This window comes from Streptomyces eurythermus, from assembly GCF_014649115.1.
In the GTDB taxonomy this organism is placed as follows: Bacteria; Actinomycetota; Actinomycetes; order Streptomycetales; family Streptomycetaceae; genus Streptomyces; species Streptomyces eurythermus.
This window is the reverse complement of sequence record NZ_BMSK01000007.1, coordinates 57,017-114,687: the sequence shown is the minus strand read 5'-3', so window position 1 is coordinate 114,687 and position 57,671 is coordinate 57,017. Positions and strand designations below refer to the sequence as shown.

Annotated in this window: 47 protein-coding genes (2 of these 47 running past the window's edge); 28 read left to right on the top strand and 19 right to left on the bottom strand. The window is 72.5% G+C overall.

The features are described from left to right. On the top strand, positions 1-145 hold the final stretch of the coding sequence (locus tag IE251_RS15090; RefSeq protein ID WP_189753457.1) for a carboxymuconolactone decarboxylase family protein. The gene continues 338 nt to the left of window position 1, outside the view; only the last 145 of its 483 coding nucleotides appear in the window; its start codon lies off the left edge, out of view; the stop codon is at positions 143-145. 10 nt (positions 146-155) lie between these two features. Further along, the gene (gene kilB / locus IE251_RS15085; protein WP_189753456.1) at positions 156-530 is read left to right on the top strand and encodes a plasmid transfer protein KilB; all 375 of its coding nucleotides are present in this window, start codon (positions 156-158) and stop codon (positions 528-530) included. A 295-nt stretch (positions 531-825) separates the two neighbouring features. Here kilB and IE251_RS15080 read toward each other — a convergent pair whose 3' ends face one another. Further along, complete coding sequence (locus tag IE251_RS15080) at positions 826-1,584, bottom strand: DeoR/GlpR family DNA-binding transcription regulator (RefSeq protein ID WP_189753455.1); 759 nt, start codon at positions 1,582-1,584, stop codon at positions 826-828. Between the two features lie 48 nt (positions 1,585-1,632). Between IE251_RS15080 and IE251_RS15075 the strand changes: the two genes are divergently transcribed. The 3 genes from IE251_RS15075 (at position 1,633) to IE251_RS15065 (ending at position 4,013) form a co-directional block, all read left to right on the top strand. Beyond that, on the top strand, positions 1,633-2,016 hold the full coding sequence (locus tag IE251_RS15075; RefSeq protein ID WP_189753454.1) for a DUF4406 domain-containing protein: 384 nt from the start codon (positions 1,633-1,635) through the stop codon (positions 2,014-2,016). Beyond that, positions 2,013-2,702 carry an NUDIX domain-containing protein gene (locus IE251_RS15070; RefSeq protein WP_189753453.1) on the top strand — a complete coding sequence of 230 codons (690 nt, stop codon included), beginning with the start codon at positions 2,013-2,015 and terminating at the stop codon, positions 2,700-2,702. The genes IE251_RS15075 and IE251_RS15070 overlap by 4 nt, the downstream gene beginning before the upstream one ends. Positions 2,703-2,879: 177 nt before the next feature. Next, positions 2,880-4,013, top strand: a complete 1,134-nt coding sequence (locus IE251_RS15065) for a serine hydrolase domain-containing protein (RefSeq protein ID WP_229896774.1) — start codon at positions 2,880-2,882, stop codon at positions 4,011-4,013. Here IE251_RS15065 and IE251_RS15060 read toward each other — a convergent pair. Together IE251_RS15060 and IE251_RS15055 are read right to left on the bottom strand one after the other, a co-directional pair. Further along, positions 4,010-6,472, bottom strand: a complete 2,463-nt coding sequence (locus IE251_RS15060; RefSeq protein ID WP_189753452.1) for a DUF6185 family protein — start codon at positions 6,470-6,472, stop codon at positions 4,010-4,012. The genes IE251_RS15065 and IE251_RS15060 overlap by 4 nt on opposite strands. A gap of 106 nt (positions 6,473-6,578) precedes the next feature. Further along, positions 6,579-8,144: an IucA/IucC family protein gene (locus IE251_RS15055; protein WP_189753451.1), complete on the bottom strand. Its 1,566-nt coding sequence runs from the start codon at positions 8,142-8,144 to the stop codon at positions 6,579-6,581. Between the two features lie 335 nt (positions 8,145-8,479). Here IE251_RS15055 and IE251_RS15050 point away from each other — a divergent pair, with 335 nt between their 5' ends. The 3 genes from IE251_RS15050 (at position 8,480) to IE251_RS15040 (ending at position 12,303) form a co-directional block, all read left to right on the top strand. Further along, positions 8,480-10,006, top strand: coding sequence for an IucA/IucC family protein (locus tag IE251_RS15050; protein WP_189753450.1), 1,527 nt, complete (start codon positions 8,480-8,482; stop codon positions 10,004-10,006). A 237-nt stretch (positions 10,007-10,243) separates the two neighbouring features. Then, complete coding sequence (locus IE251_RS15045) at positions 10,244-11,506, top strand: VWA domain-containing protein (protein ID WP_189753449.1); 1,263 nt, start codon at positions 10,244-10,246, stop codon at positions 11,504-11,506. Then, entirely contained in the window at positions 11,506-12,303 is a 798-nt protein-coding gene (locus IE251_RS15040; protein ID WP_189753448.1) for a hypothetical protein, read from the top strand. Before IE251_RS15045 ends, IE251_RS15040 begins: the two co-directional genes overlap by 1 nt. Positions 12,304-12,485: 182 nt before the next feature. Here IE251_RS15040 and IE251_RS15035 read toward each other — a convergent pair whose 3' ends face one another. Continuing rightward, positions 12,486-13,112 carry a winged helix-turn-helix transcriptional regulator gene (locus IE251_RS15035; protein WP_189753447.1) on the bottom strand — a complete coding sequence of 209 codons (627 nt, stop codon included), beginning with the start codon at positions 13,110-13,112 and terminating at the stop codon, positions 12,486-12,488. A gap of 81 nt (positions 13,113-13,193) precedes the next feature. On the opposite strand from IE251_RS15035, the gene IE251_RS15030 reads away from it, so the two are divergent. From IE251_RS15030 to IE251_RS15005, 6 genes are all read left to right on the top strand, one after another. Continuing rightward, positions 13,194-14,402, top strand: coding sequence for a pyridoxal phosphate-dependent aminotransferase (locus IE251_RS15030; protein ID WP_189753446.1), 1,209 nt, complete (start codon positions 13,194-13,196; stop codon positions 14,400-14,402). Positions 14,403-14,597: 195 nt separating this feature from the next. After that, complete coding sequence (locus IE251_RS15025) at positions 14,598-16,448, top strand: trypsin-like serine peptidase (RefSeq protein ID WP_229896773.1); 1,851 nt, start codon at positions 14,598-14,600, stop codon at positions 16,446-16,448. 28 nt (positions 16,449-16,476) lie between these two features. After that, positions 16,477-17,067 carry a DUF4232 domain-containing protein gene (locus tag IE251_RS15020; protein WP_189753445.1) on the top strand — a complete coding sequence of 197 codons (591 nt, stop codon included), beginning with the start codon at positions 16,477-16,479 and terminating at the stop codon, positions 17,065-17,067. Positions 17,068-17,145: 78 nt separating this feature from the next. Beyond that, entirely contained in the window at positions 17,146-17,745 is a 600-nt protein-coding gene (locus IE251_RS15015) for a histidine phosphatase family protein (RefSeq protein WP_189753444.1), read from the top strand. A gap of 864 nt (positions 17,746-18,609) precedes the next feature. Continuing rightward, a complete protein-coding gene (locus tag IE251_RS15010) occupies positions 18,610-19,230 on the top strand; it encodes a hypothetical protein (protein WP_189753443.1) in 621 nt (206 codons plus the stop codon). Positions 19,231-19,297: 67 nt separating this feature from the next. Further along, positions 19,298-19,720, top strand: coding sequence for an acyl-CoA thioesterase (locus IE251_RS15005; RefSeq protein WP_189753442.1), 423 nt, complete (start codon positions 19,298-19,300; stop codon positions 19,718-19,720). A 91-nt stretch (positions 19,721-19,811) separates the two neighbouring features. On the opposite strand, the gene IE251_RS15000 is transcribed toward IE251_RS15005, so the two are convergent. The 8 genes from IE251_RS15000 to IE251_RS14965 all read right to left on the bottom strand — a co-directional run bounded on the left by IE251_RS15000 (position 19,812) and on the right by IE251_RS14965 (position 27,030). Further along, positions 19,812-21,227: a nucleobase:cation symporter-2 family protein gene (locus IE251_RS15000; protein WP_373302000.1), complete on the bottom strand. Its 1,416-nt coding sequence runs from the start codon at positions 21,225-21,227 to the stop codon at positions 19,812-19,814. A 250-nt stretch (positions 21,228-21,477) separates the two neighbouring features. Beyond that, positions 21,478-22,863 (bottom strand): 8-oxoguanine deaminase, encoded by a 1,386-nt coding sequence (locus IE251_RS14995; RefSeq protein WP_189753440.1) that lies wholly within the window; start codon positions 22,861-22,863, stop codon positions 21,478-21,480. 68 nt (positions 22,864-22,931) lie between these two features. Then, on the bottom strand, positions 22,932-24,344 hold the full coding sequence (locus IE251_RS14990) for a nucleobase:cation symporter-2 family protein (protein WP_189753439.1): 1,413 nt from the start codon (positions 24,342-24,344) through the stop codon (positions 22,932-22,934). A 64-nt stretch (positions 24,345-24,408) separates the two neighbouring features. Continuing rightward, a complete protein-coding gene (pucL, locus tag IE251_RS14985; protein ID WP_189753438.1) occupies positions 24,409-25,332 on the bottom strand; it encodes a factor-independent urate hydroxylase in 924 nt (307 codons plus the stop codon). A 4-nt stretch (positions 25,333-25,336) separates the two neighbouring features. Then, a complete protein-coding gene (gene uraH, locus IE251_RS14980; RefSeq protein ID WP_189753437.1) occupies positions 25,337-25,738 on the bottom strand; it encodes a hydroxyisourate hydrolase in 402 nt (133 codons plus the stop codon). 4 nt (positions 25,739-25,742) lie between these two features. Continuing rightward, positions 25,743-26,255: a 2-oxo-4-hydroxy-4-carboxy-5-ureidoimidazoline decarboxylase gene (uraD, locus tag IE251_RS14975; protein ID WP_189753436.1), complete on the bottom strand. Its 513-nt coding sequence runs from the start codon at positions 26,253-26,255 to the stop codon at positions 25,743-25,745. Between the two features lie 152 nt (positions 26,256-26,407). Continuing rightward, positions 26,408-26,719 (bottom strand): helix-turn-helix domain-containing protein, encoded by a 312-nt coding sequence (locus tag IE251_RS14970; protein ID WP_234469983.1) that lies wholly within the window; start codon positions 26,717-26,719, stop codon positions 26,408-26,410. 47 nt (positions 26,720-26,766) lie between these two features. Beyond that, positions 26,767-27,030 carry a YkoF family thiamine-binding protein gene (locus IE251_RS14965; RefSeq protein ID WP_037700656.1) on the bottom strand — a complete coding sequence of 88 codons (264 nt, stop codon included), beginning with the start codon at positions 27,028-27,030 and terminating at the stop codon, positions 26,767-26,769. 149 nt (positions 27,031-27,179) lie between these two features. Between IE251_RS14965 and IE251_RS14960 the strand changes: the two genes are divergently transcribed. The 4 genes from IE251_RS14960 to IE251_RS14945 all read left to right on the top strand — a co-directional run bounded on the left by IE251_RS14960 (position 27,180) and on the right by IE251_RS14945 (position 31,284). Further along, positions 27,180-28,037: a TIM barrel protein gene (locus IE251_RS14960; RefSeq protein WP_189753435.1), complete on the top strand. Its 858-nt coding sequence runs from the start codon at positions 27,180-27,182 to the stop codon at positions 28,035-28,037. 68 nt (positions 28,038-28,105) lie between these two features. Continuing rightward, positions 28,106-28,996 (top strand): 2-hydroxy-3-oxopropionate reductase, encoded by an 891-nt coding sequence (locus tag IE251_RS14955; protein ID WP_189753434.1) that lies wholly within the window; start codon positions 28,106-28,108, stop codon positions 28,994-28,996. Positions 28,997-29,167: 171 nt separating this feature from the next. After that, the gene (locus tag IE251_RS14950; protein WP_189753433.1) at positions 29,168-30,631 is read left to right on the top strand and encodes a catalase; all 1,464 of its coding nucleotides are present in this window, start codon (positions 29,168-29,170) and stop codon (positions 30,629-30,631) included. A gap of 419 nt (positions 30,632-31,050) precedes the next feature. After that, positions 31,051-31,284, top strand: coding sequence for a hypothetical protein (locus tag IE251_RS14945; RefSeq protein WP_189753432.1), 234 nt, complete (start codon positions 31,051-31,053; stop codon positions 31,282-31,284). 816 nt (positions 31,285-32,100) lie between these two features. Here the strand turns inward: IE251_RS14945 and gcl are convergent. Continuing rightward, positions 32,101-33,888, bottom strand: coding sequence for a glyoxylate carboligase (gcl, locus tag IE251_RS14940; RefSeq protein WP_189753431.1), 1,788 nt, complete (start codon positions 33,886-33,888; stop codon positions 32,101-32,103). 250 nt (positions 33,889-34,138) lie between these two features. Next, complete coding sequence (locus IE251_RS14935; protein WP_189753430.1) at positions 34,139-35,320, bottom strand: PucR family transcriptional regulator; 1,182 nt, start codon at positions 35,318-35,320, stop codon at positions 34,139-34,141. A gap of 333 nt (positions 35,321-35,653) precedes the next feature. On the opposite strand from IE251_RS14935, the gene IE251_RS14930 reads away from it, so the two are divergent. The 7 genes from IE251_RS14930 to IE251_RS14900 all read left to right on the top strand — a co-directional run bounded on the left by IE251_RS14930 (position 35,654) and on the right by IE251_RS14900 (position 44,192). After that, positions 35,654-36,640 (top strand): Glu/Leu/Phe/Val dehydrogenase family protein, encoded by a 987-nt coding sequence (locus IE251_RS14930; RefSeq protein ID WP_229896771.1) that lies wholly within the window; start codon positions 35,654-35,656, stop codon positions 36,638-36,640. Next, positions 36,637-37,827 carry an MFS transporter gene (locus IE251_RS14925; RefSeq protein WP_189753429.1) on the top strand — a complete coding sequence of 397 codons (1,191 nt, stop codon included), beginning with the start codon at positions 36,637-36,639 and terminating at the stop codon, positions 37,825-37,827. The genes IE251_RS14930 and IE251_RS14925 overlap by 4 nt, the downstream gene beginning before the upstream one ends. Positions 37,828-38,291: 464 nt before the next feature. Next, positions 38,292-39,368, top strand: a complete 1,077-nt coding sequence (gene hppD / locus IE251_RS14920) for a 4-hydroxyphenylpyruvate dioxygenase (RefSeq protein WP_189753428.1) — start codon at positions 38,292-38,294, stop codon at positions 39,366-39,368. Next, complete coding sequence (locus tag IE251_RS14915) at positions 39,365-40,504, top strand: alpha-hydroxy acid oxidase (protein ID WP_189753427.1); 1,140 nt, start codon at positions 39,365-39,367, stop codon at positions 40,502-40,504. Before hppD ends, IE251_RS14915 begins: the two co-directional genes overlap by 4 nt. Next, positions 40,498-41,043 (top strand): hypothetical protein, encoded by a 546-nt coding sequence (locus IE251_RS14910; RefSeq protein ID WP_189753426.1) that lies wholly within the window; start codon positions 40,498-40,500, stop codon positions 41,041-41,043. Before IE251_RS14915 ends, IE251_RS14910 begins: the two co-directional genes overlap by 7 nt. Then, positions 41,030-43,171 (top strand): malate synthase G, encoded by a 2,142-nt coding sequence (locus tag IE251_RS14905; RefSeq protein WP_189753425.1) that lies wholly within the window; start codon positions 41,030-41,032, stop codon positions 43,169-43,171. The genes IE251_RS14910 and IE251_RS14905 overlap by 14 nt, the downstream gene beginning before the upstream one ends. A gap of 58 nt (positions 43,172-43,229) precedes the next feature. Then, complete coding sequence (locus tag IE251_RS14900; RefSeq protein WP_189753424.1) at positions 43,230-44,192, top strand: quinone oxidoreductase family protein; 963 nt, start codon at positions 43,230-43,232, stop codon at positions 44,190-44,192. Positions 44,193-44,303: 111 nt separating this feature from the next. Here the strand turns inward: IE251_RS14900 and IE251_RS14895 are convergent, their stop codons facing one another. Next, positions 44,304-45,974 (bottom strand): AMP-binding protein, encoded by a 1,671-nt coding sequence (locus tag IE251_RS14895; RefSeq protein ID WP_189753423.1) that lies wholly within the window; start codon positions 45,972-45,974, stop codon positions 44,304-44,306. 113 nt (positions 45,975-46,087) lie between these two features. On the opposite strand from IE251_RS14895, the gene IE251_RS42095 reads away from it, so the two are divergent. The 3 genes from IE251_RS42095 (at position 46,088) to IE251_RS14880 (ending at position 51,312) form a co-directional block, all read left to right on the top strand. Further along, on the top strand, positions 46,088-47,398 hold the full coding sequence (locus IE251_RS42095) for a hypothetical protein (RefSeq protein ID WP_189753422.1): 1,311 nt from the start codon (positions 46,088-46,090) through the stop codon (positions 47,396-47,398). A 90-nt stretch (positions 47,399-47,488) separates the two neighbouring features. After that, positions 47,489-50,308 (top strand): ATP-binding protein, encoded by a 2,820-nt coding sequence (locus tag IE251_RS14885; RefSeq protein ID WP_189753421.1) that lies wholly within the window; start codon positions 47,489-47,491, stop codon positions 50,306-50,308. A 212-nt stretch (positions 50,309-50,520) separates the two neighbouring features. Further along, a complete protein-coding gene (locus tag IE251_RS14880; RefSeq protein ID WP_030777972.1) occupies positions 50,521-51,312 on the top strand; it encodes a S1 family peptidase in 792 nt (263 codons plus the stop codon). A 115-nt stretch (positions 51,313-51,427) separates the two neighbouring features. Here the strand turns inward: IE251_RS14880 and IE251_RS14875 are convergent, their stop codons facing one another. The 4 genes in view from IE251_RS14875 to IE251_RS14860 are tightly spaced (at most 29 nt apart) and all read right to left on the bottom strand, a layout consistent with a single transcriptional unit that may run on beyond the window. Then, complete coding sequence (locus IE251_RS14875) at positions 51,428-52,741, bottom strand: ABC transporter substrate-binding protein (RefSeq protein WP_189753420.1); 1,314 nt, start codon at positions 52,739-52,741, stop codon at positions 51,428-51,430. Next, positions 52,738-53,862 (bottom strand): GlnX family signal transduction membrane protein, encoded by a 1,125-nt coding sequence (locus IE251_RS14870; protein WP_229896770.1) that lies wholly within the window; start codon positions 53,860-53,862, stop codon positions 52,738-52,740. Before IE251_RS14870 ends, IE251_RS14875 begins: the two co-directional genes overlap by 4 nt. Further along, a complete protein-coding gene (locus tag IE251_RS41000; protein ID WP_229896769.1) occupies positions 53,859-55,949 on the bottom strand; it encodes a vWA domain-containing protein in 2,091 nt (696 codons plus the stop codon). The genes IE251_RS14870 and IE251_RS41000 overlap by 4 nt, the downstream gene beginning before the upstream one ends. A 29-nt stretch (positions 55,950-55,978) precedes the next feature. Continuing rightward, positions 55,979-57,671 carry the 3' portion of a serine/threonine-protein kinase gene (locus IE251_RS14860; protein ID WP_189753419.1) on the bottom strand. The gene runs 608 nt beyond the window's last position, so the window shows 1,693 of its 2,301 coding nt (coding positions 609-2,301); its start codon lies off the right edge, out of view; its stop codon occupies positions 55,979-55,981.

The window sequence follows — 57,671 nt, the reverse complement described above, 5'->3', positions numbered from 1 at the left end:
AGCCGCACAGGAGACGGCGTACGCGGCCGCCCGCGCGGTGCTCACCGACGACCAGATCTCCGCGGTGATCTGGGTGGCGGTCACCATCAACGCGTTCAACCGGGTCTCGATCATGAGCAGGCATCCGGTGCGGCCCGAGCGGTGAGGCGGACGCCGTGGGCCGGGCGGTCACCGGACGACGCCACCGCGCGACGGCGCCGCGCCGAGCCCTCCGCGCACGGCCACCGCACCGGCAGCGCCCGGCCCCCCACCGCGCCGGGCCGAGCACAGCCCGGGCGACCACCCGCAGCGCGGCGACGGTCGCCCGGGACCGGGTCGGACTGCTCGTCGTCTCGGATCCCGCGCTTCCGGGCGCCGCCGAGACCGCGTGGCGGACGGCCGTGGACCTGCACGACATAGTCCTGGGCCCGGCGGACGGCGGCCGGTTCGCGCCCGAGGTGGAGGCGGCGCTGGAGACGGCCCGGGAGCGGTGCCGCGACGCCCACACCGCGCTCCGCATCGCGGGCTCCGCGTACGTACACGCTCGTTGAGAGGGTGCCGGCGGCAGGGCCCGCCTTCGTCTCACCGCGCGCCGCGTCCGCCGGCGTGGTCTTCGGGCGCGCGCTCGCTCCGTCGCGGTGGCGGCGAGCAGGCTCCGGCCCGTCCTGTCGGTGGAGGCCGATCCGGGCGAGGGACGGCTTCCCGAGACACCCCATGAGTTCGCCGGGACCGCCCAGCGGATACGCGCGGCGAACCGGGTCGGCGGGACGGTGCCCCACCGGGACCGCGCCCGCGGCGAGCGGGGTGGGCGGACGGGCGGCCGCCTCGTAGTCGGGCCCGTGACGGTCAGCCCGCCGTCAGCACTTCGACACCGTCCGCCGTGAGCTGTTCGACCACCGGGTCGTGCGGGGCCGCGTCCGTGATGAGTCCGCTGACCTCTTCCCAGGGCAGGACGCGGTACCGGGAGGCGGTGCCGATCTTCTCGGAGGAGGCGAGGACGTAGGTGTCCGCGGCCCGTGCCGCGAGGGCGCGTTTCATCGCGGCGTCCTCGGCGTCGCCGGTGGTGAGTCCCGCTTCGGGGTGCACGCCGGTGACGCCGAGGAGGAAGAGGTCGGCGGAGACGTTCTGCGCGGCCTCGACGGCGGCCGCGCCGCAGGTGACCGCCGAGTGCTTGAACAGGCGGCCGCCGAGTACGAAGACCTCGGCTCGCGGATGGTCGAGCAGCGCGGCGGCGATCGTCGGGCTGTGGGTGATCACCGTGCAGGCCAGCTCCTTCGGAAGCGCATGGACGACGGCCAGGGCGGTGGTACCTCCGTCGAGGATCACCACGCCGCCGGGCCGCACCAGACCGGCGGCCACCGAGGCGACCTTCCGTTTGCCGTCCGGAGCCACCGCCTGCCGGGCACCGTAGTCCGCCACCGCCGGTGAAACGGGAAGCGCGCCGCCGTAGACCCGCTGGCACAACCCCTCGCCGGCCAGGTCGCGCAGGTCGCGCCGCACGGTGTCCTCGGAAATCCGCAGCTCGGCGGCCACGTCCTTGGCGACGATCTTGCCTTCGCGGGCGAGCAGGCCCAGCAGGTGGTCACGCCGTTCAGCAGCCAGCATCCGCATTCTCTCCTGTTCTTGCACGTTTCTGCATGTACTGTAGCGCCCATGTCCGACAAGCCCATGCTCATCCTCATCGCCGGGCCCTATCGCTCCGGCACCGACGGCGATCCGCGGGCCATGGCCGCCAACCTCGCACGGCTCGAAGCGGCCGCATGGCCCGTCTTCGCCGCCGGCCACCTTCCCGTCATCGGGGAATGGATCGCCCTGCCCGTTCTGCGCTCGGCCGGCGCGGGCCCCACCGATCCCCTCGCCGACGAGGTGCTGTACCCGGCCGCCGAACGCCTGCTGGCCCGCTGCGACGCCGTGCTGCGCCTGCCCGGCGACTCCCGGGGAGCCGACCAGGACGTCGCCACGGCACGCCGCCGCGGCCTGCCCGTCTACTACGACATCGCGCGGATCCCGCCCCTGAACCGGCAGGGGGACGCATGACACCCCGGCCCGGCGTGGACATCCCCGACCACCGCGGCCGCATCGGCCTCGACCAGGCGGGACGCGATCTGCGCCGCAACCCGGACGTCGTCGTCCGCGACGTCGAACTCACCTCTCAGGGCTGGCACGTCCTGCGACGCACCACGTTCGACTACCGCCGCCGCGACGGACGCTGGGAAAGGCAGGCACGCGAGACATACGACCGCGGCAACGGCGCGGTCGTCCTGCCCTACGACACCGCACGCGAACGCGTCCTGCTCACCCGCCAGTTCCGCTACCCGGCCTACGTGAACGACCACCCCGACGGCATGCTCGTCGAAGCCGCCGCGGGGCTGCTCGACGCGGACGATCCGCCCGCCGCCATCCGCCGCGAGGCGGCCGAGGAACTCGGCGTCACCCTCGGCCGGCTCACCCACGTCCTCGACGCCTATATGAGCCCCGGCTCCGTCACCGAGCGTCTCCACTTCTTCGCCGCCCCCTACTCCCCCGGCGACCGGACCGGAACCGGCGGCGGAATCGAGGAGGAGGGCGAGGACATCGAGGTCCTCGAACTGCCCTTCTCCGAGGCTCTCGCCATGACCCGCGACGGACGCATCACCGACGGCAAGACCATCATGCTCCTGCAATGGGCGGCCCTGGACGGCCCTTTCGCCGGGGGACAGCCCTACCCGCAAGCAGGTGGCTGACGGTATCCCCGACCCGTACCCTGAGCGAAAATACTGGGCCCGGTTCAGTCGTCACCCGACAACCGGGAGTCTTCCGTGTACGAGCAGGCGTGTGGAGCAGACGGGGCACGTTCGTCCGGGCGGGGTGGCCGTGGGCGCGGCGGGCGCAGGTCGCGGGTCACTGCCGTAGGGGCGCTGGTGACGGCGGCGATCGCCGCCGGCCTCACCCTGCCGGCGTCGGCCGCGGGCACCGGGGACGCGTCGGCCGCGCGCGGCGGACACACAGCCACGCAGGCGGCCTTGGACTCGGTGGTGCGGGAAGGGCCGCCCGGGGGTATCGCCCTCGCCGAGCTGGGGCGTACCACCTGGGCCGGGCGTGCAGGAACGGCGGATCCGGCGACCGACCGGAAGCCGCGCACCGACGACCGCTTCCGGATCGGTTCGATCACCAAGACGTTCGTGGCCACGGTGATGCTCCAGCTGGAGGCCGAAGGAAAACTCAGCCTGGACGACACCGTGGACGACTGGCTGCCGGGTCTGGTGGCGGGGAACGGCAACGACGGCAGCAAGATCCGACTGGTGCGGCTCCTCAACCACACCAGCGGTATCTACAGCTACACCGACGACGATACCTTCAAGAGGAAGGAGTTCGGCACCGACTTCCTCCGGCACCGCTACGACACCTGGACGCCCCGCCGGATCGTGCGGCTCGCCCTGTCCCACCGGCCCGTCTTCGCCCCCGGCGACGGCTGGAGCTACTCCGACACCAACTACGTCATCGCCTCCATGGTGATCCAGAAGGCCACCGGCCACACCTACGCCCACGAGATCGAGCACCGTGTCCTGCGCCCCCTGCGCCTGGACTCCACCAGTGTGCCGGGTACCAGCGCCCTCCTCCCGGGGCCGAGCGGGCGCGCCCACTCGAAGCTCACCGGGGAACTCGCCGGACCCGGGGAGCCGAACGGCACGATCTACGACGTCACCGAGCTGAACCCCTCCTTCGCGGGCGCCGCCGGAGAGATGATCTCCGACAACCGCGACCTCAACCGGTTCTACCGGGCCCTGTTCTCCGGCCGGCTGCTTCGGAAGCCTCAGCTGGAGAAGATGATGACGACCGTATCGATCGAGAACGTGCCGAACTTCTCCTACGGCCTGGGACTGATGAAGATGACGTTGTCCTGCGGCACCGAGGTGTGGGGTCACAACGGCGGTATCCAGGGCTCCATCTCGGAGACCATGGCGACGGCCGACGGCGATCACGTGCTGTCGCTGAACTTCAACGGCGACTGGAACGTCCACGAACAGCGGGTCGTCGATGCCGAGTTCTGCTAGGGGGTCGGGGACGGTCCACCAGGGCCGCCGTGCGGCAAGCTCTGCCAGATGGTGGCAAGCGATGCGAGTTGGGTCAGCACGAATACCACAGCGGTAAGGGGCATCTGATAGATGTACACGATCAAACTCGCTCTGGAGGGCCAGTAGCGCCGCTCGCTCGTGAATGTCTGTACATCCATGACCAGGCCGGTGCATGTCATCACCGACGTGAAGGTGGCAATAACCACAAACGTACCCCGCGCCTCTTGACCGATGAGCTCACCGAGCATCCAGTGGACACAGACGGGGATCGAGAAAACGATGGCCACGCAAAACGCCTTCGCCGGCCCGTACCGGACTGGGAGACTCCGCCACAGCGCTCCCATGAAGAAAGCCGCACCCATCCAGGTCACATGCCAACCGAGAATAATGTAAACCATGGCGATGAACCCGCCGGGGTACACCAGGGTCCCCGCCCAAGAGCCGCTGCTGACCATGGCAAGCCAGTACATCACCCCCGTTCCGGGAAGGCCGACGACGCAGGCGATCATCGCGCTCCTGCGAGCGTTCTCCCACCATGTGGCCATGGGACCGCAAGCGAAGGCGACATCGACGAGCCTCACCCCTTCGGGAAGAAACCGGTCCATATGATCGATTTCCCGCTCGATCGCCTCTCGAGCCCCGGTTGACTCGGCAGGGTTTCCAATGCCTGGATGGTGGAGGCAGTCCTGAAGTTCCCGATAACGCCGGACCACGCGCAGCAAGGCCGGTCGGTCGGCCATGGAAATCACTTGACCCAACGGACGGTTCCCGATCACAGGCTGCGCCAGCACGGCCTTTCTCTCCCCCAAGGAAATCAGCATCCTGGCCAAGAGGAAACCTAGAAAGATAGTGACGAAGGAACCATTGACCCCGAAGTAGACTCCTCCCCCTGGTAGCACGACCAAGGTGAAGAAGACCGCGAGGAAGAGCTGCTCCGAGGCGGTAGGCGTGAACGAACCGGCATCTTTCCGCTCGGCACGGCACACGTAAAGGGTTGCCGCAGGGACCAGTGCGATCAGGGCAAGAGAGGCCGTGCTCCACAGGTCCGGCAACACAAGGCCCGGAAAGTCACGCCACCAGTCATCGAGTTGCTCCCACAACTGGTTCTTGTAGGTCGGCCGTCCAATTTCGGCAAGCCAACTGATCCGATCCCAAAAGCGCCGGAATACCAGGTACGCCCACAGGACAGTCAAGCCCGAAAGGACGGAGGAAAAAGACACGACCAGCCACGACGGCAGCGACCCACCGATCATCCACAGAACTCGTCGAACCGACGAAATCCCGCCCATATAAAAAACGAAAAATACAGCCACCCACGCGAGCGGTTTTACCCACAATACGTCATTCTCACTCACGTGCAGCGGCGCACAGTCTGCCACTTCGCAGCCGAGCGATATCCCGGCGACAACAACGACCACAGAACACGCGATCACCATCAGGGGCTTCTGAAGCTTCCCGAAAACACACAAAGCGATCCCGAGAAACAACAGCGAAAACAAGGAAAGAGTCTTCGCGTATTCGTCGTACTGCAGGAATCCGAGGACGTTGTCTCCCATGTAGACGAGCAACCCCAGCCCCATCGACAAGAGTGCCCAGGAGCGCAGTACACCGAGTGCCTTTCGCTCGTCGTCGTCGGGACGCCGTGCGAGGCCCTGCCGGAGTTTCCTTCCTGCGAAGAGCAGGAGACCTCCGGCCAGGACATAGACTGCCGCAGAGGATCCGCTGAACAGTCCGACAGATTCCCAAGGCTGCCCCGGTGACAGCGTCTTCGCATCCCATTGCTGCGCCGTCGGCGGGCGGAAACGCACCGCGAATTCATCCGGTTTCCTGTTCTGCCACTTCAGTAGGGTGCCGTCCTTACCGGAGGCGGATTCCGGCTCGACAGACAAAGCCCGGGGACCGCCCGTCCGGACTTCAACGTTCTTCCACGTTGCCTTCGAGAGACTCTTCGGGGGATCCAAGCAAACGGTCCAGACGTCTGCATTCGATAGCAGCACCCAGGGGCCGATCTGGAGCTTGCCAAGCCACTGCACCGAGACCACGGCCTCGTAGTGAACCTTCACCTTCTTCCCGTCGGAGTCGACTGTGAGCGGGTTGGGTCGCGTCTCAGTGAAGTCAAGCGGTGCGTGCTTCTCTCCCAACAGGCAGCGAAGCGCCTTACGGTACTCGGGTTCGCGAGTGTCCCGCAGCAGATTCGGAGCGTGTTTCCAGCTCGCCGGAATCCAGATCTCCATAACGCTTTTGACATTGCTGTAGTCCACGCCCCGGTGATCGAATTCCACCTTTGCGGTGACTTTGACGCCGCGAACCTGTTCCAGACCGCAGGTGTCCGCCTCACCCGCTTCCGCCGACGACATACCCGTGCCCGCCGGCATGGCGAAGACGGCCAGCGTCAGGAACAGCAGGAGCAGCGGCTTGGAAAGTGTGCGACGGGTCACCGCCCCAGGATCTCCCTGCGGAGTCATCGACCTCGCGGTGGCGCAGCGGACGTAGGCAGGTCCACTCCGACAGCCGATGCGCCGGGCGACACGGTGGCGGCCGGCTTCAGTCGCCCAGCAGCGGGTTGGGCAGGGGCAGGTAGCGGGCGTCCGCGCCGTCCGCCGCCGTCCAGCGCAGCAGCAGGTTGGTCTTGCCCGGCAGGGTCGGCGCGGTGAGCAGGGCGGGGATCTCGGGCAGGTCGTGCCGGGCGAGTTCGCGGCGGACGGCGGGCCACGGGTCGTAGCCGGGATGGTGGTCGGCGAGGGCGCCGGCGATCTCGGTGAGGTGGTTGACGACCAGGCAGTACACCAGTCGTTCCCAGCCCGACGCGCGGCTCACGTCCGGCAGCAGCTTGGCGCCCTCGGCGTCCCGGAACAGGGCCTGCACGGGTGTGCCGGCCGCGTCCACGGCGACCAGGGTGTTCTGCAGATGGGCCTCCAGGACCACCCCGTGGGTGCCGAACGCGGTCAGGGCGGGCGGCACGACCTGCCGCAGATACGCCTCCCACCACCCGGCCGGGTCGCCCGTGGCGGCCAGCGGGCTGTCCTCGAAGCCCTCGGCGAGGCCCGCCGCGAGCAATGGGGTGGCGCCCGGCAGGAGGTGGCCGCGCAGCCCGTCGCGGACCAGTACGGCCAGTTCCTCGAAGGCGAAGGCGGCGGTGCGGTAGCCGCGGTCGCTCAGCCAGGCCGCAGGCGGGCCCAGCGCCGCGAAGGCACGCCCGGCGGCGGTGTCGGTACGGCGCAGCCGGCGCAGGTCGTGGCGCCACAGCCGGCGGATGTCGTTGGTGATGCGTACGTCCAGGCTGAACTTCAGGAACAGGTCGCGGCGGGGCTCGTACACCGTGCGGACGGCGGCCGTCGGCCAGACCGGGAACGCGGTGGTGCCGAGCCGCAGCAGCCGGCCGTCGGCGAAGGCGGGGGCGAGTTCGCGGGCGGCCAGGTCGAGCTGCCAGGGGTGGGCGGGCAGCAGCCGGTAGCCGGGCGGGGCGGTGCCGAGGGCGTCCAGGGCCGCGGTGTCCCCCTCCTCCGCCACCTGGTCCTCGCGGACGCCGAGCAGCGCCAGCGGAAAACGGGCGTGCGCCTCGGGGGCGTACGGCAGCCAGGACGCGACCGGGCCGCCGCCGCGCGCCTTGGGGGCCGGGTGGTAGGGGTGGCCGGTGAGCAGGGACTGCTCGGAGCGCAGATACGGGTCCGCGGGGGGCGTGGCCCGGGCGCGGGCGGTGAGCAGGGCGGCGACGGCGTCCCGGCTGTCGATCATCTCGGCGGGCAGGTCGCCGCCGGGCAGCCCGGTGTGCCGGCGCAGCACCTCCGCGACCAGTTTCACCAGTTCCGGGTGGCCGATCCGGTGCCAGGCGCCGGCCGCGTACAGCTCGGGGTCGGCGGGCCGGCGCCCGGCGCGCACCCGCAGCAGCCGGCCGTCCGGCAGCCGGTACGCCCGGCGGTCACCAGCATCCGCCGGCCGGTGCGCCATGCGATCTGTGGCGTCCGGCAGCCGGTGCGCAGTGCGGTCACCGGCCTCCGGGAGCGGCACGGCCACCTCCCGCAGCAGGCAGTTGAGCAGGGGCGCTGCCGCGTACGCGTCGGCCAGGCGGCCGGCCTCGCCGGTGGGGGGTGTGAGGTCCACGCGTTCCATTCGTCCGTCGTCCAGGGGCCCACGGTCGTCCCGGCGCACGCGGAGCGCGTCGGCGGGAAGCCGGGGACGATCAGTATGGCTGCCGTGCCCGGCGCTCCCCACCCCTGCCGCGCGCGGGGTACCCCGGCACTGCCGTACCCGGCCGGTCCCGCGACAACCGTCCGGCCACACCCGGCACCGCCGTACCCGGCCACGCCCGACACCGCCGTACCCGACCGCTCCCACCACCACCGTCTCCGACGCGCCCGGCCCGCCGTACCCGACGGGTTCCGGCACTGCCGTACCCGGTGGTCCCCGACAATCGTGCCGTGCCCCGCCTACCCCAGGAGCCGATCGTGCACCCTGCTCCCGCCACCGACTCCGTGTTCGCCGAGGAACTGGCCGCCGTCCGGCCGGAACTGCTGCCCGGTTACGCGGCGGAGCTGCCCGGTGCGCGGGCCGCCGTGCTGACCCGGCTGTGGCGGGCGCTGGCGTACGAGCCGCTGCCGTTCGTCGCCGGCCGGGAGTCCGGGGCGCACGGGCTCACGGTGCGCCTGACCGACGGGCGGCGGCTGCGCGGGCCGCACGCGGACCCGTACGCCACCGCCGGGTACGTCACCGCCGTACACCTGGACCGGGAGCGGTACGACGATCCGGCGCGGCTGATGGACGCCCTCGGGGGGCCGGGCGCGGCCGGGTTCGTGGCGGAGCTGGCGCACAGCGTGGCGTCGCTGGCGCTGTCCCGGGCCGGCGCGGAGCGGCGGGAGGAACGGGGGAACGAGTGGCCCCCGGCCGAGGGCGGGGGAAGGGACTGGGAGTGGGAGCGGCGGGTGACCGACGGGCACCCGTTCCACCCGGGCTGCCGGTCCCGGCCCGGTTTCTCGGTGGCGGAGCAGCTGGCGTACGGCCCGGAGCACGGTCCGGTGGTGGAGCTGGGCACGGTGCCGGTACCGGCGGCCGACTGCCTGGTGTCCGGGCGATGGCCCGCCGAACTCCTGGACGGTGGGCGGCTGTTGCTGCCGGTGCACCCCTGGCAGGCGGCGCATGTGCTCAAGCGGTCGTACGACGTGTGGGGTCCGGCCCGGCCGCTGATGTCCCTGCGTACGCTGGCGCTGCCGGGCGGCCCGCATGTGAAGACGGCGCTGAGCGCCCGGCTGACGTCGTCGGTGCGGGACATCTCCGCGTACTCGGTGCGGGCGGCGGCGCCGCTGTCCGCCTTCGGCGAGGAGCTGGTGGCGCACACCGGCGGGCTGCTGCACCTGACCCGCACGCTCGGGGCGGTCACCGCGCACTCCCCCGATCTGGCCGCGCTGCTGCGTGAGTCGCCGGAGACGTACGCGGGGCCGGGTGAACGGGTGGTGCCGGTGGCCGCGCTCGCCACCACGCCGCTGCCCGGCCGTCCCGGCTGGCTGGCGGAGTTCGCCCGGCTGGCGCTCACGGTGGGCCTGCGGCTGCTGGATCTCGGCGTGGCGCTGGAGGCCCACGGCCAGAACCTCCTGGTGGTGCTGGCGGCGGACGGCACTCCGCTGCGGCTGGTCTACCGGGATCTGGCCGACATCCGCGTCAGCCCCGCCCGGCTGTCCCGGCACGGCATCACCCCGCCCGCCCTCACCGGCCGGCTGATCACCGACGACCCGACCGTCCTGCGCCGCAAGCTCTTCGGCTCCCTGCTGTGCGGTGCCCTGGCCGGCACGGCGGGCTCCGCCCGGACCCTGGCCACCGCCCTGGAGGCAGCCCTCCCCGGCCTCCCGCCCACCCCGGACCTGCCCGCCCTGCGCGAGGCTCCGCTCCCCGCGAAGGCGCTGACACTGATGCGCCTGTCCCCCACCGGTACGGGGGACCTCTGGACGGAACTGCCGCAACCGCGATCGGTGCCGCGCTGAGTACGTGCCGGGCCGGGCGGTTGGTGCGGCCGGGCGAGTCCGCCGCCCGGGGCGCCGCCCCACCGGGCGCCACCCACGCGAGCACCTCCTACGCGAGCATCGCCTACGCGAGCGCCTCGGGCACGGCCTGGTACCGGCCGGCCCGGGCCTGCCCGCTCCGCTCGCCCCCCCCGCGCCCACCGTCCGCCCCCACCCGGCGTTTTGGAGTCCGGCGTGTCTGATCAATAGGATCCGGCGATGATCAGAAGACAACGGCTGGCGGTGGGAGTCTGTGCTCTGTTCGCCGCCCTGACCGCCGGGATCGCGTTCCCCTCCGGCGCGGTCGCCGACGAGACGGAGCAGGACGCTCCGAAGGTCGAACTCGTGCTGGACGTCAGTGGTTCCATGCGGACCCGGGACATCGACGGCGGCACCCGGATGGCCGCGGCGAAGCAGGCGTTCAACGAGGTGCTGGACGCGACGCCCGAGGAGGTCCGGCTCGGTATCCGCACGCTCGGCGCCAACTACCGCGGCAACGACCGCAAGGAGGGCTGCAAGGACACCGCGCAGCTGTACCCGGTGGGCCCGCTGGACCGGACCGACGCGAAGACGGCCGTGGCCACGCTGTCGCCCACCGGCTGGACCCCGATCGGGCCCGCGCTGCTGAAGGCGGCGGACGATCTGAACGGCGGCAACGGCACCCGCCGTATCGTGCTGATCAGTGACGGCGAGGACACCTGCCAGCCGCTCGACCCGTGCGAGGTGGCCCGGGAGATAGCGGCCAAGGGCATCGGCCTGACCATCGACACCCTCGGCCTGGTGCCCGACGCCAAGACCCGCGCCCAGCTCAGCTGCATCGCGGACGCCACCGGCGGTACCTACACCGACGTGCGGCACAAGGAGGAACTGAGCGACCGGGTCGGCCAGTTGGTGGACCGGGCGGCGGATCCGGTGGTGACCCCGGTCGCCACCGAGGGCGCCGACCGGTGCGAGAAGGCCCCCGTCCTGAAGTCCGGTCTCTACACCGACCGCGAGGAGTTCGGGCAGCAGCGCTGGTACAAGGTGGACGTCGAGCCCGGCCAGGAGCTGCGCGCCTCGGTGAGCGTGGCGGACGACCGGACCGTCAACCCCCACTACGGGGTGCTGCTGCGGGCGGTGACCGTGCACGGCCGGGAGATCGTGCGCGGCGAGGCCGCGGGCACCGGCCGTACGGATGTCATCTCCACCGGTCTGCGCTACCCGAAGCAGGACAGCGACGACGACTCGGCGCCCGCGGAGACGGTGTGTCTCCAGGTCACCCAGTCCTTCTCGGCGGCCTCGGGCGTGAAGACCACGCCGGGTCTGCCGCTGGAGCTGACCGTCGACGTGGTGGACGGCCCCTCGGGCCACCGCGATGTGGCCGCCTTCGGTCTCGGCCGTGGCTGGTGGCTGCTCGGTGCCCTGGTGCTGGCCGGCTTCCTCGCGGGTCTGCTGTGGGGCTGGCTGTCGCGCTGGCGGGTCTCGGTCTGGAGGACGAACTGATGCGGATCACACGAGTGCTGGGCGCCGCGCTGCTGGCGCTGGGGCTGGCCGCGGGGCCGGCCGCCGCGGACTCCTCGCCCTCGCCGAGCGCCTCGGCCGACGACGACGCGCCCACCCAGGCGGGCACCTCGTTCCGTACGGCGGCGGAGATCGAGCAGGGCGAGCGGGCCACCGCCTCCGGCTCCACCGGCGACTACCTGTACTGGTCCTTCCCGGCGGACACCGGGCAGCGCCCCACCGTCAAGGCGACGGTGAAGCTCCCGGCCAGGCACGGCGCCGAGACCTGGCAGCTCGATGTGTACGACGGGCTGCGGCGCCGCCAGGCATGCCAGTACGGCGCCCAGTCGCGCACCGCCGCGTCCGACGCCGGCTCCGTCGAACTTGCCTGTGTGCTGCGAACGGTGCGCGGCTGGTCGGAGCCGTGGGCCAACGACCCGCTGCCGGGCACGTACTACATCCGGCTGACGGTGGTGGACCTCGCCGACTCCGACCTCGGCCAGCCGGTCGGCGCCGAAGTGCGCGTCGACTCCAAGGACATCGGCGGCGCGGCGGCGGTCGACGGCTCGCTGGGCAAGCCGCTCGTCCCGGGTATCGCCGTCAAGTCCGGTGAGGAGAAGGACGGTTCGAAGGAGGCCGTGCTGTCCAGCTTCGGCCGTGACGGCTGGTCGTCCGGCTGGTGGTCGGACCGCTGGGTGTGGACCGGCATCGGCGGTGTGCTGGCCGCGCTGGCCGGCATCGGCGGCTACGCGCTGACGCGCGGGTCGGGCCGGCCGTCCCGGGTGCCACCGGGCGCCTGATCCGTACGATCCCCGAGATACCGTGAAGGCCCGCCGCTCCGGCGGGCCTTCGTCTTTGCCGCGCCGGGCGGCAGCACCCTTGATCACTCCGGCCGCCACACCGGGCCGCGGCGCCCTTGATCACTCCGGCCGCCACCACCGGGCCGCGGCGCCCTTTGCCACTCCGGCCGCCGCTCCCCGCGTCACGCCTCGCGCAGTGCCTTGGCGAGTGTGCCCTCGCCGGTCACCGTCACCCGCCCGTCCCGGACCGCGTCCGGCAGGGCCAGTTCGCCGCGGGCGACGGCCTCGCAGGTCACCGCGTCCATCACCAGGCGGGCGTCGGCCGGACCGGGGGCGGGCCCGTCGCCGTAGACCGGTCCCTCCTCGGCGCCGACGTGGAGGTGGAACTCCCCTTCCTCCAGGCACACTTCGAGGACACCCTCGCCCTCCAACGCGCGCAGCAGCGGCAACGCGAACCAGTGCGCCCGCACGGCGTCGGTGGGCCTGCGCTCGCCCAGTTCCCGCGCGCCCCAGCTACCGAGCGCCTGGAGGACCGGCAACAACTCGCGGCCACGGGGAGTGAGTTCGTACACGTACGCGGCGCCCGGCGGGGGCAGCCGGCGCCGGGTGGTCAGACCGTCGCGTTCCATCTCCTTCAACCGTGAGGCGAGTACGTCCGTGCTCACGCCGGGCAGGTCCGCGTGCAGGTCCGTGTAGCGGCGGGGACCGGCGAGCAGCTCCCGGACGATCAGCAGGGTCCAGCGGTCGCCGACCAGATCGAGGGCGCGGGCCGCGGAACAGTACTGGTCGTAGCTTCGGCGAGGTGACATGCGACGCAGTGTAGACGCGTTGTTGGACTTTCCAAGCTCTCACTTGGTAAAACCAAGCAACACGAGTTTCCGGAGGGGCCCATGGAGTTCCGGCAGTCCAACAAGCTCAGCGAGGTGTGCTACGAGATCCGCGGCCCGGTGATCGAGCACGCCAACGCGCTGGAGGAGGCGGGGCACAGCGTGCTGCGCCTGAACACCGGCAACCCCGCGGCCTTCGGCTTCGAGGCGCCGGAGGAGATCCTCCAGGACATGATCCGGATGCTGCCGCGGGCGCACGGCTACACCGACTCCCGGGGCGTCCTCTCCGCCCGCCGCGCGGTCGCCCAGCGCTACCAGACCCTGGGCCTGGACGTCGACGTGGACGACGTCTTCCTGGGCAACGGCGTCTCGGAACTGGTCTCCATGGCCGTCCAGGCGCTGGTGGAGGACGGCGACGAGATCCTCGTCCCGGCGCCGGACTTCCCGCTGTGGACGGCCGCCACCACGCTGGCCGGCGGCAAGGCCGTGCACTACCTGTGCGACGAACAAGCCGACTGGAACCCCGACCTGGCCGACATGGCCGCGAAGATCACCGACCGCACCAAGGCCGTGGTCATCATCAACCCCAACAACCCGACGGGCGCGGTCTATCCGAAGGAGATCGTCGAGGGCATCCTCGATCTCGCCCGCCGGCACGGCCTGATGGTGTTCGCCGACGAGATCTACGACCAGATCCTGTACGACGACGCCGTGCACCACTCGGCCGCCGCGCTCGCCCCCGACCTGGTCGTCCTCACCTTCTGCGGGCTGTCCAAGACCTACCGGGTGGCGGGCTTCCGCTCCGGCTGGCTGGTCGTCACCGGTCCCAAGCAGCACGCCAAGGACTACCTGGAGGGCCTGACCATGCTGGCCTCCATGCGGCTGTGCGCCAACGCGCCCGCGCAGTACGCCATCCAGGCCGCGCTCGGCGGACGCCAGTCCATCCGCGAACTGACCCGGCCCGGCGGCCGGTTGCACGAGCAGCGGACCGTGGCCTGGGAGAAGCTCAACGAGATCCCCGGCGTGTCCTGCGTCAAGCCCAAGGGCGCGCTGTACGCCTTCCCGCGCATCGATCCCAAGGTGCACCCGATCCACGACGACGAGAAGTTCGTCCTGGACCTGCTGCTGCGGGAGAAGATCCAGGTGGTCCAGGGCACCGGCTTCAACTGGCCCGCGCCCGACCACTTCCGCATCCTGACCCTGCCGTACGCGGAGGACCTGGAGGCGGCCATCGGCCGGATCGGCAGGTTCCTCGCCGGGTACCGGCAGTAGAAAGCCGGTCGGAAAGCCGGACAGAACGCCGGTCGGGGCGGGAAGTTGGCCCGTTTCGCTCGCTTGTGCGAAGATCACCGCGCATGATCGGGGGACTTCCGCGACGAGCCCTCGGTGCGCGCCCGACCAGCGCGGCACCGCGGCACACCGCACCGCCGCGCCCCGGTCCGCTCCATCGACCAGGGGGAAGCAGCAGTGTTCTCGTACCGAAACCCGGACTCCTGCGGGCATCCGGACCCGCCCGGAAGACCCTCCGCGCGTGGCTGGCGCCGGGTGGTCGTCGCCCTGCTCTGCGCGGTGCCGGCCGTGGTCGCGGTACCGGCCGCGCACGCCGGGGCGCCCGCGCCGGCCGCCGGGCAGGAGGCGCGGCAGGCGGCGCGTTTCTGGACCGCCGAGCGCATGGCCGCCGCCCGGCCGCTCGACGCGCTGCGGCACGCCCCGACGACACCGTCGGCCGCGACGGCCGCGGCGGCCCGGCCGAAGGGCACCCTGTTCCAGGGCACCCGGCTGGTCGGCACGTTCTTCGGCTCCGACGGGCCGCGCGGCACCACCTGGCACTGCACCGGCAGCGTCATCGACACCAAGGCCCGGAACATCGTGCTCACCGCGGCCCACTGCGCGCGGAGCATGACGGGCGACTACATCTTCGTCCCGAAGTTCGTGAAGGGCGCGGCCCCGGACCGGCAGCCGTACGGCATCTTCCACATCAAGCGCATCTTCACGGACCCGCGGTACGTGCCCGACCGGGGCTCGTCCACCACCAAGAAGGCCGCCTCCGACCTGGACACCGCGTTCGCCCGGGTCTCGGCCAACCAGTGGGGCAAGTCCCTCCAGGACGCGGTGGGCGGCGGACTGACCTTCACCCGGCCCGCCGGCTACACCCACCGGGGCGTCACCGTCGTCGGCTACCCCTCCCACCGGCACAACAGCGCCGGACGCGCGGTCAAGTGCACGGTTCCCACCAGCCAGTTGCGCGGGTACCGGCAGCTGTCGATGACCTGCGGCGGCTACTACGGCGGGGTGTCCGGCAGCCCGTGGATCACCGACTACAAGGACGACGCCCGCACCGGCCACGTCATCGGCAACCTCGGCGGCTACAACGGCGGCGGCAACGACGCCAACGTGGACTACATCAGCTACGCCACCGCGTTCGGCGCCGACGCCGCGAACCTCCTCGCCCGCGCCGTCGCCGATCAGGCCCCGCCCGCCGACCTGCCTCCGTACCGGGGCCTGAGCGGCAGCCTGCCGGGCGGCGCCGGGCGCTGGCGCAAGGCCGCGTTCACGGCGTCGGGCGAGTACACCGGTGACCGGCACGGCGATCTGCTGGTGGTGTGGTCCGACGGCGGAGTCACCCTGTACCCGGGCGACGGCAAGGGCGGGTTCGGGGCCGAGAAGCGACTGCGGCCGGCCAACTCCACCTGGACCCACGCCCGTACGGTGGCCGGCGGCGCCTTCGCCGGTGCCCGGCGGGCGGGGCTGCTGGTGCGCTGGTCCGACGGCGAGGTCACCCTCTACCCGCAGCCCGGCCCCTCGGGCCTCGGCCGGGAGGTCCGGATGGCGGCGCCCGGCTCCACGTGGAAGAACGCCGCCCAGTTCACCGCCGGGGCGTTCCGGGACGACGGGGGCACCGGCCTGCTGGTCCGCTGGGCCGACGGCGGGCTCTCCCTGTATCCGCAGGTGGGCACCGGCGGCCTCGGCACCGGCACCCGGCTCCTGCCCGCGGACGGCACCTGGACCAAGGCGGCCCTGCTGACCGGCGGCGACTTCGGCGGTACGGCCGTCGGGGACCTGCTGGTGCGCTGGGCGGACGGCGCGCTCGACACCTACGCCGGCACCTCGGCCGCGGGACCCGGCACCAAGACCCGTCTGCGCGGCCCGAACAGCCTGTGGCAGCGGGCCCGGGTGCTGACCGCCGGCGCCTTCCGCCACGACGGCCCGGCCGACGACCTCGTCGTGTGCTGGTCCGACGGGGAGGTCACGCTGTACGCCGACACCGGTACCAAGGCCCTCGGCACCGAGTACACGCTGGTCCACCCCGGCACCTGACCGCACCACGGCACTTCCAGGGGGAACGATGCCCGCCACCACCCGACCGGCCGACGGCCTCGCCGCGCTCACGGCCGGCCTCACGCTCATGGCCGGCCTGACGCTGACGGCCTGCGACACGACCACGACCGCCACACCGGACGCCACCACGACCACAACACCGGACGCCACCGCGCAGCCCTGCCGGACCGCCGCGCTGACCTGGACGCTTTCGCTGCTCGACGGCGACAGCGCCGGCAACGGCGACGGGCGGGGAGACGACCGGTCCGGGGCGCGTCTCACCGCCGTCAACAAGGGCTCCGGGGCCTGCCTGTTCGCGGGGTACCCGGGCCTCGAGATCCACAACGGCAAGGCGGACGGCATCGAAGGCGCCGGTGCCGGACGGCCCTCGCCCGTCGCCCTGCCCGGCCACGCCGCCGTCACCGTGGACCTGCGCTACACCCGCCGCGGCACGCCGGGCGCCGGCACCTGGTGCGTGCGGCAGCACGAGGCCGCCGTCACGGCGCCGCACGACACGGTCGTCCCGGTCACGGACGCGCACGGGAAGGCGGCCGTGCTCGACGCGTGCGGGGAGACCATCGCCATGGCCCCGCCGCGCCGGGCGGGGGCCGGAACCTGACGGCGACGGGGCACCGGGGAACGCCGTCTGGCGCAGTCCGTCCTGCGGGCGGCGGCGGCCCTGTGACACCGTGCCGTCATGGGTGACCTCTTTCTCGTGCGGCACGGGGAGACCGAGTGGTCGCGGTCCGGGCGGCACACCGGCCGGACCGACGTACCGCTCACCGAGCGCGGGCGGGACGAGGCGCGCCGGCTGGTCCCGCTGATCCGCTCGCACCGGATCGGGGCGGCCTTCGTCAGCCCCCTCCAGCGGGCGCGGGAGACCGCCGAGCTGATCGGGGTCCCGGACGCGCGGGTCGACGCCGACCTGTGCGAGTGGGACTACGGCGGGTACGAGGGCGTGACCACGCCGGAGATCCAGCGGAGCCGGCCGGGCTGGTTCCTGTTCACCGACGGGGTCGCACCCGGCCCCCCGGACCGTCCGGGCGAGAGTCCCGAGCAGGTCGGGGAGCGCGCCGACCGGATGCTGGCCAAGGCCGACGCCGCGCTCGCCAACACCGAGGGGGTCGTCGTGCTGATCGCGCACGGCCACTTCCTCCGCGTCCTCACCGCCCGCCGCCTGGGCCTGTCGCCCCGGCACGGCGCCCTCTTCCAGCTCGCGACGGGAGCGCTGTGCCGCCTCGGCACGGAACACGGCCGGCCCGTGGTGGCGGGCTGGAACATCCGGCCCCCGGAGTAGCGGCGGGCGTAAGGGGACGGGGGCACGGTCCCGGCGCGTCTCGGGTCGTGAAGGGGTGCGTCGGACGGCGCGCGGATACCGGCCCGGTGACGGGCGGGGGCGGCCGGCCCGGTGCCCCCGGCGACGAAGGGCCGCGTGCCGGGCGACGATCCCGCGACCCCAGCCACGAAGGAGCAGGTCCCGGGCGACGATCCCACGACCCCCAGTCACGAAGGAGCAGGTCCCGGGCGACGATCCCGCGACCCCGGGCGACGAAGCGGCACGTCCCGGGCGACGGTCCGACGCCCCCGGCGACGAAGCGACAAGCCCCGGGCGCCGAAGAGGCATCCCGAATGACGCCCCCGCGCGCCACCGGCCACGCCAGCCGGGCCGGCGTACCGCGCACCGGCCGTTGAAAGAGCACGTCCCGGACGACGAGCCGACGACCCCCGGGCGACGAACGGACACGTCCCCGGAAACGATCCCGCGCCCCCAGCGACCAAGCGGCAAGCCCCGGGCCCCGAAGAAGCGTCCCGAATGACATCCCCGCGCGCCACCGGCCACGCCAGCCGGGACGGCGTACCGCGCACCGGCCGTTGAAAGAGCACGTCCCGGACGACGAGCCGACGACCCCCGGGCGACAAAGCGGCACGACCCCGGCGACGACCCCGCACCCCCAGCCACCAAGCGGCAAGCCCCGAGCGCCGAAGAAGCGTCCCGAATGACGCCCCCCGCGCACCACCGGCCACGCCAGCCGGGACCGCGTACGGCGCAGCGGTCGTTGTCAGACCCCGCCCGTACTCTTCGACTGGGGCCGTACGACGGGCCCGGGCGGCCGTCCGTGCGGCGGGCCGCCCAGTCAGCGGTGTCGGAAAGGAGCAGCCCGTGACCCGACCGCCGACCGCCGCGCAGCGGCGGGTGATCGAGGCCGCCGATCCGGTCACCGGCCGGCTGCGCGGTACGCCGGCCCAGCTCGCGGCGCTGGTGAAGCGGGGCCTGGCCTTCCGGCACCCCCGGCCGCCGCACGACCACTTCCTCACCCCGGCCGGCCATCGCGTCCGGGAGGCGATACCCGAGCCGCGGGCGGAGTCCGCGCCGGACGCGGGGGTGTTCACGGCCCGGGTCGGCGGCGAGGAGGAGCCGCCGGTGTCCGGACCGGCCCGGCTCCGGGAGGTGCACAGCGCCTGGCAGGGGCTGCTGGAGCTGCGCAGGATGACGAATCCGGACGGCGCCGTGGACCGGCCGTGCGGCTGGGAGCGGACGCATCTGGTGCGGGCCGCCGCGCTGGCGCTGGAGGCGGCCGGGCACTGCCCGGCGGGCGGGGACACGGACGGGTACCGGGTCCGGGCGACCCCGCAGCCGGAGGCGGTCGCGGTGTACGCGCCGGACGCCGCGGCGCTGGCGGCCTGCGCGGCGACGCTCCAGGAGGCCGGCTGGCAGGCGGGCGAGTACACCGAGCCCAGGACGAGAGCCCGCTTTCTGCTGGCCTCGCCGCGCCGGGTGTGACCGGCGTGTCAAGATCGGTCGATCACAGAACCGAACGACCGCAGCACGTACACGAGAAGGGCACGCAGTGGCCGAACCGTTTTCCGTCCGGGTGACCGTCCGCGGCTACGAGACCGACACCCAGGGACATCTCAACCAGTCCGTGTACCTCAACTACGCCGAGCACGCCCGCTGGTCGTTGCTCCAGGCCGCCGGGATCAGCCAGGCCCGACTGGTGGGCCAGGGCGTGGGCCCGGTGGCCCTGGAGACGACCATCGGTTTCCGGCGGGAGCTGCTCGCCGGCGACGAGGTCGACGTGACGTGCGCCTTCGAGTGGGGCGACGGCAAGACGTTCCGGATCCGGCAGGAGATACGCAAGACCGACGGCACGCTCGCGGCCGAGATCACCGCCGTGGGCGGCATCATGAACCTCACCGAGCGCAAGCTGGTCGCCGACCCGCGCGCGGTGCTCAAGGAACTGGCGACGGATCCCGGCGCGTTCGGCCTGTAGGCCCCGGCACGGAAGGGGGCCGGGGATGACGGTGTCCCCGTCTCCCCCGGCCGGGTCGGCGCCGGTGCCGGTGGCGGCCCGGCGCCCGGTGTCAGCGGACGGCGGCGATCTCCTCCCCCGCCTCCATGGGATGGGTGACGTCCTGGGCCTCACGGCCCTTGCCGAGGTGGTTGAAGAGGAGGTTGAGCACCACGGCCGTGACACAGCCGGTGGAGATGCCCGAGTCCAGGACGATCTTCGCGGTCTCCGGGAAGGAGTGGTAGAACTCCGGCGCGGTGATCGGGATGATGCCGACCGCCAGGGACACGGCCACGATCAGCACATTGTTGTCCTTGTCCAGGCCGGCCCGGACCAGGGTCTGGATGCCGCTCGCGGCGACCGAGCCGAACAGCACGATGCCGGCGCCGCCGAGGACCGGCCGGGGCACGACCGCGATGAGCGAGGCGGCCATGGGACACAGACCCATCAGGACCAGGAAGCCGCCGCCGGTCGCGACGACGTACCTGCTGCGGATCCGGGTCATCGCGACCAGCCCGATGTTCTGGGCGAAGGCGCTGCACATGAAGCCGTTGAACAGCGGGCTGAGCGCGGAGCCGAGGGTGTCGGCGCGCAGGCCGGCCGCGATGGTCTTCTCGTCGGCGGGCCGTTCCACGATCTCGCCGAGGGCCAGCATGTCGGCGGTCGACTCGGTCATCGAGACCACCATGACCACGCACAGGGAGAGGATCGCGGCGAGCTGGAACTGGGGGGCGCCGAAGTGGAACGGGGTGGGGAAGCCGACCACGTCGGCGTCGGCGACCGGCCCGAAGTCCGTGACGCCGAACGGGATCGCGACGAGCGTGCCGACGACCAGGCCGATCAGCACGGCGATCTGCTTGACGAAGCCCCGGGTGAAGCGGCGCAGCAGCAGGACGATCAGCAGGGTGAGGCCGGCCAGGGTGAGGTAGGTGGTCGAACCGTAGTCCTCGGCCTGGGGATTGGGGCCCTGGGCCCAGCCGAAGGCGACGGGGAGCAGGGAGACGCCGATCAGGGTGATGACGGAGCCGGTGACGACCGGCGGGAAAAAGCGGATCGCCTTGCTGAAGAAGGGGGCGGCGACGAAGCCGAGGAGGCCGGCGACGATGACCGCGCCGAAGATGATCGGCAGGGCGTCGGACTTGTCCTCGGTGGCGGCGACGACCGCGGTCATGGGGGCGACACCGGCGAAGGTGACGCCGTTGACGAAGGGCAGCCGGGCGCCGATCTTCCAGAAGCCGAGCGTCTGGAGGAAGGTGGCGAGGCCGGCGGTGAACAGACAGGCGCCGGTGAGAAAGGTCAGCTCGGTCGCGCTGAGGCCGATGGCCGCGCCGACGATGAGCGGTGGTGCGACGACACCGGCGTACATGGCGGCCACGTGCTGCAGTCCGCTGGTCGCCATTTTCAGGGCGGGGAGTTTCTCGTCTACGGGATGGGCGGCCACGGCGGCTCCTCCGGGCGGGTGACACGTCATCGTCGACGTGGGTTTCATGGAGGTGGTGCGGGGTCGTGCGGGACCCTCGCAGGGGGTGGCGAAATGAGCGGTGACGAGTCTGTGGGGGTGTGAAGCGGCGTGGGGGTGTGGGGGTGTGTCGAGCGTGACGGGAGTGGTGGGGTGGACCGTCCCCGGGGGCGTGCGTCCACACGCGCCCCGGAGACGGCATCACCGTGGATCCCGCTCGGATCCACGGGTCCCGGCCGGGAGCCGTCCCTCCCGGCCGGAGTCTTGGGGTGGGCGCCGCTCAGTCCTGAGCGGCGATCCGGGCCAGGCGCCGGGCCTCCTCGCGGGTGCTGACGGCGATGTCGTCCTCGTCGGCGGTCAGCAGGCGGCCGTCCGCCACGATCTGCCGGCCGTTGACGAACGACGCGGTGACCGGGGCGGGCGCGCCGAAGACCAGCGCGGTCACCGGGTCGGTGATGGAGGCGTGGGCGAGGGTGTCCATCTTCCACAGCACCACGTCGGCCAGCTTGCCGGGCTCCAGCGAGCCGGTCTGCGCGGCCCGGCCGAGGACCTGGGCGCCGCCGTAGGTGCCGAGGCGCAGCGCCTGACGGGCGTTCAGCGCGTGCTCGCGGTGGGCGCCGAGCCGGTTGATCAGCAGGGCGTTGCGCAGCTCGGTGTGGAGTTCGCCGGACTCGTTGGAGGCGGTGCCGTCGACGCCCAGGCCGACCGGGACGCCGGCCTTCAGCATGTCGGGGACGCGGGCGATGCCGGCGGCGAGGCGGGCGTTGGACGAGGGGCAGTGGGCGACACCGGTCCTCGTGCGGGCGAAGGCCTGGATGTCGGAGTCGTTCATGTGGACGCAGTGCGCCATCCACACGTCCTCACCGAGCCAGCCGGTGGACTCGAAGTAGTCGGTGGGGCCCATGCCGAACAGCTCGTGGCAGAACTTCTCCTCCTCCACCGTCTCCGAGCCGTGGGTGTGCAGCCGCACCCCCAGCCGGCGCGCCGACTCCGCCGCCTGGCGCAGCAGTTCGGTGGAGACCGAGAACGGGGAGCAGGGGGCGACCGCCACCTGGGTCATGGCGTCGAAGGAGGCGTCGTGGTAGCGCTCGACGGTCTCCTCGGTAGCCCGGAGCGCGTCGTCGAGCGTCTCCACGGCGAAGTCCGGGGGCAGCCCGCCGTCCCGCTCGCCGCGGTCCATCGAGCCGCGGGCCAGCGTGAAGCGCACCCCCATCTCGGCGGCGGCCCGGATGATCGAGCCGGACAGGTCGCCGGAGCCGCGCGGGTGGACGTAGTGGTGGTCCATGGCGGTGGTGACACCGCCCCGGGCCATCATGGCGAGGGATCCCCGCGCCGCCGCGTACGTCATCCGCTCGTCGATCCGCGCCCAGACCGGGTAGAGCGCGACCAGCCAGTCGAACAGGTTGTGGTCGGTGGCCAGGCCCCTGGTGATCCACTGGTAGAAGTGGTGGTGGGTGTTGACCAGGCCGGGGGTGGCCAGGTGGCCGCGCCCGTCGATCCGGCGCACCACGTTCTCCAGTGCCTTGGGAGCGTCGCCCGCGCCGACCGCCTCGATCCGGTTGCCGGCGAGGACGAGGTGTCCGCAGGCGTACTCGGTGTCACCCGCGTCCACGGTCGCGATCGCGCAGTTCTCGATGACGACGCGCTGGGCTGCCGATGGTGCCATCTGCTTCCTTGTCGTTCGGTGGCGGCCCGTGGACCAGAAGGGGTTCACGGGGTGGGCACGGCAGGACCCTAGGAGGATTCGAGTGCCGGGGCCGCCTGTCGGCGCCGGGTGCCGAGATGGTGGAAGAACAGGTTCAGCAGGACGGCGACGAGCGCGCCGGCGCTGATGCCGGAGCCGAGCACGGTCTGCGCCCACGCCGGGAAGTCGGCGTAGAAGGTCGGCGCGGCCAGCGGGATGATGCCGGCGCCGAGTGCCACCGCGACCAGGATGATGTTGGAGCTGTCGTCCAGGCCCGCCTCGGAGAGCGTCCGGATGCCGCTGACGGCGATGGAGCCGAAGAGGACGATGCCCGCGCCGCCGAGCACCGGCATGGGGACCAGGGAGACGACCGCGCCGAGGACCGGGAAGGCGCCGAGGACGATCAGGCTGCCGCCGGCGACGGCGACGACGTACCGGCTGCGCACCCGGGTGAGCGAGACGACACCGACGTTCTGGGCGAAGGCGGAGGTGGGAAAGCCGCCGAAGACGGGCCCGATCAGGGTGGCGAGGCCGTCGGTGCGCAGGCCGCGGGTGATGGTCTTCGCGTCGGCGCGGCGGTCGCAGATCTCGCCGAGGGCGAGCATGCCGGCGCTGGACTCGGTCATCAGCACCAGCATCACGATGCACAGCGAGAGGATCGCGGCGGGCTGGTACTCCGGGGCGCCGAAGGCGAACGGGGTGGGCAGCGCGGCCACGGGCGCGGACTTGATGCCGCTGAAGTCGGCCATGCCGAAGGGGATCGCGGCCAGGGTGCCGATGAGCAGTCCGAACAGCAGGGCGACCTGTTTGACGAAGCCCGTGCCGAAGCGCTGGATCAGCAGGATGACGGCGAGGGTGAATCCGGCGAGCGCCAGATGGCGCATGTCGCCGAAGTCGGCGGCGGTCTTGTCGCCGCCTTGGGCCCAGCTCACCGGGACGGGCATCAGCGTGACGCCGATCAGGGTGATGACCACGCCGGTGACCAGGGGCGGGAAGAAGCGCAGCAGCCGGCCGAAGAACGGTCCGAGTGCCAGGCAGAAGGCGCCGGCCACCATCACCGCGCCGTAGATCGCGGGGAGTTGGTGTCCGTTGCCGTTGGTCTCGGCGATCGCGAGGATGGGGGCGATGCCGGCCGAGGAGGCGGCGTTGACGAAGGGCAGCCGGTTGCCGACGAAGCCCTTGACGCCGATGGTCTGGAGGATGGTCGCGATGCCCGCGATGAGCAGGCTCGCGGCGATGAGCCGGGTACGGGCCCCGATGTCGAGCCCGCAGGCCTGACCGATGATGAGCGGAGGAGTGACAACGCCTGCGTACATCGCGGCGATGTGCTGGAGCGCGGCGGGGACGAGCCGCGTGGGGTGGAGCTTCTCGTCCACCGGGTGCACGGACGTGACGGCGTCCATCATGTGCACCGGCGGGGTGGAACACGGGGCTTTCGCCGGCCCCTTTGCAGGCTGTGCCATTTTGTTCCCTCCGGTGTAGCGCGCCCCCGGCCCGTCAGGCCGGGCCGGGGGCGGGCGTCCCGCGTCAGAGGTTGGTCATGTCGACCGGGATACGGGCCTCACAGCCGTCCCGCAGGATGGTGGCCTCGATGAGGCCGTAGGGGCGGTCGGCGGCGAAGTAGACCTCGTTGTCGTTCTTGAGTCCGAACGGCTCCAGGTCCACGAGGAAGTGGTGCTTGTTGGGCAGCGAGAAGCGGACCTCGTCGATCTCGCTGCGGTTGTTGATGATGCGCGAGCCCATCTGGTACATGGTCTGCTGGAGCGAGAGCGAGTAGGTCTCGGCGAAGGCGTGGAGCATGTGCTTCTTGACCTGCTCGTAGGACTTCTCCCAGTTGGGCATCTTCTGCGCGTCGTCGGTCCAGTTGAACCGCCAGCGGCCGGCGACCTGGGTGGCGAGGATACGGTCGTACGCCTCCTGGAGGGTGGTGTACTTGTCCTTGACGTAGCCCCAGAACTCGGAGTTGGTCGAGTTCATCACGACCAGGTCCTTCAGACCGGAGATGACCTCCCACTTCTCACCGTCGTAGGTGATCTGGGTGAGGCGGACCTCCTGGCCCTTGCGGACGAAGGAGTGCTTGACGTCGTCCGCGCCGATGAACTTGCTGTTGGCGTCCGAGGTCTCGATCCGCTCCCAGGCGTACTCCTCGATGCGGATGCGCGCCCGGTGGATCGGCTCCTGGCTGGTGACGAAGTGCCGGGCGAGGTGGATGCCGAACTGCTCGGCCGACTCGATGCCGTATTCCTTGGCGAACGCGTACACCGTGTTCTTGGTGGTGTCGGTCGGCAGGACGTTGGCGTTGGAGCCGGAGTAGTGGACCTCTTCCATGTCGCCGCTCAGCGCGATGGATACGTTGAGGTCCTTGATGTGATGGGTGGCGCCGTCCCGCGTGATCTTGACGACTCGGTTCTCGGCCTTGCCGTACTGGTTCTGTCCCAGGATGGTCGGCATGTAGCTAGCTCCCTCGGTAAACGGAGTAGCCGAACGGGTTGAGCAGCAGCGGTACGTGGTAGTGCTCCCCGGGGACCACGGCGAAGGTGATCGCCACCTCGGGGAAGAACGCGGCACCGCTGTCCCGATTCGCGGGGGCGTCCTGCTGCGCATCGGCTTGCTTCTTCGCAGAATTTTCGAAGTACGGCTCGACGGCGAAGTCCAGCCGCACGTGGGTGGTCCCTTCCGGCAGGGCCGGCAGGTCCTTGCACCGGCCGTCGGCGTCGGTCGCCGAGCCGCCGAGCGCCTGCCAGTCCGCCTCGCGCCCGGAGCGGGCGGAGAGGTGGACGGCGACGCCCTCGGCGGGGCGGCCGATCGATGTGTCCAGGATGTGCGTGGACACGGAGGCGGTGGTGCTGGTGCTCATGGTGTCAGGCGTCCTCTTCGACGAGTCGGGCCAGTCGGATGCGGTTGATCTTGCCCAGCTCGGTGCGGACGATCTCCCGCTCCTGCTCGGGCGAGTTGCCGATCCGCTCCTTGACCGCGTCGCGCATCTGCTCGCCGGTCCGGCCGGTGGCGCAGATGAGGAAGACATGCCCGAACTTCTCCTGGTAGGCCAGGTTGAGTTCGAGCATCTCCGCCTTGAGCTCCTCGGAGGCACCGGCCATGCCGCGCTGTTCGCGGGCGGAGGTCGGGTCGCCGGGCTTGGGCCGCCCGATCGGCGGGTGTCCGGCCATCGCCTCCGCCAGGTCCGCGGGGGTCAGCTCGGCCATGGCGGCGTCGCTCGCGGTGTAGAGGTCCTCCGGGGTGGCGTACGGGCGGGCGGCGAGCAGTCGCCGGGCCCACTCGGTGGAGGCGCACGCCTCGAGGAGGGCCGCGAGGGCCTCGCGCTCCTCCAGGTCGTTGAACCGGGACAGGCCCGGGGGCGTGGAAGTGGTAGTCACGGGAGCCTCCGTGGCCGCTTCGGGCCGTTGTGCTGAACGGGCTGCGGATAGCTAACGCCCTCGGAAACACCACGTCAACACTTTGTTGAAAATTCCGCGTAACAAGCCGGGTTGGGGACCGAACGGCCCTTGCGCCCGCACTCCCGCCCCGGTCAGAGCCCCTTCTCGCGGTTGAGGTAGTTGTAGACCGTGAAGCGGCTGACGCCCAGCGCGCTCGCCACGGTCTCCACCCCGTGCCGCACGGCGAACGCGCCGCGCGCCTCCAGGATCCGGACGACCTCCTGCTTGGCCTTGCGGTCCAGATCGGCCAGCGGCCGGCCCTCCTTGCGCTCCATGGCGGCCAGGATGTGGTCGAGGGAGTCGGCGAGCTGGGGCAGGCGTACGGCGACGACGTCGGCGCCCTCCCAGGCGAGGACGACATCCTCGGGGCCGGCCTCGTCGGGCGGGAGCATCGTCCCGCCCATGGCGTCGACCAGCGGCTTCACCGCCGCGATGAAGGGCTCGTCCCCGGTCACCTATCACCCTCCCGAGCCTCGTCGCCGATCACGTTGACCTGGAGCGAGACCCGGGTGGCACCGGCCTGGAGGGCCTTGCGCAGCAGGGCGTCCACCGCGCCGAGCACGCGGTCGGCGCCGCCCTCGGCGGTGTTGCCGAAGGGCCCGACGTCCACGGCGTCCAGCTCGGCGGTCTCGATGACCTCGCGCGCCACCAGGGCGTGCGCGGGCGCTTCGTCCAGGTCGAAGGGCTCGGTCGTGAACTCCACTCTCAATCGCACGCGCCCAACCTAACGCGCGAGGCGGCCGCGGAGGGCGGCTCTTGCGGAGGCCCCTTGACAAGCGGCGACACACGACGGCAATCTTCCATTACGCAGAAACGAACTTCCGTAATACGGAAACTCGACCAACGGAAGGGAGCGCGGCCCGAATGCCAGGTTTCGAGTGGAGCACCGCCGCAGACCAGCGCTTCAACGTCAACCTGTCGATCCTCTTCACGGAACTCCCGCTCCTGGAGCGCCCCGCGGCCGCCGCCGCGGCGGGCTTCACCGCGGTCGAGCTGTGGTGGCCCTGGATCGACTCCCCCACTCCGGCCCGGTCCGAGCTGGACGCCCTGAAGAAGGCGATCGAGGACGCGGGGGTCCGTCTCACGGGCCTGAACTTCTACGCCGGTCAGCTGCCGGGCCCCGACCGCGGCGCCCTGTCGCTGCCGGGCGAGGAGTCGGAGAAGTTCCGCGCCAACATCGACGTGGCCGCCGACTTCGCGGCCTCCCTCGGCTGCACGGCGCTCAACGCGCTGTACGGCAACCGCGTCGAGGGCGTGGACCCGGCCGAGCAGGACGCGCTCGCCCTGGAGAACCTCGCCCTCGCGGCCCGGGCGGCCGACCGGATCGGCGCCGTCCTGCTGATCGAGGCGCTGAACAAGCCCGAGTCGCCGCTGTACCCGCTGGTGTCGGCGCCGGCCGCGGTGGAGGTCGTCGACAAGGTGAACGCGACGACGGGTCTCGGGAACGCCAAGTTCCTGATGGACCTGTACCACCTGTCCATGAACGGCGAGGACCTGCCCGCGGTCATCGACGCCTACGCGGCGAAGACCGGGCACGTGCAGATCGCCGACAACCCCGGCCGCGGCGCCCCCGGCACCGGCTCGCTCCCCCTCGAGGAGCTGCTCGGCCGGCTGAGGAAGGCCGGTTACGACGGCTGGGTCGGCCTGGAGTACAAGCCGGGCGACCGTCCGAGCGCCGAGGCGTTCGACTGGCTCCCGCGCGAGGCCCGCGCGGCCCGCTGAGCCGTCCGGCTCCTGCACACCAGCCGCCCTTCACAGACGTACGCGCAGCAAGAGAGGCACCCTCAACCATGAGCAACCTTCCCAAGATCGCCTGGATCGGCCTCGGCATCATGGGCTCCCCCATGTCCGAGAACCTGATCAAGGCGGGCTACCAGGTCACCGGCTACACCCTGGAGAAGGAGAAGCTGGACCGCCTGGCCGCCGCCGGTGGCACCGCGGCCGGCTCCATCGCCGAGGCCGTGCGCGACGCCGACGTGGTCATCACGATGGTGCCCGCCTCCCCGCAGGTCGAGGCCATCGCCTACGGCCCCGAAGGCATCCTGGAGAACGCCAGGTCCGGCGCCCTGCTGATCGACATGTCCTCGATCACCCCGCAGACCTCCGTGGACCTGGCCAAGGCCGCCAAGGACAAGGGCATCCGGGTGCTGGACGCCCCCGTGTCCGGCGGCGAGGCCGGCGCCATCGAGGCGGTGCTGTCCATCATGGTCGGCGGCGAGCGGGCCGACTTCGACGAGGCCAAGCCGATCTTCGAGGCGCTCGGCAAGACCATCGTGCTGTGCGGTCCGCACGGCTCGGGCCAGACGGTGAAGGCCGCCAACCAGCTGATCGTCGCCGTGAACATCCAGGCGTGCGCCGAGGCCGTGGTCTTCCTGGAGAAGTCGGGCGTGGACCTCGCGGCCGCCCTGGACGTCCTCAACGGCGGCCTGGCCGGCTCCACCGTGCTGACGCGGAAGAAGGACAACTTCCTCAACCGCGACTTCAAGCCCGGCTTCCGCATCGACCTGCACCACAAGGACATGGGGATCGTCACCGACGCCGCCCGCAACGTCGGCGCGGCCCTCCCGGTCGGCGCCGTGGTCGCCCAGCTGGTCGCCAGCCTGCGCGCCCAGGGCGACGGCGGCCTGGACCACTCGGCCCTGCTGCGGGCCGTCGAGCGCCTCTCCGGCGCCCAGGTCTGACGACCCCTCGCACTTCCGGACCGCGGCGCCGCTGACACCTGTCCTGTCGCGCCCAGGCGGCGCCGCGGTCCGGAATCGGCTTCAACAAAGTGTTGACGCTCAGATCGCCCCACTTCTAGGCTCCACAAAGCGGAAACAGTTTTCCGCTGACACCCGCACGGAAGGTCCACGATGTCGAAGCGCGTGCTCACGACAGAGTCCGGCGCACCGGTCGCCGACAACCAGAATTCCGCCTCCGCCGGCGTCGGCGGCCCGCTCCTGATCCAGGACCAGCACCTCCTGGAGAAGCTCGCGCGCTTCAACCGCGAGCGGATCCCGGAGCGTGTCGTGCATGCCCGCGGCTCCGGCGCGTACGGCCACTTCGAGGTGACCGACGACGTCACCGGCTACACCCACGCCGACTTCCTCGGCGAGATCGGCAAGCGCACCGAGGTCTTCGTGCGCTTCTCCACCGTCGCCGACAACCTCGGCGGCGCCGACGCGGTCCGCGACCCGCGCGGCTTCGCGGTGAAGTTCTACACCGAAGAGGGCAACTACGACCTCGTCGGCAACAACACCCCGGTGTTCTTCATCAAGGACCCGCTGAAGTTCCCCGACTTCATCCACTCGCAGAAGCGGGACCCGTTCACCGGCAAGCAGGAGCCCGACAACGTCTGGGACTTCTGGGCGCACGCCCCCGAGGCCACGCACCAGGTGACCTGGCTCATGGGCGACCGCGGCATCCCGGCGTCGTACCGCCACATGAACGGGTACGGCTCGCACACCTACCAGTGGACGAACGCCAAGGGCGAGGGCTTCTTCGTCAAGTACCACTTCAAGACCAACCAGGGCATCCGCTGCCTGTCCACCGAGCAGGCGCAGGAGCTGGCGGGCAAGGACCCCAACTCGCACCAGACCGACCTGCTCCAGGCGATCGAGCGCGGTGTGCACCCGTCCTGGACGCTGTACGTCCAGATCATGCCGGCGGCCGAGGCGGCGGACTACCGCTTCAACCCGTTCGACCTGACCAAGGTCTGGCCGCACAAGGACTACCCGCTCCAGCGTGTGGGCCGCCTGGTCCTCGACCGCAACCCGGACAACGTGTTCGCCGAGGTCGAGCAGGCCGCGTTCTCCCCGAACAACTTCGTGCCCGGCATCGGTCCGTCCCCGGACAAGATGCTCCAGGGCCGGCTGTTCGCCTACGCCGACGCCCACCGCTACCGCCTCGGTGTCAACCACACCCTGCTCGCGGTGAACGCCCCCAAGGCGGTCCCGGGCGGTGCCCAGAACTACGGCCGCGACGGCTTCATGGCGGTCAACGGCCAGGGCCGGCACGCCAAGAACTACGAGCCGAACTCCTACGACGGCCCGGTGGAGACCGGCCGCCCGCTGTCCGCCCCGCTGGCGGTGACCGGACACACCGGCAACCACGCCGCCCCGGCGCACACCAAGGACGACGACTTCTTCCAGGCGGGCGAGCTGTACCGGCTGATGTCCGAGGAGGAGAAGTCCCGTCTGGTCGCGAACATCGCCGGCGGCCTCTCGCAGGTCTCCCGCGACGACGTGATCGAGAAGAACCTGGCCCACTTCCACGCCGCCGACCCCGAGTACGGCAAGCGCGTGGAGGAGGCGGTCCGCGCCCTGCGCGAGGACTGAGTCCCAAGACTGCGTCCGGGACGTGACGGGGAGGTCGTGCCCCGGACGCGAAGACCCCGCCGCCCCGGGTGATCCGGATGAGGGGTGATCACCCGGTGCGGCGGGCAGGGCGAGGACCGCGGTGGCGTGCGAGCCAGTGCGGTGGTGAAGGAGACCCGGGCCCCCTTCTCGACCAGAGGGAAGGGACGTCCGCCTCCGTCGTGGCCACCGCGGTCCCAGCCCCACCTCCGGCATCACCGCGGAGGTACCCGAGCTCCGTCCGGCGGCGCGAACGATCTGTCGCGCCCAGCCTCGCGCCGTCGGACGGCCACCATACGGTGCGCGAAAGCGCCCCCTCCGGTTGGGAGGGGGCGCTTTCGCGCTGTCCGCGACCGGGTCCCCGGCGTGCGCGTGCCCGGCATCCGCAGCACGCTGAAGGCATGGGCAACCCGACACAGCACCCGCACATCGTGGTCCACTCCCCCGCCCTGGACGGCTCCCGGCGAGTCACCGAGGGGGACGTGACGCTGGGGATCGCCTCGCACCTGGACGACGTCGTGGAGATCCTCCGGCTGGCCGACCTCGATCGGATCGAGGTGGAGGAGAGCGACCTGATCGAATGGCAGGGCGGCGGCCCGGACGACTGGCCCGGACTGGGCGAGTACGACTTCTGACGGCCCCGCCTGCGGCAGGGGTCGTAGCCCGGCTACGCAACCCTCAAATCAAGCTCTGAACAGGGCGGATGAGGCTTCGGCGGCCGCTTCGGGCGGGCAGGCTACGACAGACGGGGCCCGCCGGCACGGGGGTGGCGGGCCCCGTACGGGGGGTGTCTCACGGACCGTACGGCGCCGGTTCCCGCCGCGCCGGACCGGTGCGCGGTCGCGCTGCCACGGGGGGAGCGCGACCGCTGCGCCGTGCCAGTCGCCGTGCTCGCACCGCACCCGGCGGGGCGGTCGGGGCGGGCCGGTCCGGCACGCCGCGCAAGACCGCGACCGGCCATGGGGCGCGCCGATACGGCACCCGTCGGAGCAGGCGGTCCTCGCCGGCCCGTACCCGCCGGCCCCTGCGCACCGCCCGCGCGGGCCGTGGTGTACCGGTCCCTCGCCGGCCGCGGGCCCGGCCGACGGCCGAGGGCTGGCGCGCCCGCTCGCCGCCCCGGCGCGCCCGGGCGGCCCGGCCCGCGCTGACGGCGCCGTGCGAGCGGGGCCGTTGTCCCAGGTCCCGACGGCGCGGTGAGCGGGCGCCGGCCGTCCTGGTGCCGGACTTCGCCCGCCCGGCCCGTTCACCGGCCGCCTCCCGTCCGTCGCCGCGGGTACTCGGCGGGTACGGCACGCCGTGGGACGGCTGGGACGGTGGCGGCGGGGCCGGGCACGACCACGGCGGTGGGTCCGGGGGCCGCGGATCCGGCCGAGGGCATGCCGAAGGGGCGGCCCGTCCCCCCGGGCGGGCCGCCCCTGGCTTGTCTCAGGCTGTCGGGCCTGTCAGAGCTGTCAGACCTTCAGCGTCTTGATCGAGGTCGGCGCGTGGCCGGGCTCGGTGGCCAGGTCCTCGAACTCGGAGATGTCGCTGATGTCCATGGTGCGGCTCATCGAGATGTTGGTGATCCGCTCCAGGATCGCCTCCACGACGACCGGCACCTGGTACTCGGCGGCGAGCTTCTTGGCCTGCTCGAAGGCGGCGCCCAGCTGGTCCGGCTCGGTGACCCGGATGGCCTTGCAGCCGAGCCCCTCGGCGACCTTGACGTGGTCCACGCCGTAGACGCCGAGCTCCGGGGTGTTGATGTTCTCGAACTCCAGGTTGACCTGGAAGTTGATGTCCAGGCCGATCTGCGCCTGACGGATCAGGCCCAGGTAGGCGTTGTTCACCAGGACGTGCACGTAGGGGATCTTGTGCTGGGCGGCGACCGCCAGCTCCTCGATCAGGAACTGGAAGTCGTAGTCGCCGGAGAGCGCGACGACCGGGGAGTCCGGGTCGGCCTTGGCGACGCCGATCGCGGCCGGGATGGTCCAGCCGAGCGGGCCGGCCTGGCCGCAGTTGATCCAGTGGCGCGGCTTGTAGACGTGCAGCATCTGCGCGCCGGCGATCTGGGACAGGCCGATGGTGGTGACGTACCGGGTCTCCGGTCCGAAGGCCTTGTTCATCTCCTCGTACACGCGCTGCGGCTTCATCGGCACGTTGTCGAAGTGCGTACGGCGCAGCAGGGTGGCCTTGCGCTCCTGGGTGGAGGCCACCCAGGCGCCGCGGTCGGGCAGCCGGCCGGCCGCCTTCAGCTCCTTGGCCACCTCGACGAACAGTTCCAGGGCGGCCTTGGCGTCGGAGACGACGCCGTAGTCCGGCGGGAAGATCTTGCCGATCTGGGTGGGCTCGATGTCGACGTGGACGAACTTGCGGCCCTGGCGGTAGACGTCGAGCTTGTAGCCGGTGTGGCGGTTGGCCCAGCGGTTGCCGATGCCGAGGACGAAGTCGGACTCCAGGAAGTTGGCGTTGCCGTAGCGGTGCGAGGTCTGCACACCGACCATGCCGGCGTTCAGCTCGTGGTCGTCGGGCAGCGCGCCCCAGCCCATCAGGGTGGGGATGACCGGGGTCTGGGTCAGCTCGGCGAACTCCACCAGGAGGTCGGCGGCGTCGGCGCCGATGATGCCGCCGCCGGCCACGATGACCGGGCGCTCCGACTCCAGAAGAAAGGTGATGGCCTTCTCGATCTGGGCGCGGGTGGCGGTGGGCTTGTAGACCGGCAGCGGCTCGTAGGTCTCCGGGTCGAACTCGATCTCGGTGAGCTGGACGTCGATCGGCAGGTCGATCAGGACCGGGCCGGGACGGCCGGAGCGCATCAGGTGGAAGGCCTGCTGGAAGACGCCGGGGACCTGCGCGGCCTCCAGGACGGTCACCGCCATCTTGGTGACCGGCTTGGCGATCGAGGCGATGTCGACGGCCTGGAAGTCCTCCTTGTGGATGACGCTGGTCGGCGCCTGGCCCGTGATGCACAGGATCGGGATGGAGTCGCCGATGGCGGAGTACAGGCCGGTGATCATGTCGGTGCCGGCCGGTCCGGAGGTGCCGATGCACACGCCGATGTTGCCCGGCTTGGTACGGGTGTAGCCCTCGGCCATGTGCGAGGCGCCCTCGACATGGCGGGCGAGGGTGTGGTGGATGCCGCCGCCCTCCTTGAGGGCCTTGTAGAACGGGTTGATCGCCGCGCCCGGCACACCGAAGGCGTCGGTGACGCCCTCGCGCTTGAGGATCTCAACTGCCGCGCGGGCAGCGGTCATACGAGCCATCGAGTACTCCTGCTTCGGCCTCTCGGATGCGTACTCCCGTCGCGCCCCGCGGTGAGCACAGTCTCCCGATTGTCAATCTCCGCAATCTTTTCCGTATTGCGGAATATAACTTCTACTATCTGGAAGCAATGTAAGCGGGTGGGCGAAGGTCGTCAAGAGCGGTCCAGCCCCCGGAAAGCACGGAAGGGCCGCCCGTGCGACACGGGCGGCCCCGAGGAAGGGTGCGTCGAGCAGCGGCCGGACGGGCGTCTCAGAGCGTCGGCAGGCCCAGCGCGATGATGGTGGACGACAGCCCTTGCCAGGTGCGTACGTCCCAGCCGGTGAGTTGCTGCCAGCGCTGGAGGCGGTACTTCACGGTGTTCGGATGCACGTGCAGGACGCGGGCGGTCGCGGAGAGCGAGAAACCGTTCTCGGCGAACCTGAGCACCGTCTCCGCCAGGTCGGGGTGTTGCCGCGCGACCTGGCGGCACGGCTCCAGCAGCACCGCGAAGCGTTGCGCGGTGGGCGCCAGGGTGGCGAGCAGCCAGTGGTCGGCGAAGTACTTCACCTGGCCCGGATCCGCCAGGGGCAGCGCCGCCCGCGCGTCCGCCATGCTCATCGCGGCGCCGGGGAGCCCGGTCCGCGGCAGGCCGATGCCGAAGCTCGCCCCGGGGTTCTGCCGCCGGGCCGCTTCGACCACGGCCCGCGGCGGGATGTCCTGGACCAGGGTGATCATGAGGTTGCCGCGCGTCGCGCAGCGCAGCGTGCCCGGCCACCGGTGGTGCCGCAGCTCCATCATGCGCTCGTCGGGCCAGTCCTCGGCCGGTGAGCACAGCGCCTGGAACTCGCCGGCCGGGTCGAAGGTGAGGGCGGCGGCCAGCTGCTCCAGGTCGACGCCCGCGGGCGCGGCGGTGACAAGGCCGTCGAGGAACTGGTGGGTCAGCCGCAGCAGCGTGGCATCGGCGGCGCGGACGGCGGCACCGTACGCCTCGGCGGCCGCGCTGCTCGAATGCTGCACCCACGTCCAGACCATCCCGACGATCGAGACGAGCTGCGCGCCGGCCCGGGGGTCGTGCGACCGGGCGCGGGCGAGCAGCACGTTCCACATCTCGCGATAGCCGACGTGGTAGGCCTCGACCAGCGCGTGCAGCGGCAGGCCGGTGGCGGCGCGTTCGGCTCCGAGCGCGTGCGCGGCGTCGATCTCCTCCCGGGTGGGCGAGCGGCGGGCGGCCACCCCGGTCAGCAGTCCCTGGTAGTGACGGGTGACGTCACGTTCCTGCTGCTCGCGGTCCACGATCCGATAGCTCGGTATCTCGAGCCGTATGCGGTCGACGATCTTCGGGATCACCGTGGGCAGTTCCGCGGCGAGTGATTCACAGAGTTCGACGACGGGCTGCCACGCCTCGGCGGTGTCGGCCTGCGCCCCGGCCCCCTCGGTCACGGGCTCCACCATGGCCCCTTCCGATGTGGATTCCGTAGTGATCCTTCTCGCGAACGTATGGCAGCCGCGCTGCGACCATGCATCGACGATAGGCGATCTAGAACGCGCTTGCCGCTTCTTTGTGGACTTCGCAAAGACAACGGCTGGAAGTTCTCAGATTCGGTTCTGGTCCCGCGGAGCGGTCCTCGGCAGGCTGGACAGCGGGCGCCGCGGGACCTGGTCCCCAGCGACGGTACGAAAGCATCTGGGTGCACTGGAGGACGCGTGGAGACTCCGATGGAGTTCGGTCATGAATCGGTCGTGATACGACGCGGGCGGCGAAGCGGGCTGCCGATCGTCGTCGCAGTGCACTCCACCGCTCTCGGCCGTGCGGTCGGCGGCTGCCGGATGTGGGCGTACGACAGCTGGGAGGACGGTCTGCGCGACGCGCTGCGCCTGTCGGAGGGCATGACGCGCAAGTGCGCCGCCGCCGGACTGCCCAACGGCGGCGGCAAGACGGTCGTGGTCCTTCCTCCCGGGCGGCGCGTCACCGCGGACGAACGGCGCGCGGCGCTGCACGACGTCGGCGACATCGTGGCGGAGCTCGGCGGCTCCTACGTGACCGGCCCCGACGCGGGCACCGGACCGGCCGACATGGCGGTCATCGGCGAACGGACCGAGTACGTGTTCTGCCGGCCGGAGTCCGCCGGCGGGAGCGGTGACCCCTCGCCGTTCACGGCCCTCGGCGTCGTCGCCGCGCTGCGCTCGACCTGTCTGGCGCTGTTCGGCTCACCGGCCCTGGCGGGCAGGAGATTCGCGGTGATCGGCCTGGGACACGTCGGGGAGCAGATCGCCCGGCAGCTGGCGGAAGCGGGAGCCGACCTGGTCCTGAGCGATGTCGACCCGGCGAAGCGCTCGCTCGGCGCGGAACTGGGCGCGGTGTTCACCGAACCCGACGCGGCGGCCACCGCCGAGGTGGACGTACTCGTCCCCGCCGCGCTCGGCGGCCTGCTGACCCGGGATCTGGTGGCGCGGCTGCGCTGCCGCGCGGTGGCGGGCGCGGCCAACAACCAGCTGGCCGACCCCGGCGTGGCGGAGTTGCTGCGGGAGCGCGACATCCTCTGGGCCCCCGACTACATCGCCAACGCCGGCGGTGTCGTCAACGCGGTCGCGCGCGAAGTCCTCGGCGACGGACCGGAGAAGGCGGTCCAGCGCATCGAGTCCATCACCGACACCCTGACCGGCCTGTTCGAGACGGCCGCGCGCAGGGGGATCACGACGGCGCGGGCCGCCGACGACCTCGCCCGCCGGCGGCTGGCCGCGCCGGTCCCCACCGCACCGGGGCCGGCGTGAACCCCCGGGTCTACGTGCTGGCGCTGGCCACCTTCACCGTCGGCACCGAGGGCTATGTCATCGCCGGTGTGCTGCCGGCGGTCGCGCACTCCATGCACGTGTCCGTCTCGGTGTGCGGACAGCTGGTCACGGTCTTCGCGCTGGTCTACGCCCTGGCCGGGCCGCCGCTGATCGGCGCGTTCCGGAGGGTGCCGCCGAAGCCGGTGCTGATCGGGGCCATGCTGGCCTTCGCGCTCAGCAACGCCCTCGCGGCGGGCGCGCCCGACTATGCCGTGCTCGCCCTGGCGCGGGTGCTGGCCGCGGCGAGCGCGGCCCTGCTCGTCGCGCCGGCGGCCGCGGCGGCAGCCGCGCTCAGCCGTCCGCAGGACATGCCGAAAGCGATCGCGGTCACCGCCACCGGCAACGCGCTGGCGCTCACTCTGGGCGCGCCGATCGGCACCTTGATCGGCGGACTGCTCGGCTGGCGGGGCACGTTCCTGTTCGTCACGGCGCTGGCGCTGACGACCGCGCTGATGCTGGCGGTCCTGCTGCCGACGGTGCCGGTGGCTCCGGCCGGCAGCGGCCGGGCCGAACTGCTGCGCAGCCCGGCCGTCCGGTGGAGCCTGCTGACCACCTTCGGGGTCTTCCTCGCCGCGTACTGCACCTACACGTATCTCGCGCCGATCGTCGAGCGGGCGACCGGGATGGGGAGCCAGGGTGTCGCGGCGCTGATGATCGTCTTCGGTGCGGGAGCCTTCCTGGCCGGGCGCGCGATCGGCAGGATCCTCGTCAAGGTGCCGGTGGCGCGGGTGCTGCGGGTGGCTCTCACGCTGATGGCGCTGCTCCTCGCGACCGTCGCCGTCGGCGCGGCCACGCATCCCCGCGCCGTGGCGGAGATCGTCGCGTTCCCGGTGCTGTTCTGCCTGGGTGCCTTCTGGTGCTGCGGTGGAGTCGCCCAGCAGACCCGGATCGCCGCCCTGGCTCCCTCGCAGCGGTCCCAGGCGCTGGGGCTGCACTTCTCCGTGCAGTTCCTGGGTGTCGCCGTCGGCGGCGCCGTCGGCGGCCTCGCCCTGTCGACGGGGGGACCGGTGGCCGTTCCGGTCCTGTCCGCGCTGGTCGCCTGCGTATCACTGCTCTCCGTGCGGCGGACCGTCCCCGAGACGGCCGACTCGGCGGATCGCGTGGTGCCCGCGCCGCTCCCGCGATGACGCCTTTCTGACCGAACCCCTTGTCCGTTCTGCGGACAAGGGGTTCTGTTATTCGCGCAGGGTATGACGTCGCCGCCCTTCACACCCCGTCAATATGTGACTGTTCAGGACAAAAGAGACTCGATCCTCTTTCACGCATTTCGCGCCGTCAAGACGGGCCGTGGAAAAGTTCGTGGAATCCACAGGAAGCCGAGCGTCAGATTCGCAAGAATTGCAATCGGCGATTCAGTATTGCCTGCTCAGCGCACATCGGGTGTGCACTGAAACATAGATTTAATCTTCATCTTTTGCCGTGTCACAGAATGCGACCGTTGCCGAGCCGCCCGAGGGGACTGTAAGTTCGAGTCGAGCGAGCCGCACTTGCCAATGGAGTGTGTCAGCCGCAGGTCAGAGCGTTCTGGGGGATCTCTCGGCCTAATCCCCACGTCTGATTTCGGTCACTTCAAAGCGTTTGGAGAGCTGCCATGCATGTGTTGCGTGATGCTCGGCTGGATCACGTCGAGTTCTATGTCGAAGACGCTGACGCGACCGCCCAGGATCTCGTGTCCAAATACGCCTTCCAGATAGCGGGAACGTCGAGCGAGAGCATCCGGTCCCACCGCTCGATCGCGTTGAGGCAAGGGGACAGCGTCCTCCTGCTCACCCAGGGGCTGACCGAGAGTTCCCCGGTGTCCGCATGGGTCCGCGCCCATGGTGACGGCGTGGCCAGCATCTGGCTGCGCACGCCGTCGGTCCGTGCGGCCTTCGAGGAGGCCGTCGCCAACGGTGCCCAAGCCGTGCTCGAGCCGGTCGAGCGCGCCGGTGTGCTGGTCGCCGGCTTCGGCGCGTTCGGCGACGTCCGGCACGGTCTGGTCGAGCGCCCGGACGACGCCGAGCCCGGGCAGCTGCCGCCGGGCATCGTGCCGGCACCGGAGTCCGCGCCGCAGGCGCCCGTGGAGTTCGGCGTCCTCGACCACTTCGCCTACCTCGTCGGCGCCGGCGACCTGAGCAACGCGGTGAAGTTCTACGAATCCGTCCTGGGTTTCTCGGTGATCTTCGAGGACCGGACCATGGTCGGCGGTCAGGGCATGGACTCCAAGGTCGTGCGCAACGCCGCGGGCGACATCACGTTCACCATCGTGGAGTCCGCCGCGAAGCCCGGACAGGCCATGGACTTCATCGCGGAGTTCGTGCAGAAGAACGCCGGGCCCGGGATCGAGCACATCGCGTTCGGCTGCGCGGACATCGTGACGGCCGTCCAGAACCTGCGCGGGCGCGGGGTGCGATTCCTCGACACTCCGGGCGCCTACTACGACATGCTGCCCGACCGCCTCGGCGGTGTGAAGCGCCACGAGGTCGAGCAGCTGCGCGAACTGGGCATCCTCGCCGACCGGGACCACGGCGGCGAGCTGTTCCAGATCTTCACCTACTCGACGCATCCGCGGAAGACCTTCTTCTTCGAGGTGATCGAGCGGTTCGGTGCCGAGACCTTCGGCAAGGGCAACGTCAAGGCGTTGTTCGAGGCCAGGAAGGCGGAACGGGACCAGCGGGAGGAGCGGTGACGGACGTGGTGGAGGCCGGGCAACCGAGCCCGCCGCACTCCGTGGCCGATTTCGCCGACGCGGCCCGCGCCGTGACACCGCCCGGCGCCTGGGACTTCGTCTCCGGCGGCAGCGGTGCCGAACTGAGCGTGGCGGCGAACCGGCGCGCCTTCGACAACCTGTACGTGGCCCCGCGGATGCTGCGGGACGTGTCGCACGTGTCGACCGCGTCCCGCCTGGTCGGCACCGAGGCGAGCCTGCCGGTGGCCATCGCGCCGATGGCCTACCACGGGCTGGTCCACCCGCACAGCGAGTCGGCCACCGCACGCGCGGCGAAGACGGCGGGCGTGCCCTTCACCGTGGCGATGCTCAGCGGGACACCGGTGGAACGCATCGCCGAGTCGGGTGCCGACCTGTGGTTCCAGCTGTACTGGCTGCGGGACCGGGGCGCCACCGCCGAACTGGTCGGCCGGGCCGAGGCCGCGGGCTGCCAGGCGCTCATGCTCACCGTCGACGTGCCCCGGCTGGGCCGTCGCCTCAAAGACCACCGCAACGGCTTCGCGCTGCCGCCCGACGTCTACGCCGCCCACTTGCGCGGCGAGGCCGCGACCGGAGCGCAACGGGCCTCGGGCGCGGGCTCGGCCGTCGCCACACACACCACCGAGATGTTCGACCCCTCACTGGCGTGGGGCGACATCGAGTGGCTGCGGGCGCGCACCCGGCTGCCGCTCGTCGTGAAGGGCATCCTGACGCGCGAGGACGCCGTCAGGGCGGTGCGCTCCGGCGTGGACGCGCTGGTGGTCTCCAACCACGGCGGGCGTCAGCTCGACGGAGCCGTGCCCGCGCTCACGGTGCTGCCGGAGATCCGGGACGCCGTCGGCGACACGGTGGAACTGCTCGTCGACGGCGGTATCCGCTCGGGCACGGACGTACTCAAGGCCCTGGCGCGCGGCGCCGACGGCGTCCTGCTGGGGCGGCCGGTCCTCTACGGGCTCGCCGTCGGCGGCGAGTCGGGCGTCGAGGCGGTGCTGTCGCTGCTGCGCGAGGAACTGGAGACGGATCTCGCCCTGTCCGGCTGCCGTACCGTCGGCGAGGCCGCCCACCTGAAAACCTACGAATCGAACGCTTCCAGCAGTACGGGGACTGCATCATGGTGAAGCAGGACGTCATCAAGACGCTCGGTCCGTCGGGGACGGACGCGCACGCGGAGGCCCTCCGCATCGGGGGCGAGAACATCGAACTCTTCCCCTCCTTCCGTGCCGCCATCGACAACTGTGAGACACACGGCGGCAAGGCGCTGGTCGCCGCCGGCTATCTGGACATGCGCGACGGAGCGGTGGTCGACTCCTGGGTCGACCTTCATTTCAGCAAGCTGCGGTCGATGACGATGGTCGGGGTCTGGGAGTCACCGACCAAGCCCATGTGCGTCGCGGTCCACTCGGACTTCTCCGGCGGACTGGCGGACATCCGCACGGCGGCGGCACACCCGGCCACCCTGCAGTTCGTGCGCGAGCACATGCCGGCCGGCGTGGAGGTCTCGACGGTGCGGGCGAAGCCGGAGGCCGCGCGGCTGGTGAGCGAGCAGGTCGTCGATGCCTGCATCGGATCGGTGGACGTCGTCGAGTCCATCGAGAACCTGAAGATCTTGAAGAAATTGGAGGCGTCGATGGTGTGGTGCCTGTATGAGCATCGCTGACGTCGCCGCGGACGCACGGGTCCGGATCGGGTCCCTGCGGGTCGCGCGCGCGTTCCGGGATTTCGTGGAGCTGGAGGCCCTCCCCGGCACCGGCGTGGCCGCCGGGGAGTTCTGGGCGGGGTTCGAGCGGCTGATCGCCGACCTCGCGCCGCGCGATCGCGCGTTGCTGGCCCGCCGCCGCGAACTGCAGGACAGCCTGGACGCCTGGCACACCGAGCACCGCGGCGAGGACTTCGACGCGGACGCGTACCGCCGGTATCTGACCGAGATCGGCTACCTGGCCGCGACGCCCGAGCCGTTCACCGTGGACACCGCCGGAACGGACGCGGAGATCACTCGGATCGCCGGCCCGCAGCTGCTGGTGCCGGTGGTGGACGAGGACTTCGCGATCGAGGGGGTCAATGCCCGGTGGGGGTCGCTGTACCGCGCCCTGTACGACACCGACGTGATCCCCCCGGGAGACGCCGCCGAACGCCGCAAGGCCGTCATCGACTTCGCGCGCGGCCTCCTCGACGTGATGGCGCCGCTCGACAAGGGCTCGCACGCGGATGCGACGGGTTATCAGGTCGTGGACGGCGTACTGCGCGTGGAGTTGTCCGACGGCACGTCCGGCACACTGGCCCCCACGGCGCGGCTGGCCGGATTCCGCGGTGATCCCGCGCGGCCGTCGGCCGTGCTGATCGAACATCACCACCTGCACGTGGAGATCGAGTTCGACCCGGACGGCGAGTTCGGCCGGCTCGACGCGGCCGGCATCCAGGACGTGGTCCCCGAATCCGGGATCACCACGATCATGGACTTCGAGGACTGTGTCGCCGCCGTGGACGTCACGGACAAGATCGAGGTCCACCGCGCCTGGTTGCGTCTGATGCGCGGCAGCTACACGGCGCCGGACGGCGGCGGCATGAACCCCGACCGCCGGTACACCGCCCCGGACGGCGGCCACCTGTCGCTCCCCGGGCGGGCCCTGCTGTTCGCCCGGATCGTGGGGCCGCTGATGACCACGGACGCGATCCTCGACCCCGAGGGCGCCGAGGTGCCCGAGGTCATCGTGGACGCCGTGATCACCACCCTCGCGGCGCTGCACGACCTGCGGGGCGACACCTCCCGGGTGAACTCCCGGGCCGGCGCGGTGTATCTGGCGGTGCCGAAACTGCACGGGCCGGACGAGTTCGCCTTCGTCGACGAGCTGTTCGGCCGCGTGGAGTGCCTGCTCGGGCTCCCGGAGCACACGGTGAAACTGGGGCTGCTGGACGAGGAGCGGCGCACCACCGTCAACCTGGCGGCGTGCCTGAAGGCGGTCCGGCATCGGGTCGTCTCCACCAACAACGGCCTGCTCGACCGGACCGGCGACGAGATCCGCACCTCGATGGCGGCCGGGCCCGTGGTGCGCAAGGCCGCCATGAGGACCCAGACCTGGCAGCAGGCGTACGAGCGGTGGCACGTCGACACCTGCCTCGCCGCCGGCCTTCAGGACCGCGGTCTGATCGGGCTGGGCATGTGGCCCACGCCCGGCCGGATGCGCGACCTGTTCGAGTCCAAGAGCGGCCAGCTCTCCCTGGGCGCGGGGATGACCTGGGTGCCGACCGCCGTCGCCGCGACGCTGCACGCCGTGCACTACCACCAGGTGGACATCGCGGGCGTGCAGCGCGAGATCGCGGCGGCCGGACCGCGCCACTCTTTGGAGGAGCTCCTGCGTCCGCCGGTCGCCGGAACCGTCACTGATCTGCGGACGGAGCTGGACGCCCACTGCTACACCGTCCTCGGCTACGCGGTGCGCTGGATCGAGCGCGCCGTCGCCAGTTCCCCGATGCCCGCCCTCGACGGTGTCGTCGTCCTCGAGGACCGCGCCACCCTGCGGATGTCGACCCAGATGCTGGCGAACTGGCTGCTCCACGACGTGATCACCGCACAGGACGTGGACGACGGCCTGCGCCGGACGGCGGCGGTCCTGGACGACCGCCTCCGCGACGAGCCGGGCTACCGGCCGCTGCTGTCCGCGGGGGAATCCTCCCTCGCGTGGCAGGCGGCCCGCGAACTGATCACGCGGGGTGCGACGGCGCCGAACGGCTACACCGAACCGGTGCTGTACCGGTTCCGCCGCGCGCACAAGGCCCGGACGGCGTGATGCGGTCGAACCGGGAACGAGAACGGTCGAACCGACGGGAACGAGAAAGGGAGACCTCGTGCACGCGATAGTGGTGACCGAGCCCGGCGGCCCGGACGCGCTGCGGTACCGCCGGATGCCGGACCCGGTCGCCGGGCCGGGTGAGGTGCTGGTGCGGACCAGGGCGATCGGTGTGAACTACCGCGACGTCTACGTGCGCAGGGGGGAGTATCCCGCCGAACTGCCCATTCCGGGCCTCGAAGGAGCGGGCGAGGTCGTGGCGGTGGGCGAGGGGGCCGAGGTCGCCGTCGGGGACCGGGTGGCCTGGGCGTACGGCAGGTCCAGCTACGCCGAGCTCGTGGCCGTCCCCGCCGACCAGTGCGTGCCGGTGCCCGACGGGATCGACTGGCAGGTCGCCGGTGGCGCGCTGTTGCAGGGCATGACCGCGCACTACCTCCTGGAGTCGGTGTACCGGCCGGCGCCGGAGGAGCCGGTCCTGATCCACGCGGGGGCCGGCGGTATGGGCCAGCTCCTGGTGCAATGGGCCGCGGCGCGCGGCGCCAAGGTGATCACCACCGTGTCCACCGACGAGAAGGAGAAGCTCGCCCGGGAGGCCGGGGCCTGGCACGTGCTGCGTTACGGCGACGATCTCGCCGGTCAGGTCCGGGAACTGACGGACGGGGAGGGTGTCCACGCCGTCTACGACGGTGTCGGCGCGGCCACCTTCGAGGCGAGCCTCGCCTCGCTCCGGCCGCGCGGCACCCTCGCGCTGTTCGGATCCGCGAGCGGCCGGGTGCCCCCGTTCGATCTGCAACGTCTGGCCGAACTGGGTTCGCTGCTGGTGACCCGGCCGGTGCTGCCGCACTTCGTCCGGACCCGCGCCGAGGTGCTGTGGCGCGCGAACGAGGTCTTCGGCGCGCTGTCCGGCAACGTACTGCGCGTACGGTTCGGCGGTACCTACGCCCTGTCCGAGGCGGAGCAGGCCCACCGGGCGATCGAGTCCCGCGCCACGACCGGTTCCCTCGTGCTGCTGCCGGACTGACGCCCCGCACGGGCCCGCCGTGTTCGTACCGCACGGCCCCGCGCACACGCTCACCGCCCCCGCACACGGCGGCCTTGGTCACCTCGGCCGCCGTGTGCGGGGGCCGCGCGGTCAGCGGAAGTCCTCCTCGCGGTACTCGTCGGACGAGCCCTCGGCCGTGGCCTCGCGCAGCTCGATCCGGCGGATCTTGCCGGAGACGGTCTTGGGCAGGGTGCCGAACTCCAGCCGGCGGATGCGCTTGTAGGGGGCGAGCACCTCACGGGAGTGCTCGAAGAGGACCTTCGCGGTGCCGGGCCCGGGCTCCCAGCCCTCGGCGAGCACGACGTACGCCTTGGGCACGGCGAGCCGCAGCTCGTCCGGGGCGGGCACCACCGCGGCCTCGGCCACCGCCTCGTGCTCCAGCAGCGCGCTCTCCAGTTCGAACGGACTCACCTTGTAGTCGGAGGACTTGAACACGTCGTCGCTGCGCCCGATGTAGGTGAGGTAGCCCTCCTCGTCCCGGGTCGCGATGTCCCCGGTGCGGTAGTAGCCGCCCGCCATGGCCTCGGCCGTGCGGTCCGGGTCGCCGTGGTAGCCGGTCATCAGGCCGGCCGGGCGCTCGGCCAGGTCGAGGGCGATCTCCCCCTCGGTGACACCCGGCTCGCCGGAGACCGGGTCCAGCAGGACCACCCGGTAGCCGGGGCTCGGCCGGCCCATGGAACCGGTCTTCAGCGGCTGGCCGGGGGTGTTGGCGACCTGCACGGCGGTCTCGGTCTGGCCGAACCCGTCCCGGATGGTCACCCCCCAGGCGCGCCGGACCTGTTCGATGACCTCGGGGTTGAGCGGTTCGCCGGCGGCCACGGCCTCGCGGGGCGGGTTCGCCAGCCGGGTGAGGTCGGCCTGGATGAGCATCCGCCACACCGTCGGCGGGGCGCAGAAGGTGGTGACGCCGGCGCGGTCCATCTCGGCCATCAGCCGGCCGGCGTCGAAGCGGGTGTAGTTGACGACGAAGACGGTCGCCTCCGCGTTCCACGGGGCGAACAGGTTGGACCAGGCGTGCTTGGCCCAGCCGGGCGAGGAGATGTTCAGGTGGACGTCGCCGGGCTCGAGCCCGATCCAGTACATGGTGGACAGATGGCCGATCGGGTACGAGGTGTGGGTGTGCTCGACCAGTTTGGGGCGGGCGGTCGTGCCCGAGGTGAAGTAGAGCATCAGCGGGTCGTCGGCCAGGGTCGGGCCGTCCGGGACGAAGTCGGCGGGGGCCGCGTAGGCGTCCTCGTACGGCTCCCAGCCCTCCTCGGGCAGGCCGCCGACGCTGATCCGGGTGTAGCCGCCGGGCACGTCGGCGAACTTGGCGGTGTCCTCCGCCCGGACGATGGCGTGCCGCACCCGGCCCCGCTCCACCCGGTCACTCAGATCGGCGGGGCCGAGCAGCGGGGTGGCCGGGATGACGACCGCGCGCAGCTTCATCGCGGCCAGCGCGGTCTCCCACAGCTCGGCCTGGTTGCCGAGCATGACGAGGATCCGGTCCTCGGGGGCGACCCCGCGTTCGCGCAGCCACCGGGCGACCCGGTTGGAGCGCGCGGACAGCTCGGCGAAGGACAGCCGGGTCTCGGTGCCGTCCTCCTCGACGATGTGCAGCGCCGTGCGGTCGTTGCCCTCGGCGATGACGTCGAACCAGTCCAGCGCCCAGTTGAAGTGCCGGGGCCGGGGCCAGCGGAAGCCCTCGTAGGCGGTGGTGTAGTCCTCGCGGTGTGCCAGCAGGAAGTCCCTGGCTTCGCGGAACGTCTCGGTCGCCGTCATCCACGTCCTCCTCGGTACCGGACCATTGCCGGGCGGCTCCCCGGCATCGTCTAATCCGTGATGCGGGTCTCACTACCCCCGAACGGGGTCGCCCGCACCGAAGGAGCGTCAAGGTGGCAGCAGAGGCCGTGGCGGCGGGGACACGCGGCGCGCCGGCCCCGCCGCGGCGCGCCACAGGGCAGCCGCCCGTCGCCTTCGACGGCCTCGTGGAGCCCGGCCGGCCGCGCCTCGGCGTCAGCGAGCCGAGCGCCCCGGCCACGGCGGCGCCGCGCTCGCTCACGGTGACCTCCGGCCCCGGGCCGGGCGGCACGGCGGGGGCGCCGGCCCGGTCGTACGCGGTGCCGGACTGCGCGCGGTCGCGGCGGGTCAGCCATGCGTACGACGCCCCGGTGGCCGCCGAGGCCATCCACGCGGTGCTCGCGGTGCCGGTGGTGATGCGGCGCCGGGTGCGCGGGGTGCGCGGGGTGCTCCACGGCGCGCCGCGCCCGGCCCGGCCGCTCGGCGACCGTACGCCGGACGCGGCGATGGCGGTGGCGCGTGACGTGAAGCAGGCGCCGGTGGTGGGGAACGAGGCGCGGAAGCCGCCCGCCCTGGCCCGGCCGGAGCCCGGGGCGGTCGCTCGGGGAACCGACCGGGAACAGAGGCGCGGGGCGCTCCACGGCGCACCGCGCTCGCCCCGGCCGCTCGGCGACCAGCCGCCGGACACGGCGACGACGGCGGCGGTGGCGCGCGACGTGGAACAGGCGCCGGTGGTGGGGAACGAGGTACGGGAGCCGCCCGCCAGGGCCCGGCCGGAGCCCGGCGCGGTCACTCGGGGCGCCGACCGGGAACGAAGGCGCGGAGCGCTCCACGGCGCACCGCGCTCGCCCCGGCCGCTCGGCGACCAGCCGCCGGACACGGCGACGGCGGCGGTGGCGGTGGCGATGGCGGCGGCGCACGACGTGGAACAGGCGCCGGTGGTGGGGAACGACGCGCGGAAGCCGCCCGCCAGGGCCCGGCCGCAGCCCGGGGCGGTCGGTCAGGGTGCCGGCCGGGAACAGGGGTGCGGGGCGCACGCGGTGGTGCGGGCGCCGGTGCCCCGGATCGCCGGCCGGGGACCGCGGGCCGAACCGCTCGCCGGGTACGGACGGCCGACCGCGCCGCCACGAGCCGGGGGCGGGCCGCCGACCGCACCGCCACGAGCCGGGGGCGTGACCCTGGCGTGGCGCGAACCGGACGTGCTGTCCTGGGTGACGGCGGGAGCCGGGCGGCCGGGCACCGGCCCCGAGGCGGTCAGGAGTTGTCCGCGTCCGGCGCCGCGGAAGCCGGGCGTCCGCACACGAGGGGAGGCGGTGAGCGCGACCCGGCGGGTGGGACCGTGGCCCGAAGACGGTTGGGAAACCTGCCCATTCATCCGGCGTCGCTTTGAATTTCCCTCTGCTTGACCGTTTGTTATTTCCCTCACCACGGCTTCCGTCCGAATTTCAGGGATCGTTGCCTAGAATTTGGCCCGGACACGACACAGGAGGGGAGCGGTGACCGTGCGACGGGACTTCCAGGAGTCTGCCAGGTGCCGCCCCGACCTGGTCATCGGCCGCGAAGAGCTGTTCGCCGGCGCCCGTGAGCAACTCGCCTCGGGCGGCAGTGTGCTGCTCCACGGCCCCGCCGGAATAGGGAAATCCACCGTCCTGCGGGCATTGGCCGAGGAATACGGTGCCACCGCGCGCACGGTCTTGCGGTGCTCGGCGACGGAGTCCGAATCCCATCTGCCGTTCCTCGCCCTCGCCGATCTGCTCGGCCTGGTCCTGGACGAGGTCTCCCCCCGGATGCCCGCCGCCCAGCGCACCGCCCTGGAGTCGGCGCTCACCGGCCGCGGCGAGTCCAGCCTCCAGCGCGACGGCCTCGCGCTGCGCCTGGCGGTGCTCTCCGCGCTGCGCGCGCTCGCCGCCGACGGCCCGGTGCTGGTCGTCGCCGACGATCTGCAGTGGCTGGACCCGGCCAGCGCCGAACTCCTCGGCTTCGCCGCCCGGCGCCTGGAGGGCACCCCGGTGCAACTGCTGTGCGCGGTACGCACGGAGGGCCAGGAGAGCCAGGAGTACGACCGTCAGCTGCGCGCCTGTCCGCCGGGCACCCTCGCCGTCCGGCTCGGCCCGCTCACCCGCGCCCAGGTCGCCCAGCTGCTCGACCACCGCGGCCACGGCGGCCTGCCCCGCTCGACGGTGCGCGAGATCCACCGCACCAGCGGCGGCAACCCGCTGTTCGCCCTGGAACTGGGCCGTGCCCTCGCCGACAGCCCCACCCCGCCCCGGCCCGGCGAGCCGCTGCCCGTGCCGACCTCGCTGCGCGCCCTGGTGCTCAGCCGCCTGGACATGCTCTCGGTGGAGGCCCGCCGCACCCTGCTGGTGGCCAGCGCCGGCGCCCGCCCCACCCCGGCGCTGCTGCGCGCGGCCGGCCGGGAGAACGCCGAGGCCGAGTGCGCCCAGGCCGCCGAACTCGGGCTGCTGGCCACCGAGCCCGACGCCCCCGCCGTACGGTTCGCGCACCCGCTGATCTCCGCGGCGCTGTACGCGGAGGCGCCCGCGCACGAGCGGCGGGCGGCGCACGCGGCGCTGTCCACCGCCGCCTCCGACCCGATAGAGCGGGCCCGGCACCTGGCCCTGGCCACCACCGGCACGGACCCGGAGGTGGCCGCCCGGCTCGCCGAGGCCGCCGCCCTCGCCCGGGACCGCGGGGCGCCCTCGGTCGCCGCCCAGCTCGGGCTGCTCGCCGCGCGGCGCACCCCCGCCGACGGCAGCCCGGGCCCGGAGGAGCGCCGGCTCGCCGCCGCAGAGGACGCGATCACCGCCGGGGAGGTCGACCTGGCCCGGGACATCGCCCGGGAGGTGCTCACCCGGGCGAGTGTGCCCGCCGAGCGGGTACGGGCCTGGATCATCGTCATCGACACCGCCGGCCACACCATGACCGAGGTCGACGCCGTCTTCCCGCAGGCCCTCGCCGACGCCGGGGACGACCCCCGGCTGCTGGCCCTGGTGCACTACCAGCTGGCCTGGCGGGCGCTGATCGTGGAGGGCGACTTCACCGAGGCCCGGCAGGCCGCCGCGCACGCCGCCGAGCTGGCCGCGCGCGGCCAGGACCGGCGCACCGAGCTGCTCGCCCTGGCCTTCCAGGCGCAGACCGAGACCCTGATGGGCCATCCGGAGGCACCGCGCACCATCAAACGGGCGCTGCGCGAGCCCCAGGATCCCCGGGTGGCCTGCCATCACAACGGCGCGGGCAGCGCCCGGTTCCGCTGGCTGGTGATGGGCGACCAGCTGGCCGAGGCCCGGACCACCGTCACCGCGCTGCTGCGCGAGGTCCGCCGGCGCGGCTCGGTGGAGAGCGAGGTGCACTTCCTGCGCGGCCTCGCCGAGACCGAGCTGCGCGCCGGGCACTGCGGGCGCGCCCTGGACCTGGCCCGCGACAGCCTGCGGCTGGCCAGGGACTCGGGCATCGGCGAGACCGCCTCGGCGATGCTCACCTCGCTCGCGGAGGCCTCCGGCGGCGATGTCGACCGGGCGCTGGCGCTCGCCCGGGAGGCGGTGCAGCACGCCGAGGAGGACGGCGACCAGATGTACCTCTCCCGGGCGCTGGGCGCCCTCGGGTACGCCCAGCTGGTGGCCGGGGACCCGGCGGGCACGGTGCGCTCGCTGCGCCGGGTGCGCAGCCTGGAGCTGGGGCTCGGCATCACCGACCCGGCCCGGGGCCGCTGGCAGGGGGATCTGGCGGAGGCGCTGGTCCGTACCGGTGAGGCGGCCGAGGCGCAGGACGTCATCGACGTGAGCCGGGAGCACGCGCTCCGGCTCGGCCGGGAGAGCGTGCTCGCCGTGCTGGACCGGTCCGAGGCGCTGGTGCGTGCCGCCCGGGGCGACCGGGAGGCCGCCGTCGCCCAGCTGACGTCCGCTCAGGACCGGCTCGGCAAGCTCGGCTACGGCCTGGAGGAGGCGCGGGCCGCGTTCGCGCTGGCCCGGCTGCGCGGCCGGGGCCCCGGCGCGGCGGCCTTCGACGAGGCCGCCCGGATGTTCCGGCGCTGCCGGGCGCTGCCCTGGCTGCGCCAGGTGGAGGACGCGCTCGCCGCCCCCGAGCCGGAACCGGTGCCGGACCGGCCGGAGGCGCCGGCCGCGCTGGAGGTGCTGGCGGCGATGGAGCGTCAGGTCGCCGCGCTGGTCATGGAGGGGGCCACCAACCGGGAGATCGCGGCCCGGCTGTTCATCAGCGTGAAGACGGTGGAGGCGACCCTGACCCGGGTCTACCGCAAACTGGGGATCCGGTCGCGGGTCGACATCGTCCGATTGGCGGCGGCTCGACGGGCGCGCTGAGCACGGCCCTAGTTAACTGAACCGGACCGAGGGTTTTCCCTCACCCAGCCCCTTAGGGGGTTCCCTCATTGGGAGCCGTGGGTTCCGGGTCCTAGCGTAAAGGGCGTGCCGCTCGCCCGGGCACACGGGGTCGGTCCTGCGACCTCCCCGTGCACACCGCCCACCGACACCCGCGCGACCCCCCACCGGTGCAACCCCCACTGAGGAGACTCATGTTCGGGCCCAGACGTGTGAGAAAGACCGCCGCGACCCTGGTGGCCACCGCCGCCGCCGCGGCGACCGCGCTGCTCGCCTCCCCCACCGCGAGCGCCGCACCCCAGCCCATCGTCGGCGGTACGACCACCACGACGACCTCGTACCCGTTCATGATGCAGATCACGGACGCGTCCCAGAACCAGTTCTGCGGCGGCACCCTGGTGTCACCCACCAAGGTCGTCACCGCCGCGCACTGTATGGTCGGCGAGACCACGAGCAGCGTCCGCGTGGTCGGGGGCCGGACCTACCTCAACGGCACCAACGGCACGGTGAGCCGGGTCAGCAGGATCTGGATCAACCCGGGTTACACGGACGCCACCAACGGCGACGACGTGGCCGTGCTGACCTTGTCGACGTCGATGCCGTACACCACGGCCAAGTACGTCTCCTCCTCGCAGACGAGCGTCTACGCGGCCGGCACCTCGGCCCGCATCCTCGGCTGGGGGACCACCTCGGAGAACGGCAGCTCCTCCAACCAGCTGCGGACCGCGACCGTGCCGATCGTGTCCGATTCCAGCTGCCGTTCCTCCTACGGGTCGGACTTCGTCCAGTCCGACATGGTGTGCGCCGGATACTCCTCCGGCGGCGTGGACACCTGCCAGGGCGACAGCGGCGGTCCCCTGCTCATCGGGGGCGTCCTGGCAGGGATCACTTCCTGGGGCGAGGGGTGCGCGGAGGCCGGTTACCCGGGTGTCTACACCCGGCTGACCACCTTCTCGGACCTGGTGACCGCGCAGGTCAACTCGTAACCCGGAAGACTTCCCGAGTACCCCTCGGGGATGTGCCGGGGGGCGTTGCGGGCCACCACGAGCGGCCCGCAACGCCCCCTTTCCAATGCCCGCCCTCCTGTCCCGTGCCGGGCCGCTACGTCCGGTCGCACACCGACGGCAGCCAGGTCAGGTCCCGGGTGCCGCTGAGGGTGTCCAGGGAGCCCAGCAGCCGGTCCAAGCGGTCGGGGTGGGCGAGGAATTCGACGGCCGCCTCGGCGAACGCGTCGCGCACCGCGGGCGGCATGGCGTCGGAGGCGTCGAAGCAGTGCGCCGCCTTCCCGTCGCGCAGGACGCGGGCGAGGGAGCGGTGCCAGGCGGATCCTGAGCCGTCGGCGGCGGGCGGCAGACCGGCGTGCACGGAGAAGCCGGACTCCCCCTCGTTCCAGGCCCGTTGGGCGTCGGCCGAGGCCAGGTAGCGGATCAGCTTCCGGGCCTGCGGGGTGTCGTGCAGCAGGGCGACGAGGTCCCCGGAGACCTCCCAGGCGCGCGGGGCGGTCCCGAGGAGCAGCTCGGCGGAGGAGACGTAGCGGCCGTCGGTCTGCCGCCAGGCGGGCCGGCCGCGGATGAACGACGCCTGGTGCTCCAGCGTGCAGCCGCGCGGGCGGGCGGCGACCGGATCCGACGCCGACTGGTACGGGGTCTTCAGGGCCCGCCGGACCAGGCCCGCGTCGCCGCCGGCGCCGATCAGGTCGCGCCAGGCCGTCCAGGCGGACCTCACCTGCGGGGACCGCCAGGACAGGTCGCCGCTCGCCCAGCGTTCGTAGACGGCGGGGCCGTGGCGCTGGAGCAGGATGTCCTCGATCCAGTCGGTGCCGGGCCAGCCGCTCGTGGCGCCGGAGCCCATGCCGAGGCACCACGCGGCCGGCCGGCGCACGGCGTCCCGCAACTCCCGTTCGCCGAGGCCGGCCGGGTACCAGACGATGCTCTTCAGGTCGGCCTTCAGCGGGAACCAGTACACGTGCCCGTCCGCCAGCGGGGTGGCCCAGGACGGGCCGAAGTCCTCGCGGCGCACCAGGTTCTCCAGTGGCACGAGGTGCTTCTGCCGGGCGTACTCGGCGAGTTCGCCGGGACCGGTGAGCACCACCACGTCGGGCGGTGTGCCGGCCTCGACATCGGCGCCGAGCACCTGGCTCTCGGCGTTGCTGCCCTGGTAGTCGACGCGGATGCGGTACTCGCGCTCGAAGGGTTCGACGACCGCCTCGCGGAAGTGGCGCTCGTCGCCGCCGGTCCAGTTGGCCAGCAGGGTGACGGACGGCTCGTTCCCGAGGGCGCGTACGCCCACCACGGCCACCGCCGCCAGGACGGCCAGGCAGCTCACCACCACGGTGACCACGCGGGCCGGACGGCGGGAGCGGCGGGGCCCGGGGCCGGGGGCGGCCGTCGCCGGGCCGCCGGGGTGCGCGCTCACCGGGGCCTGAACCGGTAGTCGTCGATGTGCCGCCTGAGGCCCGTCTCGGCCAGTGCCATCAGCAAGGCGCCTCCTATCAGGATCCACACCGCCGCCGCCGCGCGGAAGCCGGTGCCGGCCAGGTACGAGGCGGTGTGCCGCCCCGCGTCGGGGATGAGCCGCCCGGACAGCGGGCGGTCGAGCAGGGTACGGGTGTCGGTCATCCCCGCCTGCGTCCACACGGTGAACAGCGCGGTGACGGCGACACCGGCGAGCGACAGCAGCCCGGCGGCGATGAGGTGCCGGTTGTAGCGGCGCCGGAAGCGGCGGCGCAGGAAGCGCTGGGTCTCCAGCAGCGCCGCGGTCAGGGCGAGGGCGAGCAGCAGGGTGACGCTCCAGGCGAGCCACAGCAGCGGGCCGAAGGAGGTCTGCCGGTGCACGGCGGCGCGCTGCTGCCGTTGCAGGGCCTTCAGCCGGTCCTGTATGCCGGAGCCCTTCTCCGTCAGCACGCTGGTGGCGTAGCTGAGGTACGCCTCGCGCAAGACGCTTCCATCCGGCTGGAGTTGGGACCGCTGAACCTTGTCGGCGTAGACGGTGATCAGACCGGCCACCGTCTGCAGGGCCTGCCGGCCCCCGGGCCCGCCGAGGTCGTCGTCGGCCGCGGCGGCGGCGAGGCTCTGCACGGCGACCGAGATCTGCTTCTGGAAGTCGCTCGTCGGGGCGGGCTGGGCGGCGTCCCGCTGGGCCTGGCCGAGCGCGTACAGCGCGGTGTCCAGGGACAGCACGGCCGGGGCGGTGGAGGTGCGCAGCGGGTCCGCGTCGTCGTGCACGCCCTGGTACGACACGAACAGCGACAGGGTGAGCAGGGCCGACAGGGCGAGCAGCAGGCGGTGCCGGAGGGCCAGGTCGCGCGCGGTGGTGCTGCCGCCGTCGGGGGGCCGGGTGCCGGTTCCGGTGAGCCGGGAGACGAGCCGGGCGAGTGTCCTGGGCCATCGGCCGGGCGTACGGCGGTCGGTGCGGCGGGTCGACAACTCCGGGGAGCGGGGCGCCTGTTGGTGCTGCGGGGACGGTGCGAACGGTGGATGGCCGGGTGAGCCGGCGCCCGCGCCCGCGCCGGGTGTCCCCGCGTTTCCGGGGTTCATGCCGACGCCCCTCTCAGCAGCCGCCCGCAGTCGCCTCCGCAGTAGACGGAGTCGGCCGGGCCGAGCCAGCGGCACTCCGGGCACTCGATCAGCCCGTCGGGCCGGACGGGCAGGGCGGGACCGGCGGCGCCCGGACGGGGCACGGCACCGGCACCGGCGGCCCGTACGGCACCCGGCCCCGGCGATCCGGGCGTTCCGGCCCGGTCCGCGCCCATGCCGCCCGGCGCCGCGTGGTCCGGCGCCGCGTAGTCCGGCGCCGCGTAGTCCGGGCTCCGGTCGGCAGGGTCCGCGTCGGCCGGACCTTCCCCGCCCGGCCCCGACCCGGCAAGGCTCGCGTCAACCAGCCCCGCACCGCCGGAACCCGCACCGCCGGAACCCGCACCGGCCGGTGCCGCCCCACCCGGCCCCACCCCGTCCGGGACCACACCACCCCGGCCCGCACCACCCGACCCCACGCCGTCCGGGGCCACACCACCCCGGCCCGCACCCGGAACCGCACCACCCGAAACCGCACCACCCCCGCCCGTACCGCCGCCACCCACCCCGGTCACGGCCGCCCCGCCGCCGTCACGGCTCCCGGGGTCACCGGATTCCGGCGCCACCGGCCGCCCCACCGCCCTCCCCGCCGGGCCCGCCGTCCCGGACACCCCTGCCGCCTGCCCCCTCTCCCCCGCCGTGCCCCCACGCCCCGCGCCCGCACCCGCAGGCCCCCTCCGGCCCTCCCCCGAGGGCGGCTCCGGAGGTGTCGTCAGGGCGCTGGAGAGGATGAGGTGCTGCCAGTCGACGTCCTTCAGGCCGGGGCGGACGCGGCCGGTGCCGGGGGCGGACTCGATGAGGCGGAGCGCGCCGAGCAGTTGGGCGTCGCCCAGCTCGGCGGCGAGGGCGAGGGCGCGGGCGAGTTCGCGGTCCGCCGTCTCCCGGCCGTCCGCGCCGCGCAGCCAGGCCCGGTACGCCTGGGCGACGGCGGCGCTCGCCCGCTGGTACAGCTCGTGCCGGCGGACCCCGGGATGCTGCCGGGAGGCGTCGAGCGGATCGTCGGTCCAGCGCACCAGGATGGGCCGGGGCGGCGGCAGCCGCAGCGGGCGCCGTACGCCGGGTACGACGATCTCCACGGCGGCCAGCTGGAGTTCCTCGCCGCTCTCCCGGCCGGCGGGGTCGGCGGTCAGGACGACCTGGAAGTGCCGTACCTCGTCGCCCCAGGCCCGGGTGACGTACTCCGCGGCGCGTCCGCCGGGGCCGGCCGGGACGGGTCGCAGCTCCTGTTCGTTCGGCACGACCTGCTTCACCTGGCGGATCACCGTGCCGGGGGTGGTCGGGGTGAGCCGGATGCGCAGTTCGGGCACCGCCGTGCCGAGCAGCCCGGCGATCAGTTCCTCGTAGGCGGCGGTGAGTTCGGACTCCCGGCGGACGGCGCGGGCGCGGCCGTGCAGCCGCCGGGTGATGGCCAGCAGCAGTTCGGCGTCCCAGTCGTCGCCGATGCCCCAGGCGTCGCAGACGAACTGGCCCGCGCAGGCGTCGAGGACGGTCTCCAGCGGCCGGCGGGAGCGGTGGTCGTGCTCGTTGCGGCCGTCGGTGAGCAGCAGGACGTGTTTGACGGGTGCGGGCTGGTCCTTGAGCAGCCGCCGGGCGAGGTCGAGCCAGGCGCCGATGGCGGTGCCGCCGTCCGCGTCCAGGAGGCGGACCGCGCGTTCGGCGGCCTCGCGTTCGCCGGGCCGGGCGACGGCGAGCACCTGGCGGCCGGGGCCGGGGTGGACCACGGTGGCGTCGAACCGTCCGGCGAGGACGGCGAAGGCGGTGCCGAAGGGCAGCATCCGGACGGCGGCGACGGTGGCGTCCTTGGCCGCGTGGAGTTTCGCCGGGGGGTGGAGCATCGAGCGGGAGGTGTCGACGATCAGCACCTCGGCGAGGGCGGAGCCGGTGCCGGGGGCGGGGGTGGCGTGCGGCGCGCCGGACGGGCCGCGGACCCCGATCTCCAGGATGGCGTGCATCTCGCGTTCGCGGTGGGGCCCGGCCGGGTCGGGCAGGGCGGGCAGTTCCGTCCGCTGGCCGACCTCCAGCGTCACCTCGGTCTCCTCGGCCACGGTCATCGCTGTCTCTCCCGGAGCTGGTGGGTGGGTCAGAAGGTGGTCATCGGCCGGACGGCGTGGGCCAGGTCGAGCAGCCGGCCGTGTTCCCCGGCGGTGCGGGCCTGCGCGGCGAGCTGCCGGAAGGACTGCTCCAGCCGGGTGCGCAGCCCGTCCTCGTCGCCGTCGCCCAGGAGGTCCCCGGCGGGGAAGTCCGGCCCCCAGCCCTGGCCGGGGCGGCTGTGCAGGGCGTTCTCGCGGACCTCGGCGACCAGCCGGGCCCGGGACTCGCCGTCGGCGGCGCCGCCGTCCAGGCGCAGTTCGGGCAGGCGCCGGGCGGCGTCGCGCAGGTCGGCCGGGGTGGGCGGGGTGGCGCCCAGGATGCCGGCGCGGATGCGGACGGCCGCCACGCGGGCGGCGTCGTGGTGCCGGGAGGTGGCGGGGACCTCGTCGAGGACGTGTACGGCGGCGTCCCGGTCGCCGGCCGCGAGGTGGCCGCGGGCCAGGCCGAACGCGGCGGCGGTGTGCGCGAAGTCCCGTCTCCAGACGGCCTCGTAGTACCGCATGGCGCGGGCCGGGCGGGTGCCGGCGGTGTGTTCGGCGCAGTAGCCGAGGGCGAGCTTGGGCACGTACTCGCCGGGCAGCGCCTGGTGGACGGCGTCGAAGCGGGCGCCGGCCAGCTCGACCTCGCCCTTGCTGAGGTGCAGTACGCCGTGGTGCCAGGCGATGCGCCAGTCGTGGGCGGCGGCGCGTTCGCCGAGCTGGGTCTCGGCCTCGGCGAGCCAGCTCTCCGCCGCTCGCTGCTCGCCCTTGCGCAGGTAGGCGCGGCACAGCCACAGCGCGGTCTCGGGGGTGCCGAGGCGGGATTCTCGGGGCCACTGCCGGGCGACCCGGTCGGGGGCGTCGGGCGGGAAGGAGTCGAGCAGCAGGGCGGCGCCGTCCTCGGGGTCGGGGACGGGTTCGGGCAGGGCGCCGGCCACCTCGGCGGGGTGGGGCGGGGAGACGTCCAGGGCTGCGGGCCGGTCGCCGGTGCGGCGGGTCCAGTGGCCGAGGGCGGGGATCGCGCCGAGTCCGGCGTCGAGGCCGGCGCCCGAGGGGCGGAACAGGGTGGAGCTCTCGGGGAGTTGTTCGCCGAACCGGAGCGCGCGGAACTCGCGCAGCACCTCCCAGAGCTGGCGGGACATCTCGGCGGCGGAGCGGAACCGGGCGCGGGGTTCGGCGTGGGTGGCGCGGGCGATGACGCGGCGGAAGGAGTCGGAGGCGAGGCCGGGGGCGGGTTCGGTGCCGCGGGCCAGGGCCTGGAGGGTCATGCCGACGGTGTAGAGGTCGCTGTCGACCTGCCAGCCGCGGCGGTCGATCTCCTCCTTGGGCGGGGCGAAGCCGGGCGTGTAGACGTAGGCGGAGGCGCGGTCGCCGATGGCGCGGACGGCGCCGAGGTCGACGACCTTGACTGCCCGGCCGAAGTGGATGACGTTGGCGGGCTTCATGTCGCAGTAGAGCAGGCCGCGTTCGTGCATGTACTGGAGGGCGCCGAGGATCTTGCAGCCGTAGGTGAGGACGTGGTCGAGGCGGGGGCGGCCGTGGAAGATCCGTTCGATGTCGTCGGCGTCCATGAGCTGTTGCAGGGAGCGGCCGCCGATGTAGTCCATGACGAGGTAGCCGGTGGCGGGATGACCGGCGCTCTGGTGTTCGGCGTAGGTGACGATGCGGACGATGTCGGGGTGGTGCAGGGCGGTGAGGGAGCGG

What these genes read in the sequence shown, in the direction of transcription:
- IE251_RS15080 (WP_189753455.1), bottom strand. Translation starts at nt 1,584, where the DNA reads ATGCTGGCTGCTGAACGGCGTGACCACCTGCTGGGCCTGCTCGCCCGC.
- IE251_RS15075 (WP_189753454.1), top strand. Translation starts at nt 1,633, where the DNA reads ATGTCCGACAAGCCCATGCTCATCCTCATCGCCGGGCCCTATCGCTCC.
- IE251_RS15070 (WP_189753453.1), top strand. Translation starts at nt 2,013, where the DNA reads ATGACACCCCGGCCCGGCGTGGACATCCCCGACCACCGCGGCCGCATC.
- IE251_RS15055 (WP_189753451.1), bottom strand. Translation starts at nt 8,144, where the DNA reads ATGGAACGCGTGGACCTCACACCCCCCACCGGCGAGGCCGGCCGCCTG.
- IE251_RS15045 (WP_189753449.1), top strand. Translation starts at nt 10,244, where the DNA reads ATGATCAGAAGACAACGGCTGGCGGTGGGAGTCTGTGCTCTGTTCGCC.
- IE251_RS15040 (WP_189753448.1), top strand. Translation starts at nt 11,506, where the DNA reads ATGCGGATCACACGAGTGCTGGGCGCCGCGCTGCTGGCGCTGGGGCTG.
- IE251_RS15035 (WP_189753447.1), bottom strand. Translation starts at nt 13,112, where the DNA reads ATGTCACCTCGCCGAAGCTACGACCAGTACTGTTCCGCGGCCCGCGCC.
- IE251_RS15030 (WP_189753446.1), top strand. Translation starts at nt 13,194, where the DNA reads ATGGAGTTCCGGCAGTCCAACAAGCTCAGCGAGGTGTGCTACGAGATC.
- IE251_RS15020 (WP_189753445.1), top strand. Translation starts at nt 16,477, where the DNA reads ATGCCCGCCACCACCCGACCGGCCGACGGCCTCGCCGCGCTCACGGCC.
- IE251_RS15015 (WP_189753444.1), top strand. Translation starts at nt 17,146, where the DNA reads ATGGGTGACCTCTTTCTCGTGCGGCACGGGGAGACCGAGTGGTCGCGG.
- IE251_RS15000 (WP_373302000.1), bottom strand. Translation starts at nt 21,227, where the DNA reads ATGAAACCCACGTCGACGATGACGTGTCACCCGCCCGGAGGAGCCGCC.
- IE251_RS14995 (WP_189753440.1), bottom strand. Translation starts at nt 22,863, where the DNA reads ATGGCACCATCGGCAGCCCAGCGCGTCGTCATCGAGAACTGCGCGATC.
- IE251_RS14990 (WP_189753439.1), bottom strand. Translation starts at nt 24,344, where the DNA reads ATGGCACAGCCTGCAAAGGGGCCGGCGAAAGCCCCGTGTTCCACCCCG.
- pucL (WP_189753438.1), bottom strand. Translation starts at nt 25,332, where the DNA reads ATGCCGACCATCCTGGGACAGAACCAGTACGGCAAGGCCGAGAACCGA.
- uraH (WP_189753437.1), bottom strand. Translation starts at nt 25,738, where the DNA reads ATGAGCACCAGCACCACCGCCTCCGTGTCCACGCACATCCTGGACACA.
- IE251_RS14970 (WP_234469983.1), bottom strand. Translation starts at nt 26,719, where the DNA reads ATGGGCGGGACGATGCTCCCGCCCGACGAGGCCGGCCCCGAGGATGTC.
- IE251_RS14960 (WP_189753435.1), top strand. Translation starts at nt 27,180, where the DNA reads ATGCCAGGTTTCGAGTGGAGCACCGCCGCAGACCAGCGCTTCAACGTC.
- IE251_RS14955 (WP_189753434.1), top strand. Translation starts at nt 28,106, where the DNA reads ATGAGCAACCTTCCCAAGATCGCCTGGATCGGCCTCGGCATCATGGGC.
- IE251_RS14950 (WP_189753433.1), top strand. Translation starts at nt 29,168, where the DNA reads ATGTCGAAGCGCGTGCTCACGACAGAGTCCGGCGCACCGGTCGCCGAC.
- IE251_RS14945 (WP_189753432.1), top strand. Translation starts at nt 31,051, where the DNA reads ATGGGCAACCCGACACAGCACCCGCACATCGTGGTCCACTCCCCCGCC.
- gcl (WP_189753431.1), bottom strand. Translation starts at nt 33,888, where the DNA reads ATGGCTCGTATGACCGCTGCCCGCGCGGCAGTTGAGATCCTCAAGCGC.
- IE251_RS14935 (WP_189753430.1), bottom strand. Translation starts at nt 35,320, where the DNA reads ATGGTGGAGCCCGTGACCGAGGGGGCCGGGGCGCAGGCCGACACCGCC.
- hppD (WP_189753428.1), top strand. Translation starts at nt 38,292, where the DNA reads ATGCATGTGTTGCGTGATGCTCGGCTGGATCACGTCGAGTTCTATGTC.
- IE251_RS14910 (WP_189753426.1), top strand. Translation starts at nt 40,498, where the DNA reads ATGGTGAAGCAGGACGTCATCAAGACGCTCGGTCCGTCGGGGACGGAC.
- IE251_RS14905 (WP_189753425.1), top strand. Translation starts at nt 41,030, where the DNA reads ATGAGCATCGCTGACGTCGCCGCGGACGCACGGGTCCGGATCGGGTCC.
- IE251_RS14895 (WP_189753423.1), bottom strand. Translation starts at nt 45,974, where the DNA reads ATGACGGCGACCGAGACGTTCCGCGAAGCCAGGGACTTCCTGCTGGCA.
- IE251_RS14880 (WP_030777972.1), top strand. Translation starts at nt 50,521, where the DNA reads ATGTTCGGGCCCAGACGTGTGAGAAAGACCGCCGCGACCCTGGTGGCC.
- IE251_RS14870 (WP_229896770.1), bottom strand. Translation starts at nt 53,862, where the DNA reads ATGAACCCCGGAAACGCGGGGACACCCGGCGCGGGCGCGGGCGCCGGC.
- IE251_RS41000 (WP_229896769.1), bottom strand. Translation starts at nt 55,949, where the DNA reads ATGACCGTGGCCGAGGAGACCGAGGTGACGCTGGAGGTCGGCCAGCGG.